Source organism: Hyunsoonleella aquatilis, from assembly GCF_014270105.1.
In the GTDB taxonomy this organism is placed as follows: Bacteria; Bacteroidota; Bacteroidia; order Flavobacteriales; family Flavobacteriaceae; genus Jejuia; species Jejuia aquatilis.
In genome coordinates this window covers 230,686-288,356 of the sequence record NZ_JACNMF010000005.1, presented here as the reverse complement: position 1 = coordinate 288,356, position 57,671 = coordinate 230,686, and the positions used below count along the sequence as shown (strand labels likewise).

General features: G+C 35.4%; 50 protein-coding genes (2 of these 50 only partly in view). 31 read left to right on the top strand and 19 right to left on the bottom strand.

Annotated elements, in window-relative coordinates; translation table 11 throughout:
* The 3 genes in view from ribD to H7U19_RS15155 are tightly spaced (at most 2 nt apart) and all read left to right on the top strand, a layout consistent with a single transcriptional unit that may run on beyond the window.
* Nucleotides 1-112, top strand: partial view of a bifunctional diaminohydroxyphosphoribosylaminopyrimidine deaminase/5-amino-6-(5-phosphoribosylamino)uracil reductase RibD gene (ribD, locus tag H7U19_RS15165; protein WP_186563750.1) — the 3' end only. The gene continues 893 nt to the left of window position 1, outside the view; 112 of the gene's 1,005 nt are visible here — the last part of the coding sequence; its start codon lies off the left edge, out of view; the stop codon is at nucleotides 110-112.
* Nucleotides 105-716 carry an HAD family hydrolase gene (locus H7U19_RS15160; protein ID WP_186563714.1) on the top strand — a complete coding sequence of 204 codons (612 nt, stop codon included), beginning with the start codon at nucleotides 105-107 and terminating at the stop codon, nucleotides 714-716. The genes ribD and H7U19_RS15160 overlap by 8 nt, the downstream gene beginning before the upstream one ends.
* Nucleotides 717-718: 2 nt before the next feature.
* A complete protein-coding gene (locus H7U19_RS15155; RefSeq protein WP_186563713.1) occupies nucleotides 719-1,327 on the top strand; it encodes an IMPACT family protein in 609 nt (202 codons plus the stop codon).
* 4 nt (nucleotides 1,328-1,331) lie between these two features.
* Here H7U19_RS15155 and H7U19_RS15150 read toward each other — a convergent pair whose 3' ends face one another.
* Nucleotides 1,332-1,727 carry an acyl-CoA thioesterase gene (locus H7U19_RS15150; protein ID WP_186563712.1) on the bottom strand — a complete coding sequence of 132 codons (396 nt, stop codon included), beginning with the start codon at nucleotides 1,725-1,727 and terminating at the stop codon, nucleotides 1,332-1,334.
* 188 nt (nucleotides 1,728-1,915) lie between these two features.
* Between H7U19_RS15150 and dnaA the strand changes: the two genes are divergently transcribed.
* From dnaA to H7U19_RS15135, 3 genes are read left to right on the top strand one after another with little or no spacing between them, the layout of a single operon-like run.
* Nucleotides 1,916-3,343: a chromosomal replication initiator protein DnaA gene (gene dnaA / locus H7U19_RS15145; RefSeq protein WP_186563711.1), complete on the top strand. Its 1,428-nt coding sequence runs from the start codon at nucleotides 1,916-1,918 to the stop codon at nucleotides 3,341-3,343.
* A 12-nt stretch (nucleotides 3,344-3,355) separates the two neighbouring features.
* Nucleotides 3,356-3,814: a low molecular weight protein-tyrosine-phosphatase gene (locus H7U19_RS15140; protein WP_186563710.1), complete on the top strand. Its 459-nt coding sequence runs from the start codon at nucleotides 3,356-3,358 to the stop codon at nucleotides 3,812-3,814.
* Between the two features lie 56 nt (nucleotides 3,815-3,870).
* The gene (locus H7U19_RS15135; protein WP_343069113.1) at nucleotides 3,871-4,581 is read left to right on the top strand and encodes an SAM-dependent methyltransferase; all 711 of its coding nucleotides are present in this window, start codon (nucleotides 3,871-3,873) and stop codon (nucleotides 4,579-4,581) included.
* Between the two features lie 6 nt (nucleotides 4,582-4,587).
* Here H7U19_RS15135 and H7U19_RS15130 read toward each other — a convergent pair whose 3' ends face one another.
* From H7U19_RS15130 to dapF, 5 genes are all read right to left on the bottom strand, one after another.
* Complete coding sequence (locus H7U19_RS15130) at nucleotides 4,588-5,253, bottom strand: peptidoglycan-binding protein LysM (protein ID WP_186563709.1); 666 nt, start codon at nucleotides 5,251-5,253, stop codon at nucleotides 4,588-4,590.
* Nucleotides 5,254-5,364: 111 nt separating this feature from the next.
* On the bottom strand, nucleotides 5,365-6,273 hold the full coding sequence (locus H7U19_RS15125; RefSeq protein ID WP_186563708.1) for a DUF2279 domain-containing protein: 909 nt from the start codon (nucleotides 6,271-6,273) through the stop codon (nucleotides 5,365-5,367).
* 2 nt (nucleotides 6,274-6,275) lie between these two features.
* A complete protein-coding gene (gene mltG, locus H7U19_RS15120) occupies nucleotides 6,276-7,319 on the bottom strand; it encodes an endolytic transglycosylase MltG (protein ID WP_186563707.1) in 1,044 nt (347 codons plus the stop codon).
* Complete coding sequence (locus H7U19_RS15115) at nucleotides 7,319-7,843, bottom strand: GNAT family N-acetyltransferase (RefSeq protein WP_186563706.1); 525 nt, start codon at nucleotides 7,841-7,843, stop codon at nucleotides 7,319-7,321. The genes mltG and H7U19_RS15115 overlap by 1 nt, the downstream gene beginning before the upstream one ends.
* Nucleotides 7,830-8,612 (bottom strand): diaminopimelate epimerase, encoded by a 783-nt coding sequence (dapF, locus tag H7U19_RS15110; RefSeq protein ID WP_186563705.1) that lies wholly within the window; start codon nucleotides 8,610-8,612, stop codon nucleotides 7,830-7,832. The genes H7U19_RS15115 and dapF overlap by 14 nt, the downstream gene beginning before the upstream one ends.
* Nucleotides 8,613-8,739: 127 nt before the next feature.
* Between dapF and H7U19_RS15105 the strand changes: the two genes are divergently transcribed.
* From H7U19_RS15105 to H7U19_RS15070, 8 genes are all read left to right on the top strand, one after another.
* Nucleotides 8,740-10,143: a trypsin-like peptidase domain-containing protein gene (locus tag H7U19_RS15105; RefSeq protein WP_186563704.1), complete on the top strand. Its 1,404-nt coding sequence runs from the start codon at nucleotides 8,740-8,742 to the stop codon at nucleotides 10,141-10,143.
* Nucleotides 10,144-10,358: 215 nt separating this feature from the next.
* On the top strand, nucleotides 10,359-11,807 hold the full coding sequence (locus H7U19_RS15100; protein WP_186563703.1) for a glyceraldehyde-3-phosphate dehydrogenase: 1,449 nt from the start codon (nucleotides 10,359-10,361) through the stop codon (nucleotides 11,805-11,807).
* A 139-nt stretch (nucleotides 11,808-11,946) separates the two neighbouring features.
* Nucleotides 11,947-12,567, top strand: coding sequence for a tRNA (guanine-N1)-methyltransferase (locus H7U19_RS15095; RefSeq protein WP_186563702.1), 621 nt, complete (start codon nucleotides 11,947-11,949; stop codon nucleotides 12,565-12,567).
* Between the two features lie 67 nt (nucleotides 12,568-12,634).
* Nucleotides 12,635-13,642, top strand: coding sequence for a glycosyltransferase family 2 protein (locus tag H7U19_RS15090; protein WP_186563701.1), 1,008 nt, complete (start codon nucleotides 12,635-12,637; stop codon nucleotides 13,640-13,642).
* On the top strand, nucleotides 13,639-14,604 hold the full coding sequence (locus H7U19_RS15085) for a CdaR family protein (protein WP_343069112.1): 966 nt from the start codon (nucleotides 13,639-13,641) through the stop codon (nucleotides 14,602-14,604). The genes H7U19_RS15090 and H7U19_RS15085 overlap by 4 nt, the downstream gene beginning before the upstream one ends.
* Nucleotides 14,601-15,188 (top strand): dephospho-CoA kinase, encoded by a 588-nt coding sequence (gene coaE / locus H7U19_RS15080; protein ID WP_186563700.1) that lies wholly within the window; start codon nucleotides 14,601-14,603, stop codon nucleotides 15,186-15,188. Before H7U19_RS15085 ends, coaE begins: the two co-directional genes overlap by 4 nt.
* A gap of 77 nt (nucleotides 15,189-15,265) precedes the next feature.
* The gene (locus tag H7U19_RS15075; RefSeq protein ID WP_186563699.1) at nucleotides 15,266-16,837 is read left to right on the top strand and encodes a sensor histidine kinase; all 1,572 of its coding nucleotides are present in this window, start codon (nucleotides 15,266-15,268) and stop codon (nucleotides 16,835-16,837) included.
* A 4-nt stretch (nucleotides 16,838-16,841) separates the two neighbouring features.
* Nucleotides 16,842-17,546 carry a response regulator transcription factor gene (locus tag H7U19_RS15070; RefSeq protein WP_186563698.1) on the top strand — a complete coding sequence of 235 codons (705 nt, stop codon included), beginning with the start codon at nucleotides 16,842-16,844 and terminating at the stop codon, nucleotides 17,544-17,546.
* A gap of 102 nt (nucleotides 17,547-17,648) precedes the next feature.
* Here the strand turns inward: H7U19_RS15070 and H7U19_RS15065 are convergent, their stop codons facing one another.
* The 6 genes from H7U19_RS15065 to H7U19_RS15040 form a co-directional block, all read right to left on the bottom strand.
* On the bottom strand, nucleotides 17,649-18,350 hold the full coding sequence (locus H7U19_RS15065; protein WP_186563697.1) for a fatty acid desaturase: 702 nt from the start codon (nucleotides 18,348-18,350) through the stop codon (nucleotides 17,649-17,651).
* A 151-nt stretch (nucleotides 18,351-18,501) separates the two neighbouring features.
* A complete protein-coding gene (locus H7U19_RS15060; RefSeq protein WP_186563696.1) occupies nucleotides 18,502-19,158 on the bottom strand; it encodes an alpha/beta hydrolase in 657 nt (218 codons plus the stop codon).
* A complete protein-coding gene (locus tag H7U19_RS15055) occupies nucleotides 19,159-19,488 on the bottom strand; it encodes a hypothetical protein (protein ID WP_186563695.1) in 330 nt (109 codons plus the stop codon).
* Nucleotide 19,489: 1 nt separating this feature from the next.
* Nucleotides 19,490-20,743: a dihydroorotase gene (locus tag H7U19_RS15050; RefSeq protein ID WP_186563694.1), complete on the bottom strand. Its 1,254-nt coding sequence runs from the start codon at nucleotides 20,741-20,743 to the stop codon at nucleotides 19,490-19,492.
* Nucleotides 20,740-22,665 (bottom strand): vWA domain-containing protein, encoded by a 1,926-nt coding sequence (locus tag H7U19_RS15045; RefSeq protein WP_186563693.1) that lies wholly within the window; start codon nucleotides 22,663-22,665, stop codon nucleotides 20,740-20,742. Before H7U19_RS15045 ends, H7U19_RS15050 begins: the two co-directional genes overlap by 4 nt.
* 49 nt (nucleotides 22,666-22,714) lie before the next feature.
* Nucleotides 22,715-23,707, bottom strand: a complete 993-nt coding sequence (locus H7U19_RS15040; RefSeq protein WP_343069111.1) for a glycosyltransferase family 2 protein — start codon at nucleotides 23,705-23,707, stop codon at nucleotides 22,715-22,717.
* 124 nt (nucleotides 23,708-23,831) lie between these two features.
* On the opposite strand from H7U19_RS15040, the gene H7U19_RS15035 reads away from it, so the two are divergent.
* Nucleotides 23,832-25,727, top strand: a complete 1,896-nt coding sequence (locus tag H7U19_RS15035; protein ID WP_186563691.1) for a M61 family metallopeptidase — start codon at nucleotides 23,832-23,834, stop codon at nucleotides 25,725-25,727.
* Nucleotides 25,728-25,784: 57 nt separating this feature from the next.
* Here H7U19_RS15035 and trmD read toward each other — a convergent pair whose 3' ends face one another.
* From trmD to H7U19_RS15020, 3 genes are all read right to left on the bottom strand, one after another.
* Nucleotides 25,785-26,462, bottom strand: coding sequence for a tRNA (guanosine(37)-N1)-methyltransferase TrmD (gene trmD, locus H7U19_RS15030; protein ID WP_186563690.1), 678 nt, complete (start codon nucleotides 26,460-26,462; stop codon nucleotides 25,785-25,787).
* A gap of 100 nt (nucleotides 26,463-26,562) precedes the next feature.
* Nucleotides 26,563-26,745: a hypothetical protein gene (locus H7U19_RS15025; protein ID WP_186563689.1), complete on the bottom strand. Its 183-nt coding sequence runs from the start codon at nucleotides 26,743-26,745 to the stop codon at nucleotides 26,563-26,565.
* Nucleotides 26,746-26,818: 73 nt separating this feature from the next.
* On the bottom strand, nucleotides 26,819-28,234 hold the full coding sequence (locus H7U19_RS15020) for a TlpA family protein disulfide reductase (protein WP_186563688.1): 1,416 nt from the start codon (nucleotides 28,232-28,234) through the stop codon (nucleotides 26,819-26,821).
* Between the two features lie 185 nt (nucleotides 28,235-28,419).
* On the opposite strand from H7U19_RS15020, the gene H7U19_RS15015 reads away from it, so the two are divergent.
* The gene (locus tag H7U19_RS15015) at nucleotides 28,420-30,045 is read left to right on the top strand and encodes an ABC-F family ATP-binding cassette domain-containing protein (protein ID WP_186563687.1); all 1,626 of its coding nucleotides are present in this window, start codon (nucleotides 28,420-28,422) and stop codon (nucleotides 30,043-30,045) included.
* Nucleotide 30,046: 1 nt separating this feature from the next.
* Here H7U19_RS15015 and H7U19_RS15010 read toward each other — a convergent pair whose 3' ends face one another.
* From H7U19_RS15010 to pheT, 3 genes are read right to left on the bottom strand one after another with little or no spacing between them, the layout of a single operon-like run.
* The gene (locus tag H7U19_RS15010) at nucleotides 30,047-30,277 is read right to left on the bottom strand and encodes a putative signal transducing protein (protein WP_186563686.1); all 231 of its coding nucleotides are present in this window, start codon (nucleotides 30,275-30,277) and stop codon (nucleotides 30,047-30,049) included.
* Nucleotides 30,278-30,334: 57 nt separating this feature from the next.
* Nucleotides 30,335-31,204 (bottom strand): phosphatase PAP2 family protein, encoded by an 870-nt coding sequence (locus H7U19_RS15005; RefSeq protein WP_186563685.1) that lies wholly within the window; start codon nucleotides 31,202-31,204, stop codon nucleotides 30,335-30,337.
* 18 nt (nucleotides 31,205-31,222) lie between these two features.
* Nucleotides 31,223-33,652: a phenylalanine--tRNA ligase subunit beta gene (gene pheT / locus H7U19_RS15000; RefSeq protein WP_186563684.1), complete on the bottom strand. Its 2,430-nt coding sequence runs from the start codon at nucleotides 33,650-33,652 to the stop codon at nucleotides 31,223-31,225.
* A gap of 418 nt (nucleotides 33,653-34,070) precedes the next feature.
* On the opposite strand from pheT, the gene H7U19_RS14995 reads away from it, so the two are divergent.
* From H7U19_RS14995 to H7U19_RS14970, 6 genes are all read left to right on the top strand, one after another.
* Nucleotides 34,071-35,171, top strand: coding sequence for a DUF2911 domain-containing protein (locus tag H7U19_RS14995; RefSeq protein WP_186563683.1), 1,101 nt, complete (start codon nucleotides 34,071-34,073; stop codon nucleotides 35,169-35,171).
* Between the two features lie 295 nt (nucleotides 35,172-35,466).
* Nucleotides 35,467-36,720 carry a tyrosine-type recombinase/integrase gene (locus H7U19_RS14990; protein WP_186563682.1) on the top strand — a complete coding sequence of 418 codons (1,254 nt, stop codon included), beginning with the start codon at nucleotides 35,467-35,469 and terminating at the stop codon, nucleotides 36,718-36,720.
* A 6-nt stretch (nucleotides 36,721-36,726) separates the two neighbouring features.
* Nucleotides 36,727-37,620, top strand: coding sequence for a hypothetical protein (locus H7U19_RS14985; protein WP_186563681.1), 894 nt, complete (start codon nucleotides 36,727-36,729; stop codon nucleotides 37,618-37,620).
* Nucleotides 37,621-37,717: 97 nt separating this feature from the next.
* Complete coding sequence (locus H7U19_RS14980) at nucleotides 37,718-38,017, top strand: helix-turn-helix domain-containing protein (protein ID WP_186563680.1); 300 nt, start codon at nucleotides 37,718-37,720, stop codon at nucleotides 38,015-38,017.
* Nucleotides 38,010-38,315 (top strand): hypothetical protein, encoded by a 306-nt coding sequence (locus tag H7U19_RS14975; protein WP_186563679.1) that lies wholly within the window; start codon nucleotides 38,010-38,012, stop codon nucleotides 38,313-38,315. Before H7U19_RS14980 ends, H7U19_RS14975 begins: the two co-directional genes overlap by 8 nt.
* Nucleotides 38,308-39,051, top strand: coding sequence for an AAA family ATPase (locus H7U19_RS14970; RefSeq protein ID WP_186563678.1), 744 nt, complete (start codon nucleotides 38,308-38,310; stop codon nucleotides 39,049-39,051). Before H7U19_RS14975 ends, H7U19_RS14970 begins: the two co-directional genes overlap by 8 nt.
* A 232-nt stretch (nucleotides 39,052-39,283) precedes the next feature.
* Here H7U19_RS14970 and H7U19_RS14965 read toward each other — a convergent pair whose 3' ends face one another.
* Nucleotides 39,284-39,511, bottom strand: coding sequence for a helix-turn-helix domain-containing protein (locus tag H7U19_RS14965; protein ID WP_343069110.1), 228 nt, complete (start codon nucleotides 39,509-39,511; stop codon nucleotides 39,284-39,286).
* A gap of 99 nt (nucleotides 39,512-39,610) precedes the next feature.
* Here H7U19_RS14965 and H7U19_RS14960 point away from each other — a divergent pair, with 99 nt between their 5' ends.
* From H7U19_RS14960 to H7U19_RS14920, 9 genes are all read left to right on the top strand, one after another.
* Nucleotides 39,611-40,057, top strand: coding sequence for a tetratricopeptide repeat protein (locus tag H7U19_RS14960; protein ID WP_186563676.1), 447 nt, complete (start codon nucleotides 39,611-39,613; stop codon nucleotides 40,055-40,057).
* Between the two features lie 626 nt (nucleotides 40,058-40,683).
* On the top strand, nucleotides 40,684-41,049 hold the full coding sequence (locus H7U19_RS14955) for a hypothetical protein (protein ID WP_186563675.1): 366 nt from the start codon (nucleotides 40,684-40,686) through the stop codon (nucleotides 41,047-41,049).
* A gap of 69 nt (nucleotides 41,050-41,118) precedes the next feature.
* Nucleotides 41,119-41,559: a JAB domain-containing protein gene (locus tag H7U19_RS14950; protein ID WP_186563674.1), complete on the top strand. Its 441-nt coding sequence runs from the start codon at nucleotides 41,119-41,121 to the stop codon at nucleotides 41,557-41,559.
* A gap of 81 nt (nucleotides 41,560-41,640) precedes the next feature.
* Nucleotides 41,641-41,838 (top strand): helix-turn-helix transcriptional regulator, encoded by a 198-nt coding sequence (locus tag H7U19_RS14945; RefSeq protein WP_186563673.1) that lies wholly within the window; start codon nucleotides 41,641-41,643, stop codon nucleotides 41,836-41,838.
* A 31-nt stretch (nucleotides 41,839-41,869) separates the two neighbouring features.
* Entirely contained in the window at nucleotides 41,870-44,761 is a 2,892-nt protein-coding gene (locus H7U19_RS14940; RefSeq protein ID WP_186563672.1) for an HsdM family class I SAM-dependent methyltransferase, read from the top strand.
* Nucleotide 44,762: 1 nt separating this feature from the next.
* Nucleotides 44,763-46,010 (top strand): restriction endonuclease subunit S, encoded by a 1,248-nt coding sequence (locus H7U19_RS14935; RefSeq protein WP_186563671.1) that lies wholly within the window; start codon nucleotides 44,763-44,765, stop codon nucleotides 46,008-46,010.
* Nucleotides 46,007-49,663, top strand: a complete 3,657-nt coding sequence (locus H7U19_RS14930) for an ATP-dependent DNA helicase (protein WP_186563670.1) — start codon at nucleotides 46,007-46,009, stop codon at nucleotides 49,661-49,663. Before H7U19_RS14935 ends, H7U19_RS14930 begins: the two co-directional genes overlap by 4 nt.
* Before the next feature lie 9 nt (nucleotides 49,664-49,672).
* Nucleotides 49,673-56,590: an AAA domain-containing protein gene (locus tag H7U19_RS14925; RefSeq protein ID WP_186563669.1), complete on the top strand. Its 6,918-nt coding sequence runs from the start codon at nucleotides 49,673-49,675 to the stop codon at nucleotides 56,588-56,590.
* Nucleotides 56,587-57,671, top strand: partial view of a type I restriction endonuclease subunit R gene (locus tag H7U19_RS14920; protein WP_186563668.1) — the beginning only. Its footprint extends 2,113 nt past the window's final position; only the first 1,085 of its 3,198 coding nucleotides appear in the window; it begins with the start codon at nucleotides 56,587-56,589; the stop codon falls past the right edge of the window. The genes H7U19_RS14925 and H7U19_RS14920 overlap by 4 nt, the downstream gene beginning before the upstream one ends.

Here is a 57,671-nt window from a genome sequence, read left to right as displayed (position 1 = left end):
CACCGGAAGTACAGGTTTTGAAAATGGGATTAAAGCCCCTGATTTCAAAGGAAAACCAATTTCAGAGGAAACCATTAAAAGTGATATTTTAAAAATTTACCGAAATGATTAAAACCATCGTCTTTGATTTTGGGAACGTGTTTATCGATTTGGATATTGAAACGGCATTTCAAGTGACATTGGAAAAACTTGGAATTTCCACCTTGCCTGAAGATATCATTGAAATCAATAAAGAGTACGAAATTGGAAATGTTTCAACTGAAAATTTTGTCCGGTTTTATGCCGAAAAATTTCCACACTTGAATCGAACCGAACTGGTGGATTTATGGAATTTGATTTTAAAGGATTTCCCAAAGTACCGTTTGGATTTTTTAAAACAATTGAAAGACAAAGGAAAGTATCAACTCATATTATTGAGCAATACCAACGAACTCCATATCGATTGGGTGAAAGCGCATGTTTCTTTTTATAAAGAATTTAAAAACTGCTTTCATCAATTTTATCTATCCCACGAAATTCACCTTAGAAAACCCAACAAGGATATTTTTGAGTTTGTACTCCAAGAAAATCAATTAAAACCTAATGAATGTGTTTTTGTAGATGATAATGCTAACAACATTGAAACGGCCAAAACAATAGGTATTCATACTTGGCATATTCGCCCTGTAGTGGATGATGTTGTAGATTTGTTTTCATTGAAAAGCCATTTGTTTTAGGATTGAAAGACAAAGACACATATAAAACAATTACCTCTAACCCTGAGCCAATTCTTTTTAAGGAGAAGAACAGCAAATTTTTCGGGTATGTCTTTCCCGTTTTGAATGAAACCGAGGTTAAACTCAATTTGGATAAGGTCAAAAAAGAACACCATTCTGCGAGACATTGTTGCTATGCCTATCAAATCGGAACGGAACAAACAATATTTCGAGCAAACGATGATGGAGAGCCCAGTAATTCAGCAGGAATGCCGATTTATGGACAAATTCAATCTTTTGAACTGACGAATGTTTTAGTAATCGTTGTTCGATATTTCGGAGGGGTAAAACTCGGAGTTAGCGGACTGATCCATGCCTATAAAACTACGGCGGAACTAGTTTTGGAATCCTGTGTTATTGTAGAGAAAACCATTAACAATCAGTATCAATTATCTTTTGAATACAAAGATATGAATAAGGTAATGCGCATTATAAAAGAACACCAACTTCAAATAATTAGTCAGCAACTTGAATTAAGATGCAATATCACCATTTCAGTCAGAAAACGAGATGCTTTAAAAATTTATGATTTGTTCGACCACATCTTTGGAGTTGATATCAAAAAACTATAAATTCTTACGAAACCAAATCCAAAATATATTGGGGCGCCCTCACCGGTCGATTCGTTTTCATATCGATAAACACCAAAGTGGTTTCGGCAGTGGTCAAAATTTCGCCATTTTCATCCGTAATTTCATACTCGAATTCAATCTTCGCCGTAGGTGTTTTTTTTAGTTGAGTTTTTACCTTAATTAGGTCATCATAACCCGCTGATTTTTTATAATTTATATTCAAGGAAATTACAGGAAGCATGATACCGTCTTCTTCCATTTTTTTGTATGAAATTCCAAATTTTCGCAACCATTCAATTCTACCCATTTCCAGATATAATGCGTAATTACCGTGATACACGACTCCCATTTGGTCTGTTTCACCATATCTCACTCTTATTTGTATTTCATCGAATTTCATGGGTTTTTGTCAATATTTTTTTGTAGTTTCGGCTAGTGGTTAAACATGGGGAAAAATTTCTAAAAATTCAATAGCATTTCGTTTTTTTTTTTAGATTTTTGTTCACATATTTGCCACACAACAAAAGGGGGGTTTGAAGAGGTTCTTCTCTTTAAATTAAAATCAACTGAAACCAAGAATTTAAACCAATGAGTATAACTGCGCAATCGGTATGGAATAACTGTCTTAATTTTATAAAAGATAATATTCAACCTCAGGCGTACAAAACTTGGTTTGAACCCATTGTAGCCGTAAAACTTCAGGACAATGCCTTGAGTATTCAAGTACCAAGCAAGTTTTTCTATGAATGGCTTGAAGAACACTACGTTAAGATTTTAAAGGTCTCGTTAACAAAGGAATTGGGTGAAAATGCCAAATTGGTATATATCATTAAAATGGAGAATACCTATGGCAACAAACAACCGTTTACTGAAAAGATTCCGAGCTCGAACAGAACACCCGTAAAAGCACAGGATGTTGATATCCCTTTGGACAATAAAAGTCCGGAATTGAAAAACCCGTTCGTCATTCCCGGGATTAGAAATGTTAAGATTGAATCGCAACTGAATCCCAATTATAGTTTTGAAAACTTTTTGGAAGGTGACTCCAACCGTTTGGCACGAAGTGCGGGATTAGCCGTGGCTGCAAAACCGGGAGGCACCTCGTTTAATCCTTTGTTGGTTTTCGGTGGTGTTGGCTTGGGAAAAACACATTTGGCCCATGCCATTGGTGTGGATATCAAAGACAAGTACCCTGAAAAAACGGTACTTTATATTTCTGCTGAAAAGTTTACCCAACAGTATATTGATTCTGTAAAAAAGAACAACCGCAACGACTTTATCCATTTCTATCAAATTATTGATGTTTTGATTATTGATGACGTGCAGTTCCTTTCTGGAAAATCTGGAACACAGGATGTATTTTTCCATATTTTCAATCATTTGCACCAAAACGGGAAGCAGGTGATTTTAACCAGCGACAAAGCTCCAGTGGACATGCAGGATATTGAACAACGCTTGCTGTCCCGATTTAAATGGGGACTTTCGGCGGAATTACAACATCCCGATTTTGAAACACGTGTTTCCATTTTGAAAAACAAACTGTATCGTGACGGTGTTGAAATGCCTGATGATATTGTAGATTATGTGGCCAAAAATATCAAAACGAATGTTCGCGAATTGGAGGGTGCAATAATTTCATTGATTGCTCAATCGTCTTTCAATAAAAAGGAAATCACAATTGACCTCGCCAAACAAATCGTTGAAAAATTTGTCAAAAACACCAAGCGCGAAGTCTCTATTGATTATATTCAAAAAATCGTGTCCGATTATTTCCAGATGGATGTAGAAACGCTTCAATCCAAAACACGAAAGCGCCATATAGTTCAAGCCCGTCAATTGGCCATGTTTTTCGCCAAAAAAATGACCAAAGCGTCTTTGGCCAGTATCGGCTCCCAAATCGGAAAACGCGACCACGCCACAGTACTTCATGCCTGCAAAACGGTGGACAATCTATCCTCCACCGATAAGCAATTCAGAAAATACGTTGAGGACATCACAAAAAAACTATCCGTTTAAAATCGTATTAAAATGACTCGAATCCTAATGGTATGTTTGGGCAATATTTGTCGCTCACCATTGGCCGAAGGTATTTTAAGGTCGAAACTTCCAACTCAGGGTTTTGAAGTAGATTCTGCCGGAACTGCGGCATATCATATCGGTAGCTCTCCGGACAGACGCTCGGTAGCCGTTGGCAAAAAATACGGTATTGACATTACGCATTTAAGAGGAAGGCAATTTGAAAAGCGGGATTTTGACGACTTCGATTTAATTTATGCCATGGACGATTCCAATTTTAGGAATATTATCAAAATGGCCAGAAACGATAAGGATATTGCCAAAGTAAAATTGATTTTGAACGAAATAGCTCCCGGTGAAAACCTTAGTGTCCCTGACCCTTATTATGGAGGCGACCAAGGTTTTGAAAACGTTTATCAGATGCTGGATGAAGCCTGCGAAACAATAGCCTATAAAATCACCTCCAAATAATTAGGCCCTTATTTATTACCTTTACGTAGAAAGTATTTATCACTGAATTCAAATCCGTGCAAAAAGGCAAATTATATCTTATTCCAACAACTCTCGGAGACAATGCGCCACTTGAGGTTTTGCCTATTTCGGTGAAAAAGGTTATTGAAGATACGAGGTTTTATATTGTGGAGAATGAAAAATCCGCTAGGCGTTTCATCAAAAAAATAAGCCCGAAGAAACAACAATCCCTATTGGAATTGTTCTTATTGAATAAATTCACGCAACCCATAGAGCTACCAGAATTTTTAGAGCCCTGTAATCGTGGCATTGACGTTGGGCTATTATCTGAAGCGGGCTGTCCTGCTGTTGCCGACCCAGGAGCGGAGATCGTGAAATTGGCCCATGAAAAGGACATTCGAGTTGTGCCCTTGGTAGGGCCTTCATCAATTTTGATGGCGATAATGAGTTCTGGCCTAAACGGACAAAGTTTCTCGTTTAATGGCTACTTGCCAATTGATAAAAACGAAAGAAAAAAGGAGTTGAAGAGATTGGAGAGACTATCCTTCGAAAGAGACCAATCCCAGATATTTATTGAAACACCCTACAGAAATAACAATTTACTGGAAGACATTACCAAAACTGTTTCTGCAGAAACTAAAATTTGTGTCGCCTGCGACCTCACTTTGCCCACAGAATTTATTAAAACGTTACCAGCCAGTCAATGGGCCAAAAAAAAAGTAGACCTCCACAAGAGGCCTACTATCTTTATCATCCATAAAAGCTAATCGCTTTTAGATTGAATTCACTTTTGCTTTTTTGTTAGCTTTCAGGAACGACGTATCATAACCCGAAAATCGTTTCATGTAATACGCTACGGTTGTACCGTAACCATCAGCAAAGTTATCCAATCCGTAACTTCTTAAATACTTTTTAACGCTACCAGGACCGGCCAAGTGCGCCGCCGCCAAAATACCAGACTCTGTTACTACAACGCCATTAATGCGTTTTCCAACAAAGTTGTTGATATCCCTGCGCAAAATCCATTTGTTGCGTTGGGCATTAGCAATAAATGCCTTTTCCTGAAGTTTTGGGTTCTTTAAAAACTGCCGGATGTTTTTTACGCCGATAAGACCTAAGGTCTCTTTCCCAAACTGGTATTTTCCCAAATACCCGTAAGTGTTCACCGTAAAATAGTTACCTCCAGATTCTTTAAAGGCCAAAGCCTCTTTGAAACCTACGAAAGATTTACCCAAATATGGTGTAAAAGCTTCGTATCCATCCTCTGATGCCGTGGCGCTAACCTTAGTGCCTGCATCCTGACTAACGGTGTAATTCAACACCAAGCCATCAGTTGAGTACTTACTTAAATCAACCGCTTCCGTTGTAGAAAGCGACATGTACAATAGTATCAATATTGTAAGTGTTAATGATAAGCAACTTGCAATAATTTTTACCATAATTTGTAAATTTCTTCAGCATAATTAAATCGTAAAAATGCTTGAAAATTTGAGCGTGCAAAATTATGATTTTTTTTAATCATTTCAAAATTAATCGATTAAGTACTCTTTTTAAATGTAGAATAGATGAAATGCACCCCCATTTTTATTAAATTCCAAGGCCGGAAACGGTATTTTTATCATATTGAAAATATTAAAAATCGTGCGTAAAAATGCCGATTCTGTCCTTATCTTTTGCAAATTTAGGTCAAAACTTAAAAAGAACTGCCGGTATCTCGAATTAGTTGTTAACACTTGATTGTCAGGAACTTTTGAACCGTACAGCATACCGGTACCGCTGTAGCCGACAGCCAGATTTAGCCATTTCGGGATTTTACTCTTTTTAAAAAAAGAATGTAGATTGAAACTGAGCCAATAGGTTTGTCCGTTATAATCTTTCAAAACCTGTTCAAAGAACGATTTCCCCAAAGTTTCGGGGCGTTGTTCGGCATAACTCGTTTGATGAAAACTGAATTTTAGATCGATTCTTTGCTCGTTCCACAGTAATTCCTGCGAAATGTAGAGTCCTGTACCCAATGCATTTGCACCAATATCGCCCCAAGAAAAACCCCATTCGCTGGAGAAGCCGTCAAGCACCTCCACAGCTGTTAAAAATCCAAATCCCAAAGTGGCGCCATAAAGCAACTGATCCTTTTTACTGACACCACTCCAATTTAACAAATTTGCTCCCTGTTTTCCCATTTGATATGCAGTAAAGACATGCCCAATCTTGTCCATTTGAAGCCAATCATTATTATCATTGACTGTATGGAATTTTGAGCGTTCATAATCCGCGTACCAGATTTGATTCAACCCAACTAAAGACAGCGTAGCCAATGAAGCTTCAGAAATTACAACAGCATTTCTACGAGATATATTTAAACTATCGCTTGGCTTTAAAAAGTGTTCTAAACGGTTTTGAGAAAATATAGCGCTACTAAAACACAGAAAAATAACAACACTACATTTGTAAGGCCACATTATTATTTTCTAATTCCTTTAGAATCCAAATACTTATGGTAAGCTCTAGCATTAACATTGTGTTGTGCCAATGTTTTTGCGAATTTATGATACCCAAATCGCTTTGGATCTGCACACATGAAAATATACTTATGCCTTTCATAATTCAAAACAGCTTCAATGGCAGAAATATTGGGCATGGTAATTAGCCCAGGTGGTAATCCCCTATTTTTGTAGGTGTTATAGGGAGAATCTATAGATTTATGAACATTTAAAACACGTCTTATTACAGTATTCTTATATTGTGGAAGTTTATAAGCAGCAAACTTCAATGTCGGGTCTGAATCCAAAGGTATTCCTGAATTTAGTCTATTAATATATAAGCCTGCAATTCTGGCTTGTTCTGATTTTTGTTTAGATTCCTCATAAACCAATGAAGCTAAAGTCATTACTTGATCTTTGGACAAACCTATAGCATGGGCTTTTGCTATTCTTTTTTCGTTCCAAAAACGCTTATACTCTTTAAGCATTCTGTCTCTAAATGTTTCTGCTGTAGTATTCCAATACAACTCATAGCTATTAGGCAGGTACATACCTAAAGCAGTTTCAGCTGTAAAACCATTTGAGTTTAAAAAGTCCTTATCAGTCATAGCATTCAAAAGAGAAAGACTGTCTGCTTCAATTTGATTAGCAACACGCCCTGCTAACTTCTCTAATGAATTTTGATTATTAAAAGACACTTTTACTGGTAAGTTTCCGCTTCTTATAGAATTGATAATATCATTATTGCTCATGCCATTTTTAATGACATACTTTCCAGATTTAACGTTGTTTGCGTACTGCTTTTGCTTTGCCAACACATCAAACTTGCGTATGTCCTTCAATAAAGGCTCCAATTGAGCTCTAACATCTTTATAAGTATCCGTAGATTTTATATAGATATAAGCCTCTTCATTATTGAAATTGGTGTTAGGTGCCAACATCGCACCATATATGTAATAAGCAAAATAGCCTGCCACGACTAATCCTATTAGTGCAATGGCCCAAAGTATTTTTTTAATGTACATTATGTTTTAATGAGTTGAAATAGGTATTCATTTTGAAATTCGCCTTGATTGAAGTTCCAATCCTTTTTAAGACCAATTTCAATAAAACCATTATTAGTGAACAACTGAATACTTCTTTTATTGTCTTCTGAAATATTGCAGTACAATTGATGTAATCCCAAATGTGTAAAACTATAGTCAATTAGCAAATTTAAAGCCTCACTACCATAACCCTTATCACGGTTATCGGGATTTTTGACGATAATACCGACTCCCGCTCTTTTGTTTTTAAAGTCGAAATCGAAGAGATCGATAAGTCCCAACGAATTGCCTTTTTTATCCGAAATAACCAATCGTAATTGTTTTACTTCATAGATGTCTTTAAGCGCATTTTCTAAATATTGCTTGATGACATATCTGGAAAAGGGTGTTTGGGTATTACTCAATGCCCAAATGTCTTCATCATTTTCAAGTTCGAGGACAAACTCCAAGTCCTCTGGTTCCAAGGCCCTCAAGCTGATATGTTTGCCATTAAGCGTTTCCATAACTGCCTTCAAACACCAATTTTGCTGGGCCGATAAGCCATACATTGGAATAAGTTCCATTATTTAAGTCAAAGGACACTTCAAGTTCTCCACCTTCGACCTTAAGCTTTACCAAGTTTTTTTCTGTTTCACCTATATAGTGCATTGCTATGGCTACGGCCGTAGCACCCGTGCCACATGACAAAGTTTCATTTTCAACACCGCGCTCGTAGGTCCTCAGTCTAAAAGCATCTTCAGAAAGTTTCTTTACAAAATTCACATTAGTGCCCTCCTGAAAATAAGGCGCTCCATATCTTATGTTGGCTCCAATCGTTTTGACATCAAAGCTATCAATGGCTTCTTCAAACTGAACATGGTGCGGTGAACCTGTATCTAAAAATACGTATCCTTCTTTATTGTCGATATTGCCTACATCCTGCATCTGCAAACGAACAATTCCATCGGCAATAGAGGCATGATGCAATCCGTCAACTGCTTCAAAAACAGCGTGGTTTTCAATCACCCCCAATTGTTGAGCAAAGGCAACCAAACACCTCCCGCCATTGCCACACATAGAGCTTTCCCTGCCATCGGAATTATAATACACCATTTTAAAATCATAGGTATCATGATTTTCCAAAAGAATCAATCCATCAGCACCTATGCCAAAACGTCTGTCACAAAGGTGTGCCACCAGTTTGGTATTATTTTTGTCGAATTTTAGTTGACGATTATCAATCATCACAAAATCGTTACCAGTTCCTTGATATTTGTAAAATTTTTGTTGCATAACTCAAGGCACAAAGATATGAATATTAAACGGTTTCGGGCTTTGTTAAATCGTCGTTAAAGTTGATTTGAACATTCAATAAATATTTAATTTTATTCGTTGATGCATATATCTTAAACTGAAAATTATGAAGAAGATTTTAACACTAGTATTGGTTTCAGCTCTTGGCGGTATATTGACGTTGGGGGCCTACAAATTATTATTGGAAGAAAAACAAACTGTTGTGGTAAATACAACGGATGAAAACCCCACATTTTTACCTACCAGTAATGCAAACACTCTGTTTAAACCCTACGAAACGCCCGACTTTACCAAAGCGGCTGAAAATACAGTGAATGCCGTGGTACATGTTAAGAACGTGACCATCAGTTCGGGTCAAATGACGTTTGAAGACCTGTTTTTTGGAAGAAGTCCGCGTCGTGCCCAAATGGGGACAGGCTCAGGAGTGATTATTACTCCAGACGGTTACATTATTACAAATAACCATGTGGTTGATAAATCGCAAGAACTATCCGTAACCCTAAATAACAATAAGACTTATCAGGCGGAAATTATTGGTGCAGATCCCAAAACGGATATCGCCTTATTAAAAATTGAAACAGATGAGGACTTACCGGTCGTTACTTTTGGGGATTCCGACCAAGCCAAAATTGGTGAATGGGTATTGGCTGTTGGCAACCCATTTAATTTGACCTCAACGGTTACTGCCGGAATCATCAGTGCCAAATCAAGGGATTTAACGGGAACCCATTCCCAGTCCTTTATTCAAACTGATGCCGCCGTAAATCCAGGGAATTCTGGAGGTGCTTTAGTCAATAGCAACGGAGAGCTTATCGGTATTAATACAGCCATTTCTTCACAAACAGGTTCCTATATAGGTTATTCCTTTGCGGTGCCCAGTAATATTGCAAGAAAAGTGGTGGAGGATATTATGGAATATGGCAACGTTCAAAATGGGGTACTGGGGATAACTGGTAGCACCTTGAACAGTAAAGCTGCTGAAGCCCTTGAAATATCAGATACCCAAGGTTTTTATATTGCGGGCATAGTTGAAGATTCTGGTGCCGAAGAAGCTGGATTGAAGGAAGGCGATATTATTAAATCCATTGATAACGTTAAAATTTCAAGATTTTCAGATTTAAAAGGGCACCTGAATACCAAACGACCTGATGATATTGTTAACGTGACATTTTCACGCGATGGAGAGGTAAAAACCATTCCTGTGCGTTTGGTCAAAAATGAAACCTATAACATGCCCTTAGTGGGTCAGATTAAAAATGCGAAACCTGCGGATTTGAAGAAGTTAAAGGCTAAAAATGGTGTGAAAATCGTAGAGCTCAACGGCCAATATGCGGAATACTGGCAGAAGAACGGGGTGGGTCAAGGCTCAATAATTACGGCTATCAATGATGTTGAAATTAATAATGTAGATGACGTACAAAATGTATTAAAGAATAGGTCCTCAAACGAGCCTATGCGCATTGAACTCATCAATAAAAATGGCGAAAAAGAACGTTATAATTTTAGGTAAACAACAATAAATTTTTGATTGAAATGACCCTCCAGATGGAGGGTTATTTTTTTGACATACCTGCATTACTTAGACATGCTCCGCACAAGTGGGGAGAATCATAATTTCTTAAGATTCCTTGTCATCTTGCAACAGGATAATTTTTTTGAAATACCTTACGAAAACGTTTGAAATATGGTATTTTTGTTTCAAACTTAAACCACAAACTAAATAACATGACTTCAAATGCAACCTACGAAAAAGAGCTCGCTTTTCAGGCTGATAGACGTCGAGCTACTGTTGAATTTATCAAAATCGTGAGCGATCTTTGGTATGACAAATCGGTGGAGTTAGTACTCTTCAAAAACCAACTTATCGATAAAAATGTGAGTCAAATTTTGTCGCTACATAACTATGCTGGTGAATTTGTTCAAAAACCAATCTCGATTTTTGACTCCGTTGAAATTGCAAAAGCTATTTTGGAGCTTGACATTCCCCCGGCCAAATTGGATATTGGCAAATTGACATACGAATTTCATTTAGAAGAAAACAAATACCACAATGCACGTGGCTTTGTAGCCTACAAGATTAAGGATGCCAAAAAATCAAAAGATATTCAACCGAAGGATGTTATTCTTTATGGCTTTGGCAGAATTGGGCGTTTGGTGGCTCGTGAATTGATGGCGAGAACCGGAAAAGGAAGCCAATTGCGTCTAAGGGCTATTGTTACCCGAGGCGAAATCAATCCAGAAATACTTGAAAAAAGAGCGGCATTGTTGCGCAACGATTCCATTCATGGCGAATTTCCAGGAACCGTAGCAAGTGATTCCAAAAAGAACTGCCTTATTATCAATGGTACTACGGTACATCTTATTAACGCCAATGCCCCAGAGGATATTGATTACACCCAATTCAAAATAAAAGATGCTTTGGTTATAGATAATACTGGAGCGTTTAGAGACAAAAAAGCGCTTTCCAGGCATTTAAAATCCAAGGGTGTGGACAAAGTATTGTTGACCGCTCCCGGAAAGGGCGTGCCTAATATTGTGCATGGGGTTAACCATTTTGAATATAACCCAAACGATATCAAAATATTTTCAGCTGCTTCGTGTACCACCAATGCTATTACCCCAATTTTAAAGGCTGTAGAGGATTCGCTTGGTGTAAAAAGTGGCCATTTAGAAACTATCCATGCCTATACTAATGACCAAAATCTAGTAGATAATTTTCATAAAAAATACCGTCGTGGTCGTGCTGCAGGATTGAATATGGTAATTACCGAAACTGGAGCAGGATCTGCCGTATCCAAGGCATTGCCTAGCTTAGAAGGTAAATTAACCTCCAATGCCATTCGGGTGCCCGTACCCAACGGTTCGTTGGCCATTTTGAATTTGGAATTGGACCGCAAAACATCCGTTGACGGCATCAATTCCATAATCAAAAAATATGCGCTGGAAGGGGATTTGGTAGAGCAAATAAAATATGAATTGAGCGATGAACTGGTTTCTAGTGATATCGTTGGCTGTTCTGCCCCGTCTATCTACGATAGCAAAGCGACCATTGTAAGAAAAGATGGAAAGAATGCCATTCTTTATGTTTGGTATGACAATGAATATGGCTACAGCCATCAAGTTGTGCGTTTAGCAAAATACATCGCAAAAGTTAGAAGATATACTTATTATTAAGAACATCTAAAGCACCTAAATCACCGTATATTTTCCTGAACAGCTTCACTTTTGTGAGGCTGTTCATAAATTAATGCAGTCTATTGAACTTTATTTTTTATTTTCGCAAAATCTAGTTAACCTATTTAAGCACAACCAAATGAATACCATAAAATATACCCTCCTAGTATTTTCCTTATTTTTTTGTAGCCTTACATTTTCGCAAGCCAGCCAAGAGGAAGACAAACTATCCTTAAACAGTGGAACCATTGATAGTCAGTTTGAATTTATATTCAAAAAGTCTGGAAATTTTAAAGGTACAAACGGACAAGCCTACGAAGCTGTAAAACGTAGTTGGTTATCCATTTTAAGGTCCCATGTTAATGACTCACTAAAAGGAATCCGTAAGGAATTGAGCGATACACAAGCCGTTGTTAAAAATCAGGCTAACGAAATATCAGAATTAAAAACAAACCTAGGCAACACTAAAGTTACTTTGGATAAAACCAATCTTGAAAAAGACAGCATGTCGCTATTAGGGCTCCAAATGAGCAAAACTGGGTATAATTCTTTGATGTGGGCCATAATTGCAGGCTTATTGGCATTGTTGCTTTTCTTCATCTATAAATTTAAGAACAGCAACGCTGTAACCAGACAAGCCAAGCAGAATCTGGCAGAAATTGAGGAAGAGTTTGAGGAGCACAGAAAAACAGCCTTGGAGCGCGAACAAAAGGTAAGGCGCCAGTTACAGGACGAGATCAACAAGCAGAAAAAAGTTTAAAATACATTAACCCGATAGGTTTTAAAACCTATCGGGTTTTTTTATGCGGAATGGTTAATTTTGTTTTATGCCATTACAATTTTCATTTATAATCCCAGTTTATAATCGTCCAGAGGAAATCGTGGAACTTTTGCAAAGTTTCAAGGCGATGGAAACCGATTTAGATTATGAAATTGTAATTGTTGAAGATGGTTCTAAAAAAACCTCGGAGGCTACTGTAAATCAATTCAAAGGCGATTTAAGTATTTCCTATTTCTACAAGGAAAATACCGGTCCGGGAGACTCCAGAAATTATGGGATGCAAAAGGCCCAGGGTAACTATTTTATCATTTTGGATAGTGATGTTATTCTTCCAGAGAATTATTTAAGTGAAGTTGACAAAAGTCTTAAAAGGGATTATGTTGACTGTTTCGGAGGACCGGATGGGGCGCACAAGTCTTTTACTGCTCTTCAAAAAGCTATCAATTTTGCGATGACTTCTTTTATCACTACCGGGGGTATCCGAGGGAATAGAAATGCGGTAGATAAATTCCAGCCAAGAAGTTTCAATATGGGCCTGTCCAAAGAGGCTTTTTTGGCCTCCGGAGGATTTGGTCGCATTCACCCCGGTGAAGACCCAGATTTGTCAATTAGGCTATGGGGTTTAGGGTTTCAAACTAAATTGATACCCAGTGCAGTCGTGTTTCACAAAAGGCGTATTTCTTGGAAAAAGTTTTATGAACAGGTACATAAATTTGGTTTGGTGCGCCCTATTTTAAACAAGTGGCACCCTTCCACTAAAAAGTTGACGTATTGGTTTCCGACACTATTTGGGTCAGGGTTAATATTGGCAATTTTATTGTTGTTTTTCAATTTCGGCTTTTTATTTTGGCTCTATATGGTTTACTTTTTAGTGGCTTTTATTGTAGCTTTGGTTTCAACAAAAAGTATTGTCGTGGCCATTGTAGGCTTGCTGGCCATACTGGTTCAGTTTTTTGGGTACGGCTATGGATTTTTAAAATCGACCATCGCAATCCATTGGCTCAACAAAATGCCGGAAGAGCGTTTTCCTAAATTATTCTTTAAGTCAAAGTGATTAGAAAATTAAAAAAAGAGCTTTTAGCTTCAGTGAAAAACAAAAGGTTGAACGTGTTTCTGCTCTTTCTGTCTTCGTCCTTTGTTATTTTGATTTTCACCAAACTTTCCAAAGAATATACCAATACTGTCGCTTTTGAAGTAAAAAAAATAAATGTTCCACAGGACAAAGTCATTTTGAATGATTCCAATAATAGCGTGGATATCCGTTTGAAAACCCATGGATTTAAATGGTTGCAGTACTATCTTACCAAACCACAAATCGCTGTCGATTTTTCAAATGAAGTTTACAGAACAGGGTCGTCATATGTGTTTGCAAAGTCGGTTTCATATTTAAATGAAAAGAAGCAGTTTCAAAATCAGGTAAAATTGCTAAGTATAGCCCCGGATACTTTAATGTTTCGATTCGATACGAATATGGTGAAAAAAGTACCCGTATTGGCAAAAGCTGAAATACAATTCGCTCCAGGCTTTGATATGTTAAACGAAGTTGAAGCGTATCCAGACTCGATTGTTGTTGTTGGGCCACATGATATGGTTGAAAGTCTGCAAGGTTTGGAAACAGAATTGGTTCAACTGGACAATGTTAAGACGGATATTTCAAAAAAGGCAAGACTTAAACTTCCAAAAAACAGAAAGGATTTGAAGTTTTCTTTGGATGAAGTGGAATTGGTTGCTGATGTTGAGAAGTTTACCGAGGGCACGGTAAAAATCCCTATCAGGGTGATAAACGTGCCCGATAGTATTTCTATCAAATGTTTTCCAAAGGAAGTTAACGTGTCCTATTATACCAGCTTAGAGTATTTCAATACTGTAAAACCAAAAGATTTTAGAGTGATTTGTGACTATAAAAAGGCAGAGCAAAACCAATCGTTTTTAATCACAGAATTGGTGAGATTTCCAGAAAACGTAAAACGTATCAAATTGAGCCAACAACGCATAGAATTCATTATCGTAAAATGACAATAGTAGGGCTAACAGGAGGTATAGGTAGTGGGAAGACAACCGTGGCTAAGGCATTTGAAGCGTTGGGTATTCCTGTTTATATAGCTGATGAAGAGGCCAAAAAATTGATGCGCCGATCAAAAGTGATCAAACGTAAACTTATAGCCCTTTTTGGAGAGAATGCTTATGTGGATGGCAAATTAAACCGACCTTTTTTGGCGGAAATTATATTCAATGATAAGGCAATCTTGCAAAAAATGAATGCTATCGTTCATCCAAAAGTCAAAAGACATTTTGAGAAATGGGTGGCAAAGCAGAATGCCCCTTATGTTATAAAAGAGGTAGCTATTTTATTCGAAAATGGAGGGCACAAACAGATGGATTTTATTATTACCGTTACGGCTCCAATATCCCTAAGAATTGAGAGGTTGCTAAACCGGGACAATTCTTCAAAAGAAAAAATCGAATCTATTATGAAAAATCAATGGCCGGATGACAAAAAAATAACCCTATCGGATTTTGTAATTTCAAACGAAGATTTAGAGAAAACCAAACACCAAGTCCAAGAAATTCACCTTCAAATACTAAAAAAAATACAATAAAATATCTGTTTTGGCATTTTTGTTAATGTAAGGTTAAATGATAAGTTGACTAAATGTTAAAATGTTAATTTTGGGTAATGAGCAAAAAAGTTTTTGTCCTGCTGATAATATTGATGAGTGCGTCGCTTGTAGGAATCATTTTTGTTCAGGTGTTTTTTATCAATGGTGCTGTTGAAAATGAAAAGGACCGCTTTAAGTTCAATGTAAAAAGTGCATTGAGCTATGTATCTAATGCCATTGAAAAAAAGGAGTTGGATACCTATTTTCAGCGTTTTCAAAGTCTGGACAGTGAAAAGAAAAAGGACTCCGCGGCAGTTTCCCAACTGTTTATTTATCAGCAAAATAACAGTACAAAGGAAACGTTAATCTATAAAAGTAATGTGCTGGAAGATAATTACAAATTATCTTCATCGCTCTTTGACATCGGTTTAGATAGTATTGATATTAGGAATATTATTGGGACTTCAAAAATTGAGGTGTACGATAACGCCAATTTGAATGATAGGGATCTTAAGCCCAACCCGATTTTGAATATTATTAACAGCGGTCGTTTAAGGGATGCCGAAAAGAATTATTTCTATAATAACCTTCGGGCGTTTGCAAAGACTATCCCTGTGCATAAAAGAGTTTCCAAGGAGGATATATCAGAATTATTGTCCAAAAAATTAAAGGAAAATGGTATTGATATCGACTTTGAATTTGCGGTTTATAGCAGGGATTTGGCTACTAAAGTTTACAGCGAGGGTTTCGAAAAAGATGAAAAATCAACTTTTAGTGTCCCCGTTTTTTATGACGAAAATAATCAGAGTAACTATAAACTTTTGGTGAATTTTCCAGATGACCATAAATTTATTTTGTCGTCAATTATTGGAATGATTATGTTATCGGTAGTATTCACTTTGATTATCGTTTTGGCCTATTCAAGTGCTTTGTTCCAATTGGTGAAACAGCGTAAAATATCACAAATTAAAACGGATTTTATCAACAATATGACCCACGAGTTCAAAACACCAATTGCTACCATAAATTTAGCATTGGATGCAATTAAGAACCCGAAAATTATTGAGGATCAGAAAAAGGTAGTGCGTTATCTGAATATGATCAAAGAAGAAAACAAAAGGATGCACGCGCAGGTTGAAAATGTGTTGAGAATATCTAAACTGGAAAAAAACGAGCTGAATATCAGCAAGGATAGGGTGGATTTACATGATTTGGTTGCAGACGCTATCACTCATGTAGAACTAATTGTTGAGGACAGACAAGGGTATATAAAAACACATTTGGATGCGGATTATTCGACTGTTTTGGCTAATGAAACCCATTTTACAAATGTGATAGTAAACATGTTGGATAACGCCATTAAATATTCACCTGAAGCACCACAAATTGACGTGTTTACTGAAAACGTCGGTACTAATATATTATTAAAAATACAAGACCAGGGCAGCGGTATGAGTAAAGCAGCGGCCAAAAGAGTTTTCGAAAAGTTCTACAGAGAACATACCGGAAACATACATAATGTAAAAGGGCATGGATTGGGATTGGCCTATGTAAAGCGCATAGTGGATGACCATCAAGGATTTGTGTCTGTAGAAAGTGAAAAAGGAAAAGGAAGTACTTTTACGATAAAGCTTCCCTTAATATCATAAACATATGGAAGAGCAAAACAAGAAAATTTTATTGGTTGAGGACGATCCGAATTTCGGAACGGTGCTTCGGGATTATTTAATGATGAACGACTATGATGTGGTGCATGCCAAAAATGGCATGGAGGGCTTTGAAAAATTTAAGAAGGACGATTACGATTTATGCATTTTGGACGTGATGATGCCATATAAGGACGGATTTACTCTGGCCAAGGAAATCCGTGAAAAAAATACAGATGTACCGATTGTTTTTTTGACTGCAAAAGCGATGAAGGAAGATGTATTAAAAGGCTATAAAGTAGGGGCGGACGATTATTTAAACAAGCCGTTTGATAGCGAAGTGTTGCTAATGAAAATTAAGGCCATTATGCAACGAAAGGCTACAGAAACCATTTCAGATAGCAAGCAGTTTGAGTTTGAAATTGGCCGTTTCCATTTGAATTCCAAACTACGGTTTTTACGTTTTGATGGGGGAGAGCCAACAAAACTTTCTCCTAAAGAGAATGAATTGTTGCGCTTGTTGGCGTTACATGAAAATGACCTAATGCCTCGTGAATTAGCATTGACCAAGATTTGGCGCGATGATAATTATTTTACTTCTAGAAGCATGGATGTTTACATTGCCAAACTCCGAAAATACCTAAAGCCTGATGACAAGGTTGAAATTTTGAATATTCACGGGGAAGGGTTTAGATTGGTCGTGAATAGCTAGAAACATAAAATATATAGTGATTAGAAATCCGGTTGTTGCCGGATTTTTTTTTGGAATATCCGGATGAGCTACCATTTATAAATTGACTCAAGTCCTGAAAACTTACTGTTTTACTTTCCACAAACGCCACCAAGGTACGCCGGGAGCATCATGATGCTCGTAGTGGTATCCAAAAAAATAGCAACTCAAAAAGGCCCAAATATGATTTTTCTCCAAAGAAGAAGAGTGGTGCTTATTGTCATGGTCATGCCCATCTTTGTGAGGTACATAGGTGCCAAAATAAAAGAGCTGGAAAGTAGACAATATGCCAGGGAGAATCCAAAATAATAACAGATTATCCAGAGGGAAAATCAATCGCAATAATTGGAGGGAGATAGTCATCAAAATTAATTGTTTCAGCGTGGTGTACTTTTTAATAAAACTCCAATACCAAGGCCAAAACTTACCCGATTCATGGAAGTCAGGGTCTTTGTCAGAAGCTACGAATCGATGATGTTCATGATGCTTTACCAGTAATCTATCATAAAAATTGAAGGCGAATAGCATAGAGGTTATCCAGCCAATTAGGGTATTCCATTTTCTGTTTTTGGATACAGAGCCGTGCATGGCGTCATGAGCCGTAATAAACAATCCAGTGTACAAATGTGTCTGTAAAAGAATAGCTAAATAAACCAATGGATTTGCATAGCTGATGTCCCAAATTAAAAGTGTGTAGAGCGAAAAAAACCAAATAAAAATCATCATAAAAGCAATGATAATTCCATAGGGATCCACGGCCTTATAAAGTGATTTTGTAGATTTCATAGCAAATTTACATTAAGATAATGTCTAACAAAAATAGAAAAAAATTAAACAAAAACAAATGTATTTCCTTGAGTTACAAAGATTTTCGATGAAATAAAGATGGAGTATAAGGGTTTCAGTCAAACGGATACTTTGTCCGGATTAAACTTACCTATAAACGTTGCTCGAGCCACGTTTTAAATTCATAAAAGTTTTGAGGAGCCACCCCATGACCCACTGGAAATTCGGAGTACACATTTTTAATGTTCACCGAATTTAAAAAAGGTTGCGTCTGTCTGGCCCAATCTACAGGAATTACCTGATCAACACTGCCATGGGAGCAGTAAAAATCTAAATGGGAATAATCTTTTTTGCCGATATCTTTGGGCAAAACATCATGATTGATGTAACCGCTAAGCGCAATAATATTTTTGACTTTTTCAGGATAGGTCAACGCCACGGCATAACTTAGAATTGTGCCCTGGCTAAAGCCCAAAAGGTTGATATTGTCTTTTCCGATATCGTATTTAGATACAACTTCGTCAATGAATTTCGCAATTAAATCTACAGATTGTTTGGCTTGAACATTATCGTTCCATTTGCCTTTATCGGCATCAAAATTGATGGCGTACCAAGCATTCCCAAAAGGTTGCATGCGATATGGGGCCCTTGCGGAAATAATCAAAAGTTCCTCTGGAAGCTCACTTGCAAATGAGAACAAATCATTTTCGTCACTACCGTAGCCATGGAGCATAATCAGTAGTGGGGGATTTTTATCGAGGGTAGATGGCCTCAAGACATAATCTAAAGAAAGAGAAGTGTACAACATTTATTTTCCAATATTTTGAAACCATTCCTGAAACAGTTTTCCAAAGAAAGGAATAAGCTTAGTCTCACCTCGAACAGCAGTAATAAGGCCATAAACCCAAAACGCAAATGTACCAAACCACAATATAGTGCCAAGCCAACTGTTAACGTATTTTTCCGTCAGGTTCGAAAAAATCAAAAGCAATACTAATCCAATCATTTGGCGCACGTGAAATGCAGTGAATGGATTTTTCTGATTTAGGTTTTTTATGATTGCTACAATTAGGCCTATAAAGGTAATGTAGGCCACAATTGCAAAAGTTTTACCTTCTTGAATTTCTTGTTGCGTCATTTTATTTTAATACAGCTTTTTTATTGGCCACAATGCCATATACTTTACCCTTGAGAGTTTCACCTTTAAAGATGGCGTTATTAGATTTTGAAACAATATACTCGTTTCCAAATTCATAAGTGCCGTTAGGGTTGAAAAGCGCAATATTGAGAGGATTGCCTTCGTTGATTGGTGATGCTGAAATTCCAAAACGTCCTTTACCACTGGTCAAAATTGAAATGGTTTTTTTCAGAGTAAAGATATTTTGTAATGCCCCAAAAGCACTTTCCAGGCCAATGGTGCCATAGTCGGCATGGTCAAATTCGATTTTTTTCAACTCAATATCCAATGGATTATGGTCACTGGTCACCATATCAATGGTCCCATCCTTAACACCTTCGATTAAAGCATCAATATCCGTTTGGGTGCGTAGGGGAGGTGTCACCTTGAAATTCGTGTCGAAACCTATTAAGTTTTCATCTGAAAAATAAAGGTTGTGAATAGCTACACTACAACTCACATCCAGTTTTTTCTGTTTTGCCTCTCTAATCAATGCAACACTTTTTGCTGTGGAAATCGTCGGGATATGCAATTTGCCCTCAGTGTATTCTAAAAGGAATAAATCCCTTGCCACTTGAAGTTCTTCTGCTAAAGCCGGATTCCCTTTTAAGCCCAATGAGGTACTGGTAACATGCTCGTTCATCACTCCCAAACCTGCAATTTGGTTTTCCTGTGGAAAGGAACAAACCAAGCCCCCAAAATTACTCGCATATTGTAAAGCTACCTTTAAAAGATTGGGGTTTGAGATTGGCTTTTTATAATCATAAAATGCAACTGCTCCGGCATTTTTCATATCGAAAAGCTCTGCCAAATCCTTCCCATTACTATTTTGTGTCAAGGCACCAATGGGCAATACATTAACTGCTTTTTTTTCAGCTTTAGATTTCACAAAAGCCACATCTGAACTTGTATCAATTACCGGGTTTGTATTTGGATTTAAAGCTATAGTAGTAAATCCGGAAAGCGATGCCGTTTTTATTCCATTTTCAATGGTCTCCCGCTCTTCAAAACCGGGCTCACCAAAACATACACTACTGTCAAACCAGCCTTGCGACACATGAAGGTTTTCAAAAGTGATTTCACGGTATTTTTTTGGGTTTTTAAGGTTTTGTCCAATTTTGGAAATCAATCCGTTTTCAACTAAAATATCTTGGGTAGTGTTATGAAAATCGCTTTTAGAATCTAGTATCGTGGCGGATTTTATCAATATGTTCATTTAAAATATTTTAAGATGAGCATTTCTGCGATCAGCAGGATCAGTGCAAAAGTAACAAACCATTTCCACAAGGCATTAATTTTGGTCTCACTTTTTAATGTATCAAAAACCGCAGTGATGGATGAATCAACATTTAAACCTTCAATGGAACCCAAATCGGTATAGCTTAAATTGCTTTCCGTTCTACTGTAATTATAGCTAACATTTTCGAAGGTATCACCATTATTTACAATGCTGTAAGTACCCGCTTTGGATGGCAGTTCTTCCGTGGTAATCACTACTTTATTGTTAAAATTCTGTTGTCTCGGTATAAAGTTTAATTCCGTGTTTTTGAGTGATAGGATCCCATCATTTTTTAATGTTGCTTTTACTTCATACTCATTTTGCTCACCTATGGAATAGTAAAGGTTTGGTGTTTTAAAGCTCTGTTTGGCGATGTTATAAAAGGTTGGTACAATTAACGGCGAATTTTTGAAGTTTGAATTTTCGGTTTCAATAGAAGCGGTCAAAAGAAAAATATTTCCTTTCGATATTAAAAAAGGTTTTCCGTCTTCAAAAGATAGTGCAGATGTTCCGCTATTGGAAAGTGTGTTGTAAAAGGCGTTTACTTTTGGGTATTGAAAATTCTTGACCTGTTTTTCAAAAACACCTTTATTATAAAGCGGATGTCCATAGTTGATAGTGGTAATGCGTTTTTCAGAAGCGACATCGTCCAAAAGGCCTAAACCATAAGGGTTCAGTAGGAGGTTATAGCTTTCAACGGAAATGTTTTCAGAGGGGATGACCTGCAATGTGCCACCGTTGTCAGTAAAAGTTTTTAGGGACGAAACAAGGGTAGGAGGTATTGTTTTAAGAGCGTTTAAAACGATAAGGCTTTGCGAAGAAATACTATTGTAATTCAATGCTTTTGGTGATGTTTGCATAAAGGTAAATTCACCATCCAAAAAAATTCGCTTTAAAAAGTCGGCATCAGTTTCGCCAATCGCCAAAACGTTTATATTGTCAGTAGCATTAATGTTGAAATACAATCGATTATCAAATTGCAAATGTGTATCGTTGATGGTGATTTCCCCATTTATGGCCTCATTGGCGGGAAGGGAAAAAGTAACCGTTGCTTCGGAATCCACAGAGGTAGAGGTTTTCGCAATTAAATTACCGTCATTTAAAAGGGAAATTGGCAGATTGTCTATGGCGTTGCCCGTATTTTTAAGGATGGTTGTGAGTTCTAATTTGGTAGGCGTCACTTCTGAAATGAAGGCGCTGTCCACTGAGACGTTTTGTGTATTGACAGGGTTTAATTTTACAGCATAAAAACTAATCGAGGAATCTCTTTCTTTTTGAAAATCGTCACTTCTATCTTGAAAATCAGAAATAAAAATGAGGTTTTTTATAGAAGAAGCTTCTTTACTGAAGAGGTTTCTGGACTTCAACAAAATTGCATTAAAGGAAGGCTGTTTGGATTCATATTCCAATCCCAACAATTCATTTTTGACAGCATTGACAGAGGTGTTTTTATAGGTTTTTGAATTGGTAACTATCGAGATATTTTGGCTCTCAGGAATATTGGAAATGATGTCCTGTACAGCTCTCTTGAGCAGAGGGCCATTAGCTCCTTTTGCCTGCATACTAAAGGAATTGTCCAAGTAGATAACCGTTTCTTGGGGTTTATTTAAGGTGTCGTTTTTTGAAAAATAGGGTTGCGCAAACGCAAGAATGATAAGTGCAAATAACAACAATCTGGTAATTAGTGTCAACCATTTTTTAAGTTGCGAACTTTTTCGCGTTTGAATGTTCACGTTTTTTAAAAAGGCCACATTGGTAAACGGCACTTTCTTGAATTTCCGAAGCTGAAATAAATGGACAATAATGGGGATAAGCAGTAAAAATAATGCGTAAAGAAGTTCGGGGTATTTAAACTGCATTTATTTTTTTGATTTGTCAAATCTACGTAATTTTTATATTCTCGATAAGCTAACAGAAGAAAATAAAATCTTCAAAAGGTTTTAAATTCAATTTAGATAAATAAGCCCTAATTTCTTTTTGAGCTGTTTTATTGGCAACAGTAATGAGGCTTTGCGGGTTTTTGATGTTAACAAGTGCATCAAAATTTAATAGTGTTTTCCCATAAATAGCTTTTCCAATTTTATTCGGGTTATCGCATATCCATTCAAAAGGGATATCCCGCTCTAAAAATAGACTGGCCATCAGTTTTCCTTTGGTGCCCGCACCCCAAATCGCCAATCTTTTAGATTGGTCATAATCAATATCCAAAAAGTGGTGCACTTTCAATGTTGTAAAATGATTTTGGGCGTAGTGCACATGCGTTCGGGAAGTCCTAGTGCTGTAATCGCGCCATTTGTGGAGGGTTTGGTTACAAGGGATACATTTTAATCCATGTTTGTAAAACCGAAACGTCAAATCGTAATCCTCAGGGTAAATATTGGGTTCAAAAGCACCACAGGCCTCAAAATCTTCCCGAAATACCATCCAGCAGGGGGAAGGAATCACGCACTCTTTATAAATTTCGCTGTAATTATTCCCTGTTCTTGTCAAGTCGTTCAGCCAATTTTCATAGCTTTTATAGCCTGGGCCAACACCATGAGCACTAAAATATTCCACCAACCCGATGGCAACGTGGCCTTTTCCGTATTTGTATAAGTTATCGACCAAAACCGACAGTTTGTTTGGAGTCATGATGTCGTCACTATCCATTCTTGTAATCAGTTCTCCCGAACTTTGTCCATAGGCCGTTTTAAGTGCATCGATGATGCCCTCACCTTTGTTTTTCAATAGTTTTATGCGAGAATCTTTCTGCGCAAATGCATCTACGATTTCAAAACTTCTATCCATAGAATGGTCATCCACAATAAGCAGTTCCCAATTTTGATAATTTTGATTGACAATGGATTGAAGACATTCGGCAATAAAAGCCTCCGTACCCTTAAACGGGGTCAATATACTCATTAGCGGTTTTTGCATAGGCGAATATACTTAAAGCAGTCAGTATGTTTTAACAAAACCTTATGAAAACATGGCGTAACAACGCCGTATTTTTAGCGTCACTTTAAAAACTAAAAAATAATTACACATGAATATCAGAATAATTGTAGTGTCACTATGTCTTAGCGTGGTGCTTTTTGGTTGTGGCGCTGGAAAAAATAAGGCGAACGACTTGGCGGTTAATACGCCCATTGCAGCCCATATCGATTTATCAAAAGTAACGGAGGATAAAGCACCGGTGACGATTAACCCTGGGCGTTTTACAGTTGAAACCGTTACGTACAGATTGCCCCGTGTGATTCCTGGGACCTATTCCGTTAGTGATTTTGGGAAATATGTAGATGGTTTTAAGGCATTGGATTATTCTGGAAATGAGTTAAAGGTTTCAAAAGTTGACACTAATAGCTGGACGATTGAAAATGCCAAGGAATTGGATAAAATCATTTATTACGTTAATGATACTTTTGATATTGAAGAAATAGGAGGCATCGGTCAAGAGCAACCGTTTTCCCCTGGAGGTACTAATATTGAGGAAAACAATTATGTATTAAATTTACATGGTTTTATTGGATATTTTGATTCGTTAAAAAACAATCAATATAAATTGGACGTTACCGCTCCAGCGGATTTTGTAAGAACCTCGGCGTTGCAAAATGTAGCTTCAAGTACTTCTGATGACGGCACTATGAAGACTACAAGTTACTTCGCACCGAGGTATTTTGATATTACAGATAATCCGATGATGTATGGTAATCTGGATGTTGAAGAATTCCAAGTTGGCGATATAAAAATTGTACTGAGCGTGTATTCGCCCAACAAACTACACTCAGCAAAGTCGTTGAAAGAAACGGTTTTCAAAATGATGAAAGCCCAAAAGGCCTATTTGGGTGATATCAATGCCACGACGCGATATGATATTTATTTGTATCTGTCCGAAGGAAAAGAAGATTCAGCAAAAGGTTTTGGTGCTTTAGAGCATCATACGTCTACGGTAGTGGTTTTTCCTGAATCTATGGAGCCCGAGGCTTTGGCAGACAGTATGATAGACGTAGTGTCGCATGAGTTTTTCCATATTTTGACACCTTTAAGTGTACACTCCGAGGATGTGCATTATTTTGATTATAACAACCCAACATTCTCTAAACATTTGTGGATGTATGAGGGTGTGACGGAGTATTTTGCTACACTATTTCAGGTGGACCAAGGCTTAGTGGATGAGAAAGAGTTTTACGCAGATATTATGCAAAAGATTCAAGGGTCTAAGAGAATGAACGATGCCATGAGCTTCACTATTATGAGTGAAAATGTTTTAAAGGCACCATACAAAGACGAATATTTAAATGTTTACCAAAAAGGGGCACTGATTGGAATGTGCATTGACATTTTAATGCGTGAGGAAAGCAACGGTAACCGAGGGATTTTATCCTTAATGAAAGAACTGTCCAACAAATATGGAAAGAACAAACCCTTTGAAGATGATAAATTAATAGCAGAAATTACTGAAATGACTTATCCATCCATTGGTGAATTTTTCAGCACCCATGTTGTTGGAGATTTGCCAATTGACTACAACGCCTTTTTTGAAAAAGTTGGATTGGAAATTGGGGAAGCTGAAATAGAAACAAATTACATTTTGATGAACGGTGCGCCAATTGTTAGTGGTGATGGGCAAAAAGGCACTATTTTCTTTACGGATATGGTATTGAAAAACAGCTTTTGGTCGGCGCAAGGTGCTCAAGCTAATGATGTAATTAAGGAAATTAATGGTACCGCGTTGACTTTGATGAACGCTAACCAAGTATTACAGCAAGTGTTTATGTGGAAACCCGGAAAGGACGTTGAGGTGAAATTGGACAGAAACGGCGAAGAAGTGGTGATAAAAACAACCACCACCCAACCTTATACTCAAGGGGAAGCCATTATTGAAAAGTCTGACGCTACGGAAGCTCAAATTGCTTTACGTAAAGCTTGGCTTAAGGGGTAAACTGAATTTTAATAGTTAAGATACCGAAGGAGATTGGGCATTGCTCAGTCTTTTTTTTTATTCCTCCAACAAATCCGGCCGGCGTTCCTGAGTCCGTTTATAAGCCTCCTCCTCCCGCCATTTTTCAATTTTAGGCAAATTACCACTAAAGAGTAGTTCGGGCACTTTCCAGCCATTGTACTCCCGAGGTTTGGTGTAAATCGGGGGTGCCAATAAGTTATCTTGAAAGGAATCGGTTAGCGCAGAGGTTTCATTGCCCAACACCCCGGGAATTAATCTGATAACTGCATCACAAAGTACGGCTGCCGCTAATTCTCCTCCTGAAAGCACAAAATCCCCGATGGATATTTCTCTGGTAATCAAATGATCCCTCACGCGTTGGTCTACACCTTTATAATGCCCACAAAGGATAATAATGTTTTCTTTTAACGAAATTTGATTGGCTATGCCCTGATTTAAGGTTTCCCCATCCGGTGTCATGTAGATAACTTCGTCATAATTTCTTTGCGTTTTTAAATCTGAAATACACTTGTCAATCGGTTCCACCATCATCACCATGCCAGCGCCTCCACCGAATTGTGTATCGTCAATAGATTTGTAATTATCTGTAGCATAGTCCCGTAAATTATGAAAATGGATTTCAACTAAATCGGCCTCAATGGCCCGTTTTAAGATGGAAGCTTCAAAAGGGCTTTTTAGCAGTTCTGGTAATACGGTGATTATATCGATTCGCATAAAAAAAGATGTTGGGCAAAGATAATTGAATTGATTTATTTTAAAGTAAAAAGGCTGTTTCTAAGAACAGCCTCCGTAAAAATAAAAGTTTATCACAAAATTATGCAGAATTTACCCTTGCAGTAACCTCTGGCACATCCATAAATTCATACAAGGGACTATTCCGCATTTTCTCATAAAGGTTTTTATTGACTGAAACAGGAATTTTTAAGTTAGGAAACTTGATGAGGAAATAGTTTCCTTTCTTACCTACTAGGCTTACTTTTGTTGGTTGCTCTTCCATAATTTAAAGGTGTTAAAATTAAACTATAAAAAATCACTTCTAATAAAATTCTAATAAAATATGAGCTAAACAGCTATCGGTTAAGCATGGCTAAAAGTTCTTCTTCAAAACTGCTCTCGAACATGTTTGAGTGTCCATTAACTATAGTACTTTCCTTATCTACCAAAATAACTTTCGTCAGGGGATAAATGGCCAATTGTTCGATGGACTGTTCCGAGTTTTCAAACATATATTCGTTTTGTGGCGAACAGTTTTTCTTTTTTAAAGTAGATTGCCATCGGTCTGTACTGTAGCAATCTATATTTACCGAAATGAAATCCACCTCGGGATATTTTTTGCGCAATTCTTTGGCGCGTTTGTGACTATTATCAAAGAAATCCTTGTACATGTGCGACCAGAAATAAACCACAGAAGGTTTATTAAAAACATTATTGATGCTTACCGAGTTGTTTTCCAGATTAAGCACTTTAACCTCCGGAAATTTTTCACCGGTTTTTAATCGATTCACGGAAGCATTGTACGATACAATCTTATCATTTTTTTTCTTGTCTGTGCCTTTAGCTAAAAGGGATTTCAGAACGATATCGTTGTGTTCCAAATTTTTATTTTTCGCCAAGAAGCTGATGCCGTAATGGTACAACAATTCATTTTTAATGTCGGGATTGATAACCAGACTATCAATAGCCTCGAGCCTACATAAATTGTAGCACAGATCCATCCATTTGAACTTGTCTTTTTTGGAGTGTTCCAAGTGTAAGCCCAAACCTATATTGTTAAAACTTGATCTTAGGAAAGTGATATAGTTGAAATTGTGCTTAAAGAATTCATCGTTATAATTGATGACCTTTCGATAGGCATAAAAATCCTCTGGTAAGCTTTCCATAATGCTCTTTTTATCATAGCCGTAATGCACAAAAGGGTAAATCTCCTTGCTGGAGTAATAGGCATAATCTATGTTGGCCTGAGCAATTTTACTGAACAGTTCCGAGGGTGTATATTTGACCTCGAAAGCTTTAAGTTTGATATTTTTTTCTGCCTTGATGGAATCCAAATGCCTTTCAAAAACCTTTGGGTCTAATTGGCAATATTTGAAAATTTCCTTTTCTTCAATTTCACGCTCTAAAAAATCGTTGATCAAATAATTGTTCTTTTTTGCGCCTTTACCAGTGTAAACTAACGATTCGTCAAAATCGTAAGTATTCAGTCTAAACATAAGGCTATCCCCAGGTTCCAAAAGTACCATTTGCACCTCGGCTCCGTGTCGAAACGTATAGAATCCTGGTTTGAAGTCTTTTTCAAACTTATATAAAAAACGATTTCTACCATCTAACCTGATAGTGTCAATCACTTCTTTGGCGTCATAAAGAATGACGTAGTCCGTATTTTTATTAATTATTTCACCGCCAATAAAAACTAGGTTTTCGGAAGTTTCCCTACCGCAACTTATAAAGGTGAAAACGACGCATACGATGTAGATATAAAGTCTCATAAATCCCTCCTCAAAAAATAGATTTAGTCATCTATTGATACAAAAATAATTTTTGCGTTTATAACTCCCTGTTAATGCGTTGTTAAATATTGTTAGGGCTTTCCCAAGAGGGCGAAAATTAAATGGTATCGACTTTATCCATCGGATGGATTTTTCTATTTTTGCCACAATTTTAAAAGAGGACTATGTTATCAGTTTCAAATCTTTCTGTTCAGTTTGGTAAACGCGTGCTGTTTGATGAGGTAAATACCACGTTCAATAACGGCAATTGCTATGGTATTATTGGTGCCAACGGCTCTGGAAAATCTACATTTTTAAGGATTCTTTCGGGTAAACAGGAGCCTACTTCCGGCCATGTGTCCTTGGAGTCAGGGAAGCGTATGTCCGTTTTGGAGCAAAATCATAATTTATATGATGAACATAATGTTTTGGAAACGGTTTTGATGGGTAATAAACCTTTATTCAAAATTAAAACTGAAATCGATGCGCTTTACGCGGATTATTCGGACGAAAATGCCGATAGGATTGGTGAATTGCAAGTGCAATTTGAGGAAATGAACGGATGGAATGCCGATAGTGATGCGGCTGCAATGTTGTCCAATTTGGGCATCAAAGAAGATTTGCACTACTCGTTGATGGCGGATTTGGATGGAAAGCAAAAGGTACGAGTACTTTTAGCCCAAGCGTTATTTGGAAGTCCGGATGTGCTGATTATGGATGAGCCTACCAATGATTTGGATTATGAAACTATTTCTTGGTTGGAAAGCTTTTTGGCAAATTATGATAACTGCGTGATAGTAGTCTCGCACGACAGGCACTTTTTAGATGCGGTTTGTACACATATTTCCGATATCGATTTTGGAAAAATTAACCATTACTCTGGAAATTATACATTTTGGTACGAATCGTCTCAGTTAGCGGCAAAGCAGAGGGCGCAACAGAACAAAAAGGCCGAAGAGAAGAAAAAGGAGTTGGAAGAGTTTATTCGACGTTTTTCGGCTAACGTGGCTAAAAGTAAACAGGCGACTAGCAGAAAGAAAATGATCGATAAACTAAATATTGCTGATATTCGTCCAACAAGTCGCCGATATCCCGCTATTATTTTTGAGAGGGAGCGAGAAGCAGGTGACCAGATTTTAAATATTGATGGGCTATCTGCATCTTTGGATGGTGAGGTATTATTCAATAAAATAGATTTGAACTTGGCAAAAGGCGATAAGGTTGTTGTGTTTTCTAGAGATTCAAGAGCAACCACGGCGTTCTATCAAATCATCAATGGCAAGGAAAAAGCCATTGCTGGGAAATACGCCTGGGGTGTTACAACAACGCAATCCTATTTGCCATTGGACAATAGCGAGTTTTTCGATAGCGATTTAAATTTGGTGGATTGGTTACGCCAATGGGCAACCACAGAAGAGGAGCGTGAAGAAGTTTACATTAGAGGCTTTTTGGGTAAAATGATTTTTAGTGGAGAGGAAGCGCTGAAAAAATGTAGCGTGCTTTCGGGAGGTGAAAAAGTGAGATGTATGCTAAGTCGCATGATGATGGTAAGGGCGAATGTTTTAATGCTTGATGAGCCAACTAACCATTTGGATTTGGAAAGCATTACCGCCTTCAATAACTCTTTAAAAAACTTTAAAGGAACTGTCTTGTTTACAACACATGACCACGAGTTTGCCCAAACGGTTGCCAATCGTGTGATTGAATTGACGCCTAATGGCATCATTGACCGTTACACCACTTTTGATGAGTATATGCAGGATTCAAAAATTAAGGAACTGAGAAACAAAATGTATGCGGTAACGGCGTAAATTAGGCTTCCAATTCCGAAACGAGGGCTTCCACAATAGGGGTTGCCCTATCAATTTCTTCCTTGTGCACATGAATTTCCTGAAAGCCCTGGATACTGGCTCCAAAACCTGCCAATCTACCAGATTCAGATTCATCTTTTATAATAGCACAAATACCCACATCTTCAAGCGATTTGAAAATACGCTGTACTTCAATAAAATTCCCCGAAAAAACTTTAACGTAATTTGTCATGGCTTCAAAAGTTTAGTTGCCTTCTAAATTTACGAAAATTTCCTGAGATTTACAAAATTAAAAAGTGCCGATGACCCCAATTGTATTAGGTCCAAAGCGAAGATTCCACGCTATTTTTTTTGGTGGTTTTTTATATTCGTAGGCTTCCGAACTGAACAAAAACCTATCGATACTATCTACAACGATGATGCTCAGTGCAACCGAGAACCCAACATCGGTCAGCCAATGCGCACCGTCAATCAGTCTTGAAATAGGAGGAATGGCCCCAATAACACTATAGATGCCTACTTTTACCCATATGTTTTCAAACTGTTTCGCAAGGGCGTGGGCCATCGTCATGGATAAAACCGTATGCCCAGATGGAAAAGAATGGAATCGTCCTTGACTGGAGAAGAGTTTAAATCCGAAAGGGTCTTCGGCCTCTCCGGGTCTTTCCCTGCCCACGGCAGTCTTTAGGAAACTTTGTAAAAAACCACTGGTCACGGAAGAGGAAATAATAAGTACGCTCGTTTTTCTAATCTGTTCATTTTTGGTAAACAAACCGAAACCATACAAGCCAGCATTGGCCATAAAATAATTTTGTGGGCTACCAAAGTACCAACCAAAATCTCTAACTACCCCCGGAAAATCTTCTTGTTGCCTTTTAAAAAAACGCCTTCCTTCTTCGTCAGCAAGGGATAAGGAGGCGGTACCAGCGAGTAATATTCCTAATTTACCAAAGTCGTTACCTTTCCAATACACTGGTCTGGTAAAAGCATGGGCAACACTTCTAGCGGTTTGTTTTGTATCGTGTTTTAATAGGCTGAATGTCGTTTTTTTTGGCTGGGTTTCTCCTAAGGAGTCCTTTAGCTTAGAGGATTGTGCATTCAGTGCCATCGTAGAAAATACAAAGGCTAGTATTGCACTAAAGAACCGAAATGAACCCATATTATCTGTAATTTGAAATTAACGCAACTCGGCCCCAAGTTGCCTTTCAAAATTGTTTTGAAGTTTGCCCATAATTTTATCTATCTGCTTGTCGTTAAGGGTCTTCTTTTCGTCTTGAAGGGTAAAGCTAACCGCATAACTCTTCTTGCCTTTTGGTAGGTTTTTACCTTGATAGACATCAAATAGATTCACATTTTTCAACAATTGCTTTTCGGTCTGTTTGGCAATTTTGTAGATGGATTCAAAAGTGATATTTTCATCCAGCAAAAGCGCAAAATCCCGACGTACTTCAGGGTATTTGGGAATAGGTTTAAAAGTGATTTTGTTGTGTTTTACGATATCCAAAATCGCATCCCAATTAAAGTCGGCACAAACTACCTCTTGAGAGATATCAAAATGCTTTAAGACGGATTTGTTGATCAAACCGAATTCCACAATTTTTGTTTTCCCAAGATTTATAGAAACGCCTTCGCTAAAAAGGTCATTTTTAATTGGCGCTTCATTGTATCTTGAAATCCCTAATCGCTCGAGTGCAGCATTGACAATACCCTTCAGGAAGAAATAGTCGGTTTTACCTTTATTTGTATTTGCCCAGCTTTCTGGATTTTGATTCCCGGTAGCAAACAACGTCAAGTGCTTTACTTCACTTCTTTCACCTGAAAAATTGTGATAGGTCTTCCCGAATTCAAATAGTTTAAGGTCCTGTCTTTTACGATTGATGTTGTAGGACACCGCTTCCAATCCTGAAAACAATAATGACTGCCGCATTACCGATAAATCATTGCTTAAAGGATTCAGCATTTCTATGTTATGTTCTTCTTTCAAGTCTCTACCCAGAGCAACATAATTTGGAGAGGTCAATGAATTTGAAAGAATTTCGAAAAACCCTTGTGCGACCAATTGGTTCCCAATTGTGTTTTGAATTTTGTAATCTTCAAAGCGAGACATGCTGGAAATGGACGCGTTCAACTTTTCAGAGATGCTAATGTTGTTGTAGCCATACACTCTTAGGATTTCCTCGATGATATCCGCTTCGCGCTGTACATCGTTTCTATAGGAAGGTACTGTAAGTCCTAAACCTGTTTCGGTTACGTTATTTACTTTTATGTCCAATGCGGTAAGGATGCCTTTTATAGTTTCCTTTGGAATGTCTTCTCCGATGATTTTTTTGGCATTTTCAAAACTTAGGCGCACTTGAAAATCTTCAATTTTCTTGGGATAAATATCAATAATATCACTAGTGATATCGCCTCCCGCCAACTCCTGAATCAAGAGGGCGGCACGTTTTAGCGCGTATTCCGTAATTTTCGGGTCAATACCACGTTCAAAACGGAATGAAGCATCGGTATTCAGTCCGTGGCGTTTTGCACTTTTTCTGATGCTCACGGGGTTAAAGTAGGCGCTTTCCAAGAAAATGGATGTGGTGCTTTCGGTAACTCCAGAATCAATCCCACCAAAAACACCGGCAATACACATAGGTTTTTCGGCATCGCAAATCATTAAATCATCTTCATGCAATTCCCGTTCAATACCATCTAAAGAGATAAACTTTGTCCCTTTTTCGAGCGTTTTTACTTCAACTTTGTTGCCCGAAATTTTTACGGCATCAAAGGCATGCAGTGGTTGCCCCAATTCGTGCAACACATAATTTGTGGCATCCACCACGTTATTGATGGGACTAAGGCCGATGGCTTTCAATCTATGCTTTAGCCACTCCGGTGATTCATCAACTTTTATCCCCGAAATAGTTACCCCGCAGTATCTTGGCGCCAGTTCTTTGTCAATAACCTCCACATCAATTTTAAGTGTTCGGTTTTCGACATTAAAAGCGCTTACCGAAGGTGTAATCAGTTCCACTTTTATTTCCTTTTGAAAAAGACCAGCCTTCAAGTCGCGCGCAGTGCCGTAATGACTCATGGCATCGGCGCGATTTGGTGTTAAACCAATTTCAAATACATGGTCGTTTTCAACCTGGAAAATAGTTGAGGCAGGTGTGCCGATTTTGATTTTCTCATCCAAAACCATAATGCCGTCGTGCGATGTGCCCAAACCGAGTTCGTCTTCCGCGCAAATCATCCCGTGGCTTTCCTCCCCACGGATCTTACCTTTTTTAATGGTCCACGATTCACCTTCTTCAGTATATAGTGTCGTGCCAATAGTTGCCACGGGTACCTTTTGTCCGGTGGCCACATTTGGTGCGCCACAAACAATTTGTAGTGGACTTTCACCTCCAATATCAACAGTAGTCACTTTAAGTTTATCGGCATTTGGGTGCTTTTCGCAAGTTATAACCTTACCAATCACCACGCCTTCCAATCCACCTTTAATAGATTGGTAGGATTCAATGCCCTCAACTTCCAAACCTAAATCGGTAAGTAATTCACTGGTTTGTTCGGGAGTCCAATTTATATTGATAAATTGCTTCAACCAGTTATATGAAATCTTCATAAATCTTTAGCCTTAAATATAAAAGAATTCCCCGCATGCTTGCATCGGGGTTTCCGCTGAAATTGTCATTCCCGTGAAAACGGGAATCTAAATAAAAGAATTTCGGTTTTTGATCCTAAGATCAAAATGAAACCAGCGAAATACCCTGTTTGTTTGTTCTAGTGATAGTTGGTTTCTGGAAATTCTTTTATTAAGACCGCAAATATAAAATATTGCACCTAGCATTCAAAGGTAGTTTTTAGATTTTATGGTGGTTCGGGGTTTCTATATTACTCCTAAAAGTTTGAAATGTTAAAATGTTAAGGTCTTCTTAAGGAAGCGTTAATTAACAGTTGGGCGCTCATAATTAACAAAACGCTAACATCCATGCGCCCTATAAGTCAATACCTTGTTCACACTAACAACCAATACTTTCATCATGAAAAACTATTATTCCCTCCAAACCTTTCTTCTTTTTTTATTTGTTTGCCTACAGACTTTTGCACAGCTTAATGCCCCGCGGGGTAGCCAAGCCGCCAGTGTATCCCAAACCGTTGGGATTACTGAAATAACCATTAAATATTCAAGACCCAGTGTGAACGACCGTGAAATATGGGGAAAACTGGTGCCTTATGGCATGAACAATCTTGGTTTTGGTACAGCAGAGGCATCTCCATGGCGGGCAGGTGCTAATGAAAATACGACAATTAGTTTTTCAGATGACGTGACTATCGAAGGAGAGCCTTTGGCCGCAGGAACTTACGGATTTCATATTGTGGTTAAAGAAGACGATACTGCCACTTTAATTTTTTCAAATAATTCTACGGCATGGGGTAGCTATTTTTACGAGCCTTCCGAAGATGCTTTAAGAGTTGATGTCGTTACTAATGAAATTCCACATACCGAATTACTGACCTTTAGTTTTAACGAAGTTTCGGCGAATTCAACAACGGCATCATTAAATTGGGAAAAGAAACAAATCCCATTTAAAATTGGAGTTAATGTATCTGAAATTGTATTGGATAGTTTTAGGCAACAGTTGCAGGGTCAAGTTGGTTTTACAAGGCCAAGTTGGGAGCAAGCGGCAAACTATGCATTAAATAATGATGGCGATTTAAATGAAGCCTTGGGATGGATAAGTGATGCCATTGAAGGAAAGTTTTTCAGCCAGAAAACCTTTAACAATTTGCAGATTAAATCGAAGATTTTGGATAAGATGGGCAAGAAGGAAGAGGCCGAAAAACTGGCAAAGGAATCCTTGGAACATGCCACAATTTTCCAAATACATCAGTACGGCAGGACTTTAATTGCCAATGGTGAAACCGACAAAGCTTTGGAAATCTTTAAAATGAATGCCTCAAAAAATAAAAATATGTGGCCCGTAAATTACGGATTGGCAAGGGGCTATGCCGCCAAGGGCGACTATAAAAAGGCTTTAGGCTATTTAAGAAGTGCCCTTAAAAATGCACCAAACGATGCCAGTAAAGGCAGGGTGCAGGCCAATATTGAGAAACTAGAAAACGGACAAGATATCAACTAATTACAACTGAACTGGATTATCACTAAACTTCATCAATCAAACCAAACTATCAGTTGTTAAAACCCGGCCAGTAATGGTTGGGTTTTTTGTAGAAAAAAGAAACCCATAACTTTCGTTATGGGTTTTTCTAGCGGAGAAAGAGGTTACTGAATTATTTATATCTAAATATCGGTAGATTGCCATAAATACTGATAATTTCTAAAATATTTATTATTATTTTTATAACTCGTTTTAGGTGTAAAATATATCTAAATATAACATTACTTACACCTAAACTGACACCTCTATTACATTCATGAGAAGTACATTTAATTTAAAAGAGTCCAAAAAAGATGGATTAACTTCAATTAGACTAATAGCCTATTTTAAGGATGAAGATAAGAAATTTGTCTATTCTACAGGAGAGGTTATTCACCCCGAGGATTGGGATTTTGAAAACAAGCAACCAAAACATTTGACAGGAAGAACAAAAAAGTCAAATGAGATGAGGACTATCAAACATCAATTAGATCGTTATTCTAAGCTATTTACGGAATTAACCAATAGGTATAAAGTGCTTAATCAAGACATAACTATTAAAATGATAAGAAAAGAGTTTGACCATCATTTTAAAAGGGTTAAAGCTGTTTCTAACCGCTTTTTCGAAGTTTACGATATCTTTCTTCAAGAAAAGAAAGAAGATCAATCTGGAGAGGCTAATTCAACAACTACGATTAAGAGGTATGAATATAATAAGAAGTTATTACAGGACTTTCAAGAGTATTCAAAATCTCAAATTCATTTTAAAAATATTAATGACAGCTTTTATAATAACTTAATTAATTATTGTGTAACTGAAAAAAAGCATGCGGTCAACACGCTTAGTCGTAATATAGGATTGTTCAAAACTTTTATGTATTGGGCATTTAATAATAATCATACCTATAAAGATGATTTTAAGAATTTCAAGAATATTAAAAAGGAGGTTACTGAGGAAATTGCCTTAACTCTGGACCAGGTTAAAGAAGCGTATGAACATGATTTTAGGAAAAATAAAAGGCTAGAACGAGTTCGGGATTTATTCGTTTTCGGTTGTGCAACCGGAATGAGATATTCCAATTATTCTTTAGTCTCAAAAAGTGATGTGTATAATGGTCATATTCACATTAGGGATAAAAAGAACACAGATAAATTATTATCGATTCCTTTAAATGATTTTTCAAAGGCAATATTGGAAAAGTATGATTATGAGTTGCCTCTCTTGGCAAATCAAAACTTCAATGATTACATAAAGGATGTCTTTGAAGCTTTGGGGTATACCCAAACTATCAAGAAGACAGCAAAGATAGGCAACAAGGTAATCGAAAAGGAAGTTCCGCTTTACAAAAGAATTTCGAGTCATACCGCAAGACGAAGTTTTATAACCATTATGAAAAACAATAAAATTCCTGACAAAGTAATCATGTCTTACACTGGCCATAGGTCCTTGGAAGTATTCAACAAGTACTATAAACCCAATGAAGATGATAAGGTTGATTTTATGAATTCCGTATGGTCTAAACTAAATTAAAAATTTATGCCTATTGATTTTAATAGAATAGAAGAGATTGCTGATAGTTGCAAAATTATTTCAAATAGTCCATCATTAGATGAAATTAGAAGGGATCAGGAATTGTTTAAACTTAAGAAAGAAGCAATAGATATCTTTAATTCTAAAGACCTAGAAATTTATGTTAATGAAATACTGATTTATGTTTATGACAATGCTTTAAAATTGGCGAAGAATCATTGGGAATTAACAAAGGAGGAATTAAAGTCAAAATACCCTTATTTAAATAATCGGGATTTAAAGAAGAAAGCTAAGGAAATTATAGCTGACGAGTTTGCCAATGATGGCTCTTTGTTGTGTGAGGGGTTTTCTTACTGTAAAGTCTCTGAGAAGGATGATAAACTACTTAAGCTATCTCAATTTATTATTCAACAAAATAAGCGTAAAACATCTTTTACAAAAGGATTAAACAATATTCTAAATCTTAAGCTTGATTTTGAAAATACTATAGCCTTGAATTATTTAATAACAAACAATTTTCTTGAGCATAATTCGGAAGCTATCGAGATACGTATGCTTTTTTATGGGGGTAATTCTCAATTTCAAAAGATTATAGGGTTTTTAGTATATAAAAAATACGTTCATGAAGTGGAAGAAGCTTTCAGATGGGTTCGGCCACCAGAGGGCAATAGTCTTAAAGCGATTAAATCCCTTGAGCATTTTGCAGCCTTTCTTATCAAAAACAATTTCATTTCTCCAGACTACAGACAAAATCAATTAACTAACACTTTAGGTAGTTTTTTTCAACTTAAAATACATAATCAAAATGTTTCAACAATTCTCAATAAATTGAATTCTAATTCCATATCTCATAAGGATCAAGACTATCAAGATTTATTCATTGACTTAAAAAAATTATAACTAGAGTTAATTAGTTTAATTAGACTAATTGAAATTCAATACTTTTTTATATCGAATAATAGAAATTCGCTGGTAAATAATTTAAAAATCAGTGAATATGAATACTTCTCAAAAACTTCTGCAAATTGAAGGCCTTGACTCAAAAGAGTTTTTCGAAAGAATGGAAAGACTCTTTGATAAAAAACTCACCAAAATTCATGAAAACAAAACTCCTGAATTTTACACTGTAAAGGAGTTAGTAAAAATAATTGGTTGTAGCGAGCTAACCATTTACAATTATATAAAACGCGGAATTCTACCAGCTTCAAAATTTGGTAGAAAATATCTGGTAAAAGAACAGGATCTGAAAGAAATTCTGAAGGTAGTTAAATCGTTGAAATACAAACGCCATGCCTGAATTTCTGACTATCAACTCAGTTAAGGGCTTGCCATTATCTTTCGAAGGTAGGGGTGAGGTGAAAGGCTTTGTTTTTAATCAAATTGAAAGTTCTAAAGGAGGTTTTATTTATGAGGTAAACTCTGGAGCAAATATGTATTATGAGGTTTTTAAAAGAGTAATTAATTACAGGTTTAATTGCGTTTCCTATCCAAGATCAAAGTCTTTTGGAATATGGGCATGGACCTTTATGGATTTGAATAGCGCTAGGGAAAAGTTTAATGAATTGGGTAAATTTAAAATTGATAACTATGGTTGATGTAAAAGAATTATTGGTTAAGTCAGAAATAAATCCATTTATGTCACTGCCAGTTTATCCAACGATTTTAAGCATAAATGGAGTGAATTTTGGAACTCGCGGAGATTTTTCATGTATAGTAGGAAAGCCCAAATCTAGAAAGACATTTTTGCTAAGCTTATTGGAATCCATTTGCCTGTCAGAGAACCTATCACATGGAGCAATTCAATCTTTTATAGGTGATTCTACAATTCTTCATTTTGATACAGAACAATCCAATCACTATGTTCAAAAGTATACTAAGCGAGTCTATTCGCTTTTAGGAAGACAAGGTAATATTCCAAATTTTAAGGTTTTTTCGCTTAGAGAATTTGATGCAAATACGAGAGTAGAAATTATTGAAGAAGCCCTGGATACATATAGAAACATTTCCTTGGTTGTTATTGATGGAATAGCAGATTTAGTTAATGGTTATAATGATGAAACCCTTTCTAATTCAATTGTAGGAAAGCTAATGAAATGGTCCAAGGACTTAAATATTCATATAATTACGGTTATTCATCACACTAAATCAAGCGAAGAGCCCAAAGGACATTTAGGAAGTTTTATAAGTCAAAAAGCAGAAACCGTTTTACATGTAAATACTCCAAGAAATAACTCTACTACCACCGTTAAATCTCAAAATTCACGGAGCATTGAAATTCCAACATTTGAATTTATTGTTGATTCTAATGGGTTGCCTAGGTATAAATTTTGAAAAATATTTAAATGCCCACCCCCCTATAAGGGGGGGGGTGGGCATTAATTAAATACTGTATTGTGCTTATTGTCTAATATTTCAATGAAATGGCATTTTTTTAAACTTTTTCTTAAAAAGAACTCAATATACCCATGAATTGAATATTATTTAAAATTTGTAACTTCATGAGTCTTAAATTGAATGTTATCGTGAAAGGAAATTATATTAGTAAACAATCTTCAAATAATAACTAAAACTCAAACAAATCTTTTACGGGAATTTCCAATGCTCGAGCCAAGGCATTAACAGTGCTGATTTTTGTGTTTATCACACCTCTTTCTATTCTGCTTATCTGGGAATACTCCATATCAGCCACATGAGATAGATCTTCCATACTCATCTTTTTGGACTTTCTTATTCTCCTAAGATTAGCTCCAAAATCTTTTATAAACGCTTTATCATTGGCTGATTCACTCACAATGATAAATGTCGTTACAATATAATCTTTATATTATGGCATACTTGCCATATTTATTTATCTTTGAAATCAACTTTAACTACGTTTTAAACCTTGCTTATGAAAATTATGTTTAGGTATTCAATTATTGCATTCTTTTTTATTGCAATCTGCTCTTGTAAAGATAAAGAGAAGAGTAATGTTCTGATAATCAATCCAGAAAAAGCAAAAGAATATTTTGAATCTGGAATATCTAAAATGAGTTATAATGATAATAGAGGGGCACTATTAGATTTTAAAAGGGCTTTAGAATATAATCCTGAATATTATGAAGCTTGTTTGCGAGCAGCAAAATGTAATCAATCTCTTGGAAATGATGTTGACGCAGGAAGATATTATAGTACAGCTATTTCAATTAGACCTGATTCTGGAGAAGCATACTATTTGAGGGGTGTAAACTTACTTTCAAATCCAGAGGGAAAAGATTCTGCTTGTTATGATTTCTCTAAAGCCGCGGAATTAAATTACCCTAAAGCTAAATACGCAATAATAATGCATTGTAACTAATAATTTATAAACCTGAATCATAACCACTTACGAAAAAAAGCAATTCTACGTATTTACATGTTTTCAATTACAATTATTTCCTCTTCATCTGACAGCGACAACAGAGATAACTCTAAAGATTCTGTTCTTGGGTTAGGATAAATAAAGAGACTTTTTAATTAAAAGAAAGAAGAAAGCTTTCTAAATACGATAAACTTGATGCATTTGAGTTTTTAAATAGCATTTGTGCTTAAGTGTGCTTACCACTAAATCATGGCCCACACTAATTTCATTTTTGTGGTACGCCCCCTTATAAGTGATGTTTAAAAAGAGAGTCCTTTTTAAAACGCTCCTCTTTAGATCTTCTTCTACACTAGCTAATGCCTTAATATTTTCTTCCTTGAGAATAGAATAACTCCTCATAATCCACCTGAAATGTGCAGCAGCTTTTTCAACAAGCCTGCAAGCTATTGGGGGATTAACAAAATTACAGGTAATCTATTAGTCGTCATTTTAATGCCAATTTTTTAACCTTTAGTACATATTACAATTTATTTAAGTTTTAACACCCTTCTGTGTTTAGGTTTTCCAATTAAAACTCAGTAACGAGTATTAATTAATAAAGTCCTGGAAACAGGCAGATAAAAATGAAATTTAAAGTAAAAGGTAGGCGATTTTGCCGAATCCCTGATGTTAAAACATTGCCCTATAAAATGGGTTTGATGGTCTTCCTAAGTCTTCTAGCAATAGGGGTCTTAATCGGTGCTACTATTGCAACTTATGTATTCTTTGGAACTATTACTTTGGCTGGTTTAATTGCAATCATTGAAAGCAATAAATACCTCAAATTTATCGCTTCAAAAAGTAACAAGCTACTGGACATAATAATCTTTATGGGCACACTCTACGCTACTCTGTCGCTAGGTGTAACAATCACGGCATCCTTAACCTTTGCAGGGCTAGGATACACCTTAGTCTATGCACCTTGGTTAAGATTAAGAAATAACAAATAGAGAAGAAATAGTTTATAATTAACCAAAAGGAGATGTTTAAAAGCATCTCCTTTTTTATTTAAAGAAATCATGAAACACATTATATCAGAAATAAAACTAAGTTATAAACCCAACCGTTTAAAAGATGCGCTGAAAATAACCCATAGTGAAGTTGCCTATCAAGTAATCCTAAATAATTGGGACAAAGACACCTTAGAGCTCCAAGAAGAATTCAAAATAGTACTGCTCAATAACTCTAATGAAGTTCTAGGCATATATAGCCTCTCTAAAGGCGGGTTGACTTTTGCTCCCGTAGATTTAAGGATAATGTTTGGTGTAATTCTAAAGAGCGGCTCTATGGGCTTCATTACGGTTCACAATCATCCTTCCGGAAAACTAAAACCTAGTACACCAGATGTTAGCCTTTACAAAAAGATTAAGAAGATTGCCAATTTCCACGATTTAAACTATCTGGACAATCTTATAGTCACTTCAAAAGGGTATTATAGTTTTATGGACGAGGGATTATAAAATTTTTCAAATTATAATATAAAACAAGGTATTTATATAAGGTCAAACACTATATTTATATCTTAATATATCTCTCTCCCTATGAATAGAATTAAAGAAGTTTTAGAAGAAAAAGGCATTAAGCAGGTCTGGTTAGCTGAAAGGCTTGGCAAAAGTTTTAACACTGTAAATGGCTATGTTCAAAATAGAGCCCAACCCAGTTTGGAAATATTGTACAAAATAGCCAAGATATTAAAAGTGGATGCTAAAGATCTTTTACAAGAAGTGCCTAATAGCTAATTATTGCTACAGAATAGAACCAATCAACTAAATGAAAAAAAACATAATTAAGTTAAGTCAGCTGGAAAAATTCCTAATGAAAGCAGCTGATATTTTAAGAGGTAAAATAGACCCTTCAGAATACAAAGAATACATTTTTGGAATGCTATTTCTCAAACGAATGTCAGATGTATTCGACCAAAAAAGAGAACAACTTCGCAAAAAAGATTTTGCACATTTGGATAAGGAAATTGTTGATGAACTGCTAGAAGACAATGAAACCTATGGGGAGTATTTCTTTGTTCCAAAAAGAGCAAGATGGCACGAAGGTTTTATTGATGAGAATGGGACTGAAAGATCACCAATAAAACACTTATCAGACAATATTGGGCAAATGCTTAACAAAGCATTAGATGCTATAGAGGAAGCTAACCCAGAAACCTTAACAGGGGTCTTTAAAGGGCGTATCAATTTCAACCGTGAAGTAGATGGTAAACAAATTGTAAAAAACAAGGACCTAAAAGATATGATTGACCATTTCAATGAGTTTCCTGCATTGGTCAATGAAAACTTTGAGTTTCCAGATTTATTAGGTGCTGCTTATGAGTATTTGCTAAAATACTTTGCAGACGAAAGCGGTAAAAAAGGAGGGCAATTCTATACGCCTAATCAAGTGGTAAGATTATTAGTTCAGTTATTAAAACCTGAAGAAGGGCATTCTATATACGATCCTACAGTGGGTTCTGGTGGTATGTTAATCCAAGCACATTCCTATGTAGGTGAGCAAGGTCAAGATGCAAATAATTTAGAGTTATTTGGTCAGGAGTCAGAACCTTCTGTTGTGGCTATATGTAAAATGAATATCATTCTACACAACATATCAAAATATACTATTGAATTTGAAGACACTTTAGAAACACCTTTAAATGTTAGAGGTGGCCAGTTAATCCAGTTCGACAGAGTAATAGCAAATCCACCATTCTCTCAAAATTACTCGAGAGCAAATATGGATTACCCTAACCGTTTCCCTTATGGTTTTGCACCAGAAACAGGAAAAAAAGCCGATTTAATGTTTGTGCAACACATGTTGGCAAGCTGTAAAAAAGATGGAAAGGTAGTAGTTGTTATGCCTCATGGTGTATTATTCAGAGGTGGTAAAGAGAAAGAAATTAGAGAGAATATGTTAAAGCCAGAAGCAGATGTGTTGGAAGGTGTAATAGGTTTACCACCACAATTGTTTTATGGTACTGGTATTCCAGCTTGTGTAATGGTTTTTAATAAAAACAAACCTGACGAACTTAAAAACAAAGTATTCTTTATTAATGCCGATAAAGAATATGCGGAAGGAAAAAAGCAAAATTCGTTACGACCAGAGGATGTAGAAAAGATTGACTTTGTCTTTACTAATAAAATCAACGAACCTAAATACAGTCGTTTAGTAGAGTATAGTGAAATCGAAAATAATGACTTTACACTAAACATTAGACGCTATGTAGATAATACTGCTGAACCTGAACCTGAAGATGTAAAAGCACATTTAGTGGGTGGTATTCCAGTAGGGGAAATAGAAACAGTGCAAAACGGACAATGTCAAAAATTCAACTTCATTAGTGATAAACTCTTCAATGATAAAAATGGAAACTACAAAGTGTTTGATATCGATGAAAAGTCAGAAATAAAATCATTAATAGATACTGATGAAAATGTTGAGAAAACCTTATTAGATTTAGGTTTACAATTAGCAGATTGGTGGCAATTGGCAAAAGAAGATTTTTCTACGCTTGCACCAAAAATAGAAACTTCTATCAGTGAGGAAGATGCTGTTAACGAAGGTATCACTAATTACGTAACACTAAACAACACCAAGCTACCAAAGGTTAGGGAAGAATTATTAACCACTATCAAAGAACAATTTGTGCCTGTAGGTGTGTTGGACAAGTTTCAAGTGGCTGGCGTATTTGTAAATTGGTGGGACAACATTAAATACGATTTAAAAACCATTATGCAAAACGGTTGGGATGCAGGTTTAATTCCAGACGAATATTTAATTGAAGCTTATTTTCAGAAAGAGGAACAGGAAATTGAAGATTTAGAAATAAAACAATCAGAAAAAGAAAGTGCTTTAGAGGAAGCGGTTGAAGAAGCTATAGAGTTGTTGGAGTATGAAGCTGATGAAGATGAAAAAATAACCACTGCTATAGCAAAACGCGAGTTAAAAACAGAAATCACCTACCTAAAGGAAGAAAAGCTCAAACCAGAACAAGCCAAACCTTACGAGACTATTGATGCTAAAATTAAAAACCTTGAAAAGCAAATAAAGGAAACCAAAGCAACCTTAAAACAAAAGCAAGAAGAGTTAGCCCTTAAACTGGTAATTAAACGCTACGGTGTAGATGATGAAAAAGAAACAGCGAACCAGTTAGTTAAAACTACTAAAAAAGACTTAACAGCATTAGATAGCAATATTGAAAAGGTTATTAGTTTCTTTAAAAAGGATTTAGCAAATACAACATCTTACGATGCCATAAAAAAAGCTACCACAGCATTAGAAAAAGAACTAAAAAAGGATAAAAACAATCCAGAGAAGTTGCAACAAGTATTAAAGGCTAAAGCTAGTTTTAAAAGTATTACCAAACCCTATAATACGGCTTTAAAAAATCTTGAGATTTTAGAAGAAAAACTAAATAGTTTAGATGCCTTGTTAAAAAGCATTGGAGGCGTGATTTCCGAAGAGGAATCTCAAAAATTAATCCTTAAAAAGCATTTCGATTTAATCAACACCCAATTACAACGCTACTTAAATACCGAAAAGCGCATTCTGGTAAGTGCGTTTGAAAACCTTTGGGATAAATACGCTGTATCGGCTCAAAGCATTGAAAACAAACGAGAAGAAACCATGCAGGAGTTAAGCAATTTTTTAACCGCTTTAAATTATTTGGATTAATATGAAAGAGGTTAAAGTAAATATTCCTGATGGATGGAAATTAAAAAAACTTGGTGCTGCTTGTGAAATTAAAAAAGGTGTTCAATTCAATAAGATTGACCTTTCAGATTATGGAATGTACCCTTGTATAAACGGAGGAATTGAACCGTCTGGTTATTCGGATCTATGGAATACAAATGAAAAAACAATTACGATTAGTGAAGGAGGTAACTCTTGTGGTTACATAAACCTTATAACAACCAAGTTCTGGAGTGGTGGTCACTGCTACTCTTTATTGGATTTAGATAAAGAACTTGATAATGGTTTTCTATACCAAGCTTTAAAAGGAAGACAGCATTTAATAATGGACTTACGTGTTGGTTCTGGCCTTCCAAATATTCAGCAGAAGGCAATTAAAGAATTTGAATTTTTAATTCCAGAAAACCCAAAGGAACAAACTCAAATCGCCAGCATTCTATCCAAAGTAGATGAAGCTATTACACAAACCGAAAAACTCATTGCTAAATACCAACGCATTAAAACAGGTTTAATGCAAGACCTCTTAACGAAAGGGATAGATAAAGATGGTAATATTCGTGAAGAAGCAACACACCAATTTAAAGATAGTCAATTAGGGCGTATTCCTGTGGAATGGAACATTGAAATTCTTGATAACTGTAAAATGAAAGGTACTTCTATTACTTATGGTATTGTTCAAACTTTTGAACATATTGAGGATGGTGTACCGGTTTTACGAACAATTGATTTAGGGGAAAATGGTATTAACCCATTAAAAAATTTACTTCGTACCAAACAGTCAATTTCAGATAAATACAAAAGAACGATTTTATCAGAAAATGATATAGTTTGTAATGTGAGGGCTTCAGTAGGGGATTTTAATCTTGTTAGCTCTGAATATATAAATTGCAATACAACGCGAGGTGTGGCTAGAATTTGTCCTAATAGTGACTTAAACCCAAATTATTTAGTTTGGTTTTTGAAGTCTTACAGAAATGAAAGGCAGATGGAACTGTTGATAAAGGGAACGACCTTTATTGATATTAACATTTCTGATTTAAGGCAAATTTGGATTTTACTACCTCAAATAGATGAACAAAATCTTATAGCATCAAAGCTAGATAAAATTCAAAAATCATTTAGATTTTATGACACACAACTCTCTAAACTACATTCTATCAAAAGAGGCTTAATGCAAGATCTCTTATCAGGTAAAAAAAGAGTAACGCATTTAATAAAACAAACGGTATGATAAAACATCTTTCCATCAGGGTAAGCTGGCACGACAATAAATGGAATGGGGCTATTTGCAAGCATCCATCCCAAAACGCCTATTGCTTAAACTTACCACGTATTTATGCAGATAAAAACGATAAAGAAGAAGATAAAATAGCAGATAAGCATTGGAGTACCTTGCAACAAAATCAGTTACCACCTTGTAAAGCAGAAGGTGCAAGTTTTATGAGTGCACTTAAATACAACCGTACATTTCAGCATCCATACTATAAACCCAATGGTAAAGACGTACCACACAATGCTTTAAAACCAACAACTATATCAGTGCCACCATTCAGCAGTTTTGCAGTGCCTTTCTGGTGGATGTTAAGAGGTAATCAAAATACAATAAAAGAACAATATCCTGATATTCCCAGAGACCAAAACCCACCTTTTCCATCATCATGGGTTTACACCTATCAAACACAAGAGGCTCTTCTAAAACGTTTTTTTGAACCTATAAAAGAAAATTATTCTTTGGTCATGTATTATGCTAAAGGAGCAAATCCTGTAGATGAAGACAGCAGAAGGTTAATTGTTGGTATTGGCATTGTAAAAACAAAATCGAAAATACTTAAATACGAAACCAATGCAGATTATACCTATCCGTTATGGGATAGATTAATTGAACATGGTATTCGTCCTAATGAGACTTCAAGTGAAGGAATTCTTTTGCCATATTATGAGTATTTGGAACTACCAGAAGATTATGTTCTTAAAACAAAAGAAGGCAAAAAAAACAAACAAGACCTTCTTAACGAGATAAAACTCACCTTACAAGAAACAGCGAGCAGACAAGAGGTTATAGACGAGTTTACTTATGGTAGTGAACATGTAAATGATAGTTCGGCTTTGGTGGTGTTAGGAAAGTTGAGAAGTATTGTTGAAAGAATCAAAAGTCATGGTATAGTAAAAGATCTTTGGGAACATCACATACAATGGATAGACCGTCAAATAGGAAAGGTTAAGGAAAGTATGGGACCGTTCCCATCCTTCGGCAATGCCCTGTTGGCTTTAGGTTTTCAATATGGTCATTTATTGGAAGAAGACTTACGGAACAGCAAACAGTTAGCTGTTAAAGACAATCCTTGGGATGCATGGGAAGATGCTATTAATGGAATTATTAATTTACAGAATAAGCCTTACGCATCAGACCTGCCACATTTTAGGGATATTTGGTTAAATGAAAGTACCGAAAGAAAAAACCTGTTAATCCTATTATCACGATTTGAACTGTCTGATAAACAGATTAAAAATTGGTTTGATAGCAAAACCAGAAATAAGTTAGGTTATAAAACAACAGATGCAGAAATTTTAGAAAACCCATACAGAATTGCAGAATTAGATGAAGGTGATTTAGAAAATTATCCAATAGCAGTAGAAACTATAGATAATGGATTATTTGAAGATAAAGCCATTCAGGGCGAAAATGTTCCTAATAAACCACAATTGGTAGATTCCCCATTAGACCAAAGACGAATAAGAGCCATAATCACACAAGTCTTAAAAAGAGCTGCAGAAAATGGCGATACGTTGGTATCTGTAAACGAATTGACAGAAACCATAAACACACTCAATCTTCAAAGAGCTACAGTCTTACCGGTAAACTATATTATAACCAATATAGAGTTTATAAAAGAACAACTCAATTTTATAAACCGTGGAGAAATTCAAGCCTTACAGCTCGAAAAGTATAATGAAATTGAATCCTACTTTAGAAAGGTATTGATAGCAAGAGCCAAAAGAGCGTTAGAAGGAATAGATGAAAATTGGGAAGCACTAATTAAAAGGGTTATTGCTAATAATGGTATTACATTTAATGGTAACAATCCAAAACATATAGCGGCATTAGCAGACCAAGTTACAGCTTTACAAAGGTTGACAGATAGGAAAATTTCTGTGCTACACGGTCCTGCTGGTACTGGAAAAACTACGGTGCTGGGAGCATTATTTGGATGTAAAACCTTAACTACTGAAGGAATTTTATTGTTAGCCCCAACAGGAAAAGCCAGAGTTAAATTGGGTAAAATGGCAGGTGGTGAAGCTTTTACCATAGCGCAGTTCCTAAACAAGCAAAATCGCTTTGATTGGAATCGAATGAAACCCCGATTTACAGGTAAAGAAAAATATAAGGGTGAACAAAATGTAATTGTGGATGAGTGCTCTATGCTTACAGAAGATGATTTGTACGCCTTAATGCAAGCGTTAGATTTAGGCCATATAAAACGGCTTATTTTAGTGGGTGACCCATATCAATTGCCACCAATTGGTGCAGGAAGACCATTCGCAGACTTTTGTACTTTTTTAGATAATCTGGAAGAAGAAGACGAAGATTTTGAAGCTTATGAAGCATTGGCAAGATTAAAAGAAGTAGTTAGAAATGTTGATGGAGAAAATTCAGACACCTTAACATTGGCCTCTTGGTACTCGGGATTAAAACCATCAAAAGATGCCGATTCTATTTTCCAAAAGTTAGGTAGTAATGAGTTGTTAAATGATTTGCAAGTGACAAATTGGGAAGACGAACAATCATTGATTACCAAACTTAATGGGCTTTTGATTGAAAATTTAGACTTAAAAGGTGAAAAGGATTATGTAACCCTTAATAAGGTTTTGGGTGTTGAAGGATATAATGTAAACACAGATAAAATAGAAGCATTTCAGTTATTAAGTCCGGTTAAAGCACCTTATTGGGGATCCTATAATTTAAATCGAACCTTTCAGCAACAATTTAGAAACGGTTTAAAAGGAACGGTATCAATTGGCGAGTATCAATTAGGACTTTATGATAAGGTAATCCAAACAGTTAATGAATGGAAAGATGGATTTCCTGGCGGTGAACCCTATCAATTGTCTAACGGTCAATTGGGGTTGGTAAAAGACACCAGAAAGGGGTTTGCTAATGTGGTTTTTGCAGGTGTTGATAATAAGGTAACGTTTGGTTATAAATCACAAGGACAAGCAGATAATGACTCAAGTAATTTGGAATTGGCATATGCAATTACAGTTCACAAAAGCCAAGGAAGTGATTTTGATTTTGTGTTCTTGGTTATCCCAAAAACCGGAAGGATTATCTCAAGGGAATTAATATATACGGCTTTAACCAGAGCAAAAAAGAAGCTTATATTATTGGTTGAAGGAGATACACCACACTGGATTATAAACCTATCCAAACCTCAATATTCTGAAACGGCAAAACGTAATACACATATATTCTCTTATTCAGTAAGGGAAGAAAAACATAGTATACCTTATGCAGAAGGGTTGATTCATAAAACCAAAAAAGAAGGGTTATTAGTCAGAAGCAAATCAGAGGTTATAATAGCAAATATGTTAGTGGAGAAAGAAATAGATTTTGAATATGAACGTGAATTTATTGGTAAAAATGGGCAAAAAAGAATACCTGATTTCACCTTTATTGATGCAGCAGGAGATATAATTATTCTTGAGCATTTGGGAATGATGTCTTTACCAAGTTACAGAGCCGATTGGGAAAAGAAACTTCAATTTTATAATGATAATGGCTATAAACTAACAGATAACCTATTTACAACAACAGAGAGTGAAAAAGGAGGTATAGATTCAATTGCAATTGAAGAAGTAATCAATAAAATATCTAAACTGATTTAAGCTTTAAAAATGAAAATCAAAAACATCCAACAATATCGTTCCCTGTACAAAACGGTGATTAGAGATTTGCCTTCTCGAGATGAAAATTTTATTGGTAATTACCTAATTGAAGAAAACTCTAAAAAAAAGAAATTTGGGTGGTTTGAAATTTATCACGGAGATAAAGAAGGATATGGTAAAGCAGAAGCTGGAATAGAAAATTTTTTACAAAGCTTTTTGGATATGGCCAAAGACGGTCAAGCAGTCTATGAGTTCTTGCAAAATGCTGTAGATGCAGAAAGCACCCATTTCACAATGATTTGGGATAAAGACCCTATTGATGGCAACTACTATTTGTTAGTGGCAAATAACGGTAATATGTTTAACGGTGATAGTATTCGCTCTATTCTAAATGTTGGTTCATCCACCAAAACAGCAGACAGTGAGACAATAGGAAAGTTTGGTATTGGTTTTAAATTAGCCCATAGGTTAGTGGGGAAAAACAACGGACTTGAAGAATTAATTAATGAAAATTCGGGTCCTATTTTATTTAGCTGGAAGAATTATGAAATTGAAAACCTTGCTAATGCTGAAACTCTCGAGCCAACGGAGATAGAATATAATTTAAATGAAAAAGGTAATCTTAATATCAAAGATGACTATCCTTGGCTATTTAAAATTCTAATTACATGTTTTCCGTGCTTACCAGAAAATGATAAAATAGATGAACTGCCTATAATGGCTAATGGAGCTTTAGCAGAAGTAAACCCATTCAATAACTCTGAATATAAGGTCTTGTCAAGATGGGTAAAGAAATATCGGCATATTCTTAATAGAAATACTTATAATGAAGGTGCTTTGTTTTTTATCAAATTGGGTTCGGGCAAGGAGACGGAATTAGATGAAATTAACTTAAAAGAAGGTGTCAAGTTTGCGTTAGCAATACTAAAAGAAACTACCGACGAGGTTGAAAAAACAGATAATCTACTTAAAACAGTTCAGTTAAAAGAAGAAGAACCTATCACATATCCAGAATTAGAGTATGTGAAATTTACCATAGATAAAAACTCTGAAAAAGATACGTATGCTTATATACGTTTTGGTGTGCAAACTTATGATGAACTTTCAGCAGAGCAACAAAATAAATTAAAGGAAGAAGCCAATGTAGAAGTGCTATTTGGTTTTAGAAAGCACAATCTAATTGAAGATTATTTTAAGGGAGCACCTAATTTATACTTGTATTTTCCATTATCAGAAGAGGTACATAACTTCAATTACGTGTTGCATTCCAATGCGTTTTACAAGGGTAGCTCAAGAACCTTTTTGCATAAGGGAAGTACAAATCAAGATGGTATAAACGAAAGATTACTCGAGACCATTGTAAATAAAATTGATGAAGAATTAAAACGGCTTTCAAATTCCGATATAGATTCTGAAAGACGATTATTTTTACATTTTTATGCTGCATTACTAACTTCCGGAAAGAGTGCAAATCAAGATAGATTGTGGATTGAAAAACCTTATATAAATCCTATAAATGAGTTACTCAAAAGATATATTCCAGTTAGGGAATCTTTAAATTCCAATGAGTTTTCCGTTGTATCAAATCCTGATGAAGTATTTATTAAGAAAACAAAAATAGATGTAGAGCCTCTTACTTGGGGATTAGAAAACGTAAAATGGTTTTATTGGAGTGATTCAGGTATTCAATTTGAATTATCCGCTATAACAAAGTTAAATATCAAAAATTTTGATTTAGGTAAATTGTTCATTTCAAACAATCAGGTGTTTAATTATTTAAATGGCTGGCTAAAACAAGAAAATAATTTAGATACCTTATTAAAAGAACTTAAAAATGTTCCTCAAGAAATAGTTTCCAATGCTATTTTTAAAGCAAACTTCTTTGAAACGAAACTGTTCAAGTTTAATAATTATGAATCTTTAAGTCCAAATGAAGTACAAGAAAAAGAATCTGAAGGTTATATTATTACTTATAATAAACTTAATAATATAAAAGACATATTAATTAAGCTAAAGTTCAATGTAACGGAACATAATTTTGAGGATTTTGATTTTAACCCTAAATATTTTAGTTTATTCAATAATAAATCTCAAGCAGGAGGTTATTTAAATGTAACAAAATTATTTAGTACAGTTGTTAAGAACGAAAACCTTAATAGTTTATCTGTCAAAGAGAAACATAATATATATGAGGCGTTTAGAACATTGAATGAAACACCTGGGGACAGAATTAAGGAATTGAAATTATTTAAAAACAATAACAATGTTCCTGCTCATTTTAAAAATTTATTAGCAGCTTCACAACACAATTGGCTTTCGAGGTTTTGTATTCATCCAGAAGAAAACAATACAGCCTATAAAAACTATTTAATTGATACTGATCAAGAAATTTATGAAGGTGTCATTTATCCTTTCTGGAAGGACATTTTAGAACATGTTTCAATTAATCAAAAGGAGTCTAAAGAGGTATTTGATGAAATAATCATTTTGTATGATAAAAGTAATTGGCAAGAAAAAGCCAATTATTTACTCAATACTTCTAAATTAATAATATATAAAGGAGAGGTTATCCATGTAGATGAAATTTATTTTAATGAAAAGTTAGCGCATCTATCTCAAGATAATTTTCAAAATATACAGGAGGTAATTCTGAAGTATTACAATGTGTATATTCCAGATGCTTGTATGTTGTCGTCTATGGATAAAGTGCCTTTTTCCTATAACCTCGCTAATATTGACAAAGATTTAGAAGTAGAGAAAATTAATAAAACAGAATTGCACTATTTGCTGTTGTTTTCAACTAAATGTGAATTAGATTTCTTTGAAGATAATTGTATTGTCCAAAATAATGGGGAATATACTATCGAATCAACAAACTCTAAACAACAAATATTTACTTCAAAAACAGCAATAATCAAATATGTTGGAACATACTATTCAGATGATTATGAACTCATACCTAACGAGTTTGCTTCTTTCAAAGCTAATATTGAGTTAGCAGAAAGTAATCTAGTAGAACATTTAATTGAGATTTTCAAAGAAGATAATGAGGATCAAGAATTGGATTTAATAGAGTTAGTTCTGGCAGAGCGTTTACAAGATAAAAAAGCACTTTTAGAAACCCTTACTTTTACGCCTTTAGATGCCTATTGGAATAATGAAAGAAGCAATAATTTATACTTAAAACTACTGAAAGAAGTAGTTGAAGGGGTTATTGCCGATGATGAATTAGAAACAATACAAGAAAAAATTAAAATTCTAAAAGATGAGTCAGAAATAATTATTGCAGATATAGACAGTGCGCAAGATTCTATTGAGGTTAAAAGAGGTGATAAAGACATTGTACTATCACAATCTCAAATATTAAATCTTGAAAATGCTGATAGTATTGAAATAATTCAACAAATCCATAATGATGCAATATCCCGTGAAATATTAAATCATCAAACAGCAGATAAGCTTTTCAAGATTTCCAGTGCTGGTGTGACTAATCAATTGGTTTCAAAATTTTTAGAAAACTTAAATAATAAGCAAATAACTAATAGCCACCAATTAGCATTTGTTTTATTGTCACAACAATTCAATAGTGAAAAAATTAAAGAGTTTTCAATTAAGTTCAATAATGAAAGATGGATGAAAATTGAGAATCAATTAATTATTTATTCAGAAAAAAATGAAGAGTTTATTGATTCAATGTTTATGATAAGTCAAGATTATGAGGGGATTCAAGAGTTGCTAAAATTAAATGATTTAGAGGCGTTTAATTATGGCAACAATGAAGATGACATCATAGCCTCAAAGTTTCTTTTTGTTAAGGGGTTTAATCCAGAAATATTAGTGAATGAAAAGGAGTTAGAAAGTAAATTAAATTACCTTTTCAATGGCTGGATAAATTTATCATCTCAAATTAGAGTTCATAAAAGAAAATTGGATTGGATAGATTATTTAAGTATTAATCCAAGAGAAAATATATTAAAAGGAATACGTACTGAAAATGAAATACCACCTAAAGAATTTAGTCACTGGGCTGGTGAAGATATTAACAAAATACAATTTTTAAGTGATCTTGGGTTTTGGAAAGGTGAGAATGTAATCCAAGGTTTAAGAAGTTATTTGTTAGGTGAATTAGGTAGCTTATCTGAAGAATTTAGTTTTGATAGGGTTAACAATAGCTTACTTTTAAACACCTTAAAAGGGCTTTCAGGTAAGTTTACAAGACTGAATAATAATCCGATAATAATTAATAATGAAGATACCAGACGAATCGAATTAATTGAAAAAATCATAAATCATCTTATTTCTAAAGAGCAAGATGGGATTCCGCGGTTAGTTTATCATACAATTGATAGTTTTAAAATTGTAATGTCTGAAGAAAATGATTTCTATTACATTAACGAAGATGTTCATAGTAAGTTAATAGACAATGAACAAAATAATTTAAATAGATTATACACTAGCGTTAATATTCTTAAGTTACCTATAACGGGTGTGGATGAATTTGTTCGTGATTTCAAAGAATTGAAATATGAAAAAACGTTTTTATCTGATATAAATGCTAATGAGCATAATGAACCCTTTTATCGTAATTGGAGGTCTGAAAATAACATACGGCTTATAAAACAGGATTCAATAGAGTTTCAAATTCTTTTTGATAATGATACAGAGGTGTTTGATTTAGGTGTTATAGAAGATGGTATATGTAACATTTCTGTCGGAGAATCTAATCAAGTAGTTATATACTATAAAAAAAGCACATCATTAGAGGAATTAAGTATTTCGTTGCAGGATGATAAACCAGAATTATCTGATGCTATTGAAGATATTATCGTGAGAAAAAACAGCATGTTATCAAAAATTTATGAGGCATATAACGCTGCAGATAAAGACGGTATTGAGAGCAGTCATTTAAAAGCATTGCAATCAGTTTTTAAACAAGAAGACTTAAAACACGAAAGAGAGAAGTTGTTGGAGAGTATTAAATCTGATAACAAATATTCATACAGTTGGTTCAAATCGTATTTAAACCTATTACTTACATTCGAAGACAAACAAGATACAACTCAGCAAAAATCTATCGTTTTTCAAGAAATTAAACGTTACAAATTTAAAGACAAGATTTCAAATAAATATTTTCTCTTATGTGGTGCTAACTCTCTTATACCTATCAATATTGAGGATTTTGAGGATTTTAGTATAACGTTAGTTCAAAAAAATAAAAGGAGGGTTAATATTGATGTTGAAGGAGTTTCTAAAAGAGGTCAAGACCTTTTAATTTTTTGTAGGACACCAATTCAACAAAATATAATTGATGGTTTCAAGGAAGTACTACAAGTGAAAATAAGTTTTTCACCAGTATTGCACTTATTGGAACTTTTAAAGAATGCTTTTTTTAATGAGACCAATATAGACACATGGGATAATATTAAAGAAAAGTTACCAAAATTAGAATTTATCTACGGTCCACCAGGTACTGGTAAAACAACAACAATATGTAAAAAGGTAGAAAGAATAGTTCAAGAGAAACATGATTCTAAATTTCTATTATTAACACCCACCAATAAAGCAGCAGATGTTGTTTGTAAAAAATTAATAGATAATCAACATAAGTATGAAAATGAGCAGGCTGAAATTGGGGATGAAAATGTATTTAGAATGCCAGTGTCAATGGTTAGAGTTGGTAGATCTACAGACGTAGAACTTGAAGAATATGACGAAAACCTATATAAAGAATCATTAGATCAAGATATAATAGACAATACACATCTTATAGCCTCAACAATACATCGAATACCCTATTATGATGTTTTTAATCAAGAAGCTAATTCTTCAACCAAACTATTTAAATTGGAAGAGTATTGGGACTATATAATTTTTGATGAGGCCTCTATGACTAATCTTCCTTATATAGTTTTTGCAATAATGGCAATCCATAAGTTTAATCCAGAGGCAAAATTTATAATTGCTGGAGACCCAAAACAAATTCCGCCTGTAGTTAATGTAACCGACAAGGAACTTGAAGAAATTGATATTCAAGATGAGAATATTTATACTATGATGGGGATTAATAGCTTTAATCCTCATGAACAAGAAAGAGACCGAAGGGAAAAAGATGTTATTCAAAACTTAACAACACAATATAGAAGCGTAAAATCAATTGGTCAATTATTTAGCGATCTATCATATAATAACTTGTTAAATCATCATAGAGAAGATGTTAATCATGCAGCAAAGGAATTGCCAGAAAATTTAAAAAAGTTAATAAATAAGAATGTTACATTTATAGATATACCATTGGATGTAGATAATTCCATTTTCAGAATAGACAAACTATTTTATAGTTCTTATCATACATACAGTGCCATTTTAGTAGCGGAAATTGTAAAATATTTTGACACTTTACTATCGGATTCTGAATCCTGGTCAATAGGCCTAATAGCACCTTATAAAGCTCAAGCAGTAATATTAAATAAGTTAATCACTTCATTTGGTATTTCGGATAAAATAAAAATTTATTCAGATACTGTTCACGGTTTTCAAGGTGATGAATGTGATATAATTTTCTTCATTGCTAATCCCAACAATATAAGATATACAGGGCATTATAAAAGTTTAATGTCTAAAGAGTATATCTACAATGTAGCTGTTAGTAGAGCAAAAGATTATTTAGTGATTTTACATCCTTTTGAGGTAATTTCTAATAATCTTTTCATCAATCAATTACGTGAATCATACGTTAGAAATTTTGGTGAGAATGCTATTAAAAATTACCAAGAGTTTGAAGAAGCTATATTTAAACAACCAGATTTTATAGAGAATAATTGTTATATAACTGGTCATGACAATGTAAATGTTTTTGGTCAAATTGAAATGAAGTATTTTATTAAGTCAAATGATAATGCTATTGACATACAATTGAGAAAACTATGATACTAACTAACGATAACCAGCATAGAGGTAATTTAGGACAATCCTTAAAACTTGATGAATACAACAAAGTTGAAAAACCTTTGATGGAGCAGCTTGTAGGTTTAGGATGGAATAAGGATAAAAATCAGGTATTGGAATTGCAGATGCAACAACAACCTGAAGAAAGCTTTCGCACTAACTTTTCCGAAGTAGTGTTGCAGCCTAAATTAAGGGAATCATTAAAGACCATTAACCCATTTTTAACAGATGGTCAAGTTGATGAAGTCACCCGTAAAATAACATCTTTTGATGGTAATAGCTTACTTGAAAACAATCAAAGAGTATTAAGTCTATTATTGGAAAACACTACAGTTTCAAGAAATGAAGAAACAGGCGAAGTGAGTCCAACGGTGCGCTACATTGATTTTGAAAATGTTGAGAATAACATCTTTACTGCTATTTCACAGTTTAAAGTAAAAGTAACAGGAACTGAACATCACATAATTCCAGATGTTGTATTATTTCTTAATGGGTTGCCTGTAGTTGTTATAGAGGCAAAATCACCTAAAGTTAAAGAACCAATACATGAGGCTATAGATCAATTGTTGAGGTACAGTGAACAACGTGGCAATACCGCAGAGGGTAACAAGGAATTGTTTTTCTACAATCAATTTATTATAACAACGTGTCGTACTGAAGCAAAATTTGGCACAATTACAACACACACAGACAAATATTTTTACAGATGGACAGACCCGTATCCAAGAAAACTGAATGATTTGGTACATGGTAAATCATCACCTAATGACCAACAGCGTTTAGTGGCAGGCATGCTGGATAGAAGAAATTTGTTGGATATAATTAGAGTGTTTACAATATTCAGCACAAATGATAAGGGGAAGAAAATTAAAATAGTAGGGCGTTATCAGCAATTTAGAGCTGTTAAATTAGCAACTAAAAGACTTTTAGAAGGTAAAAATCCAATTGAACGAGGTGGGATAATTTGGCATACTCAAGGTTCAGGAAAGTCATTAACTATGATGTTTATGGTTCGTGAAATGAAATTAAAGCCAAAATTAATGTCATGGAAAATTGTTTTTGT

Coding starts and splice junctions, on each gene's coding strand:
- mltG (WP_186563707.1), bottom strand. CDS start 7,319: ATGTACATTAAAAAAATACTTTGGGCCATTGCACTAATAGGATTAGTC.
- H7U19_RS15050 (WP_186563694.1), bottom strand. CDS start 20,743: ATGAACATATTGATAAAATCCGCCACGATACTAGATTCTAAAAGCGAT.
- H7U19_RS14945 (WP_186563673.1), top strand. CDS start 41,641: ATGAATAGAATTAAAGAAGTTTTAGAAGAAAAAGGCATTAAGCAGGTC.
- H7U19_RS14990 (WP_186563682.1), top strand. CDS start 35,467: ATGAGAAGTACATTTAATTTAAAAGAGTCCAAAAAAGATGGATTAACT.
- H7U19_RS15045 (WP_186563693.1), bottom strand. CDS start 22,665: ATGCAGTTTAAATACCCCGAACTTCTTTACGCATTATTTTTACTGCTT.
- H7U19_RS15010 (WP_186563686.1), bottom strand. CDS start 30,277: ATGACAAATTACGTTAAAGTTTTTTCGGGGAATTTTATTGAAGTACAG.
- H7U19_RS15005 (WP_186563685.1), bottom strand. CDS start 31,204: ATGGGTTCATTTCGGTTCTTTAGTGCAATACTAGCCTTTGTATTTTCT.
- H7U19_RS15015 (WP_186563687.1), top strand. CDS start 28,420: ATGTTATCAGTTTCAAATCTTTCTGTTCAGTTTGGTAAACGCGTGCTG.
- H7U19_RS15140 (WP_186563710.1), top strand. CDS start 3,356: ATGACTCGAATCCTAATGGTATGTTTGGGCAATATTTGTCGCTCACCA.
- H7U19_RS14935 (WP_186563671.1), top strand. CDS start 44,763: ATGAAAGAGGTTAAAGTAAATATTCCTGATGGATGGAAATTAAAAAAA.
- H7U19_RS15105 (WP_186563704.1), top strand. CDS start 8,740: ATGAAGAAGATTTTAACACTAGTATTGGTTTCAGCTCTTGGCGGTATA.
- dnaA (WP_186563711.1), top strand. CDS start 1,916: ATGAGTATAACTGCGCAATCGGTATGGAATAACTGTCTTAATTTTATA.
- trmD (WP_186563690.1), bottom strand. CDS start 26,462: ATGCGAATCGATATAATCACCGTATTACCAGAACTGCTAAAAAGCCCT.
- pheT (WP_186563684.1), bottom strand. CDS start 33,652: ATGAAGATTTCATATAACTGGTTGAAGCAATTTATCAATATAAATTGG.
- H7U19_RS15090 (WP_186563701.1), top strand. CDS start 12,635: ATGCCATTACAATTTTCATTTATAATCCCAGTTTATAATCGTCCAGAG.
- H7U19_RS14980 (WP_186563680.1), top strand. CDS start 37,718: ATGAATACTTCTCAAAAACTTCTGCAAATTGAAGGCCTTGACTCAAAA.
- H7U19_RS14960 (WP_186563676.1), top strand. CDS start 39,611: ATGAAAATTATGTTTAGGTATTCAATTATTGCATTCTTTTTTATTGCA.
- H7U19_RS15035 (WP_186563691.1), top strand. CDS start 23,832: ATGAATATCAGAATAATTGTAGTGTCACTATGTCTTAGCGTGGTGCTT.
- H7U19_RS15055 (WP_186563695.1), bottom strand. CDS start 19,488: ATGACGCAACAAGAAATTCAAGAAGGTAAAACTTTTGCAATTGTGGCC.
- H7U19_RS15020 (WP_186563688.1), bottom strand. CDS start 28,234: ATGAGACTTTATATCTACATCGTATGCGTCGTTTTCACCTTTATAAGT.
- H7U19_RS15095 (WP_186563702.1), top strand. CDS start 11,947: ATGAATACCATAAAATATACCCTCCTAGTATTTTCCTTATTTTTTTGT.
- H7U19_RS14975 (WP_186563679.1), top strand. CDS start 38,010: ATGCCTGAATTTCTGACTATCAACTCAGTTAAGGGCTTGCCATTATCT.
- H7U19_RS14925 (WP_186563669.1), top strand. CDS start 49,673: ATGAAAATCAAAAACATCCAACAATATCGTTCCCTGTACAAAACGGTG.
- H7U19_RS15065 (WP_186563697.1), bottom strand. CDS start 18,350: ATGAAATCTACAAAATCACTTTATAAGGCCGTGGATCCCTATGGAATT.
- H7U19_RS15150 (WP_186563712.1), bottom strand. CDS start 1,727: ATGAAATTCGATGAAATACAAATAAGAGTGAGATATGGTGAAACAGAC.
- H7U19_RS15070 (WP_186563698.1), top strand. CDS start 16,842: ATGGAAGAGCAAAACAAGAAAATTTTATTGGTTGAGGACGATCCGAAT.
- dapF (WP_186563705.1), bottom strand. CDS start 8,612: ATGCAACAAAAATTTTACAAATATCAAGGAACTGGTAACGATTTTGTG.
- H7U19_RS15115 (WP_186563706.1), bottom strand. CDS start 7,843: ATGGAAACGCTTAATGGCAAACATATCAGCTTGAGGGCCTTGGAACCA.
- H7U19_RS14985 (WP_186563681.1), top strand. CDS start 36,727: ATGCCTATTGATTTTAATAGAATAGAAGAGATTGCTGATAGTTGCAAA.
- coaE (WP_186563700.1), top strand. CDS start 14,601: ATGACAATAGTAGGGCTAACAGGAGGTATAGGTAGTGGGAAGACAACC.
- H7U19_RS14970 (WP_186563678.1), top strand. CDS start 38,308: ATGGTTGATGTAAAAGAATTATTGGTTAAGTCAGAAATAAATCCATTT.
- H7U19_RS15160 (WP_186563714.1), top strand. CDS start 105: ATGATTAAAACCATCGTCTTTGATTTTGGGAACGTGTTTATCGATTTG.
- H7U19_RS14950 (WP_186563674.1), top strand. CDS start 41,119: ATGAAACACATTATATCAGAAATAAAACTAAGTTATAAACCCAACCGT.
- H7U19_RS15100 (WP_186563703.1), top strand. CDS start 10,359: ATGACTTCAAATGCAACCTACGAAAAAGAGCTCGCTTTTCAGGCTGAT.
- H7U19_RS15125 (WP_186563708.1), bottom strand. CDS start 6,273: ATGTGGCCTTACAAATGTAGTGTTGTTATTTTTCTGTGTTTTAGTAGC.
- H7U19_RS15025 (WP_186563689.1), bottom strand. CDS start 26,745: ATGGAAGAGCAACCAACAAAAGTAAGCCTAGTAGGTAAGAAAGGAAAC.
- H7U19_RS15040 (WP_343069111.1), bottom strand. CDS start 23,707: ATGAGTATATTGACCCCGTTTAAGGGTACGGAGGCTTTTATTGCCGAA.
- H7U19_RS15060 (WP_186563696.1), bottom strand. CDS start 19,158: ATGTTGTACACTTCTCTTTCTTTAGATTATGTCTTGAGGCCATCTACC.
- H7U19_RS14940 (WP_186563672.1), top strand. CDS start 41,870: ATGAAAAAAAACATAATTAAGTTAAGTCAGCTGGAAAAATTCCTAATG.
- H7U19_RS15075 (WP_186563699.1), top strand. CDS start 15,266: ATGAGCAAAAAAGTTTTTGTCCTGCTGATAATATTGATGAGTGCGTCG.
- H7U19_RS14995 (WP_186563683.1), top strand. CDS start 34,071: ATGAAAAACTATTATTCCCTCCAAACCTTTCTTCTTTTTTTATTTGTT.
- H7U19_RS14930 (WP_186563670.1), top strand. CDS start 46,007: ATGATAAAACATCTTTCCATCAGGGTAAGCTGGCACGACAATAAATGG.
- H7U19_RS15130 (WP_186563709.1), bottom strand. CDS start 5,253: ATGGTAAAAATTATTGCAAGTTGCTTATCATTAACACTTACAATATTG.
- H7U19_RS14955 (WP_186563675.1), top strand. CDS start 40,684: ATGAAATTTAAAGTAAAAGGTAGGCGATTTTGCCGAATCCCTGATGTT.